The following is a 57671-nucleotide window of genomic DNA, read 5'->3' as shown; positions in this document are numbered from 1 at the left end:
GCAAGGCAGGCCAGCCCTGCTCGCACAGCCAGGCGGCGGTTTCTTCTACCTTCTTGCGCGACAGGCAGTAGACAATACCGGCATCACCCTTGTGCTCGCGCAGAAAACCGAGCAACTGCTGACGGGGCTTATCCTTGGGCACGATGCGATAAAAAATATTGGGGCGATCAAAGCCGGAGACAAAACAGGCAGCCTGCTCCAGCTTCAGCCTCTGGACCATCTCCTCACGCGTGCGCTCATCCGCCGTGGCGGTCAGCGCCATGCGCGGTACACCGGGGAACAGCTCCGCCAACTGGCCGAGCTGCAGATACTCGGGGCGAAAATCATGGCCCCACTGGGAGACGCAGTGCGCCTCGTCAATCGCAAACAGGGCAATCGGCAAAGACTGCAGAAAATTCAGAGTACGGGGTTTGAGCAGACGCTCCGGGGCCAGATAGAGAAACTGCAGCTCACCGGCGCGCATCTGCCGGGCCACCTCGCGCTGGGCGTCTTCGCTCAACGTGGAATTGAGCGCCGCCGCCGTCAACCCCAGCTCATTCAGCGTCGCGACCTGATCGTCCATCAACGCAATCAGCGGCGAAACCACCACTGTCAGCCCCTCACGCAGCAGCCCGGGCACCTGATAGCACAGTGACTTGCCACCACCGGTCGGCATCAAGACCAGCGCATCGCCGCCACAGGCCACCTGATCAATGATATCCGCTTGCTGACCACGGAATTCGCCGTAGCCAAACACGTTCCTGAGTTGCTGCAGTGCCTGCTCGCGCATGGGTCTCCTCACCAGATCCGATTCCGTTGATGGGCAGAATCAGCGGCCGCAGAGTATAACGTCTTTGGCAATTGCCCGGGGCATGCGTAAAATAACCGGACAAACAATGAGAGGTGTCCCATGTCCTTCAATGACCAACTCCAGCGCCTGCAAGCTTTTCTGGACGCCGATGACCTGCACGACGAAGCGCTGGACTACATGGCCGCCTGTGGCTACCTGAGCGCACTGGCCATCAGCCCGGAGCCGGTTGCCGACGAGGAGCTGCTGGCAGAGCTGTTCGCCGAAACCCCGCCCTACGAGAGCCCCGAGCAGCAGGACGAGATCATCGGCACGCTGCTGGAGCTCAAGGCCCGCATCGCTCGCGAGCTGGCCAGCGACGAGGATCTCGAACTGCCCTGTGAACTGACCCTGGGTGACGAGCCCGATTACTCGGACCTGCGCAGTTGGTGTATCGGCTTTATGGAGGGGGTTTTCCTGCGTGAGGAAGCCTGGTTCAGCAATGACGAAGAGCTGGTCAGCGAGTTGCTGTTGCCCGTCATGGTCGGCTCCGGCCTGTTTGCCGATCAACCCGAGTTCGCCGAGATCGAGCAGGACGAAGACATGGTCGAGGATATGGTCGAGCACATTCCGCAGGTACTCACCCAGCTTTTCCTGCTGTTCCACGCACCGGAAGAAAAGCCTCGTCCAGCCCTGTTGAAACGCTCCTGAGCCGCCCGGATGCGCGCAGCAGACATGACGAACTGCGCGCGCTTGCCTACACTGGGTGGCATTACCTCGGCTAACGCTGCCGGAATGCCACTGCAGTGAACCTACCCACCCAACTCAAGCTCTTTTTCCCTGCCAGTCTGCTGCTGGTCGCCCTGTCTGCGATCGGCTGGGACTACGAACAGATTTTCGCGCGCATCAACATCCTCTATCGTCCGGACATGCAAGCCCAGTGGCGCCTGCAGGAATGGCGCAGCATGCTCGACAACAGCCAGGCGCTCGAGCAAGCGCAGAAGCTCGAAACCATCAACTCCTTTTTCAATCAGCGCCTGCGCTTCAGCGACGACATCGATATCTGGGGCCAGGTGGACTACTGGGCATCACCGGCCGAATCCATGGTCAAGGGTGCGGCAGACTGCGAAGACTACTCCATCGCCAAATACTTCAGCCTGCGCCGGGCCGGCATATCCAACGATCAGCTACGCCTGACCTATGTAAAGGCGCTGGAGCTGAATCAGGCTCATATGGTGCTGACCTACTACGCCACCCCCGATAGCGAACCGCTGGTATTGGACAACCTGACCGATCGCATATTGCCCGCATCGCAGCGCAGCGACCTGTTGCCGGTTTACAGTTTCAATGCGGAAGGGCTATGGCTGGCCGGCCGCGGCAACACCCAGACCGGCTCGGCAAAACAACTGTCGCGCTGGCAGGATCTGTTGAAAAAAATGCAGAACGAGGGCTTCGATGCCCCCGGCTTACCCTGAGTCAAGAGGACCCAACCATGTCACTGGTCAAACAGCTTATTCTGGCGATTTGTCTGTTCCTGCTGGTCGCCTTCAGCGGAAGCTTCATCGTCAGTCTGGAAAGCTCCCGCAACCAGCTGCAGACCCAGCTGCGCTCCCATGCTCAGGACGCCGCTACCGCGCTTGGCCTGTCCCTGACACCCCACGTCAGAGATCCGGCCATGATCGAGCTGATGGTCAGCTCGATCTTTGACAGTGGCTACTTCGCTCGCATTCGCGTTTATGCGGTCAGCAATGGCGAGATTCTGGTTGAACGCACACGCAGCCTTGACGAGACCAAGGCGCCTGGCTGGTTCGTCAACCTGGTCAATCTGCAGGAGCAGGCCGGTGACGCTATCGTCATGGACGGCTGGCAACAGTCCGCACGCGTCGAGGTTGTCAGCCATCCGCAGTTCGCCCTGAACAAACTCTGGGACAGCGCCCTGGGTACCCTCGCCTGGCTGGTGGCCTGCGGATTATTCAGCGCCCTTCTTGGCGCTCTGCTGCTCAAGCGTCAACTGACGCCGCTGATGTCCATGGCGGACCAGGCCGAAGCAATCACCCGGCGCGAGTATCGGACGCTGCCACGAATCCCCCGTACGCCCGAGCTCAAGCACGTGGTCGTCGCCATGAACCAAATGGTCGGCAAGCTAAAGACCCTGTTCGAGGAAGAGGCAGCGCGGACCGAGCATTACCGCCGTCAGGCTTACCATGACGCCCTGACAGACCTGCCGAACAGACTGGCCTTTGATCATGCACTGGCCGCAGCACTCACCTCGACGGAAAATCCCGACGGCATGCTGCTCGGCCTGCGGGTATCCGACCTCAACCGGATCAATCAGCAACTCGGCGCAGCCAGCACAGACGCGCTGCTCAAAAGCATCGGCGCCCAGCTGCAGGCCCTGCAGAACGCCCACCCCAGTTGGCTCTGCTGCCGCTCACGCGGTGGCGAATTTCTCACCCTGGCGCCAGGCGGCGACCTCGCCGATATCCGCAAACTGGCAGAGCAACTGGCAACTCAGGTTGCGTCGCTGGAGACATTGACGTCGCTGGGCGAAGCACAACCGATTGAGCTCGGCATTACCGGCTACCGGATTGGTGATGACAGCAAGCAAGTACTGCGGCGACTTGATCAGGCCATGACCGAGTCGAGCCTGAACGGCGCAACCATCCAGCCCGGCTATGAACCCGCAAACGAAAGCAGTCAGTCACCGGGCAGCAGCCACGACTGGCGCGAGCTGCTCGAAGCCGCGCTGAAGGACTTCAGTTTCACCCTGCACTTCCAGCCGGTACTGCACGGCCACGATCTCAAGCAACTGCTGCATCAGAAGGCTCTGGTTCGCCTGCGGGGCACTGATGGCAAACTCATGATGGCCGGCCAGTTTCTGCCATGGATAGAGCGCCTGGGGCTATCGCCCGCCTTCGATCGCTGCATGGTCGGGCTGGCCCTGTCTCACCTTCAGCGTCATCCGGGCCCGCTGGCACTCAGCATTACCAATGACACGCTGCACAATGCAGAGCATCGCAAGCAGATCCGCCAATTGCTGGAGCAGCATCGAACCGAGGCCGCCCATCTGACGCTGGAAGTTGACGCGCGCTACCTGCAAGGGTGTAACGACCTGGCCAGCCTGGCTCAGGAGCTGCGCCCGCTGTCCGTGCAAGTGGGCCTTCAGCACTTTGGCCGCCAGCTCAGTCTGATCGGCGAACTGGCCCTTATTGGCCTGAGCTACCTGAAGATCGAAAGCAGCTTCATCCGCGACCTGGATACCGAGAGCGACAAGCATCTGTATCTGGAAGCACTGGTGCGCACCGCACAACGGATCGACCTGCTGCTGATCGCGGAGCAGGTACAGAGCCCGCGCGAGGTTGCGGCACTGAAACAACTGGGTATTGAGGCCATGCAAGGCCGGGCGCTGGCCGAACCAGGAGAATGGCGCGACTGATTCTTCCGGTCGACGAATCTGCGCCTGACCCAGCGATTTGTTAAGCCAAGTCAGAGGGATAAAAGGCGACAGTCTGACGCGAACACACTGGAACAATCCGTTGAATACGCCTTACCGCCCGACCGGAGGCACCCTGCACATCAAATTGCTGACGCCAGATTTGCAACATCCATGGGTTCTCATCCGTGCAGAGCCTGTTATCATGCCCGGCCCAAGGGATGAATTGACGACGCCAGACAGCCTGTGACTGCGATGGCGTACCTGGCAATGGCAATGGCAAAGGCCTGCGAACCTATGATCAAGAAGATTCTGGTTGTCTGTGTCGGCAACATCTGCCGCAGCCCTACGGCTGAGGCGCTGCTGCAGCAAAAGCTCGCCGGCAAAGGCATCACGGTCAGTTCTGCCGGGCTGGGAGCACTGGTGGACAAACCGGTAGACGCCTCAGCCGCACAGGTGATGGCCGCCGCCGGCCTTACGCTGCCAGAGCACAGGGCCCGTCAAGTCACCCCCGAGATGCTGCATGCGGCGGATCTGATCCTGGCCATGGAGCAGCGTCACCTGCAAAAACTCCACAGCCTGGCACCCGAGACCCGCGGCAAGGCGCTGCTGATCGGCAAATGGCTGGACAACGCTGAAGTACCAGACCCCTATCGTCAGCAATTGCCAGCGTTCGAGCACGTTTTCAAGGTGCTCGACAAGGCAACAACTGCCTGGTTGCGCTATCTTTAATCGCCCTACACCCTTCGCCCTACTCTGTCACGGAACCTGATTGTTGATGCAGAACAGCACCCCCGCCGCCGCACAAAACAACCAAGACGAAATCGACTTGCTGGCCCTGCTGGGCGCTCTGATCGATCACAAGCTGACCATCATCATCTGCACACTGGTGTTTGCGTTCGTCGGTATTGCCTACGCGCTGCTGGCAACGCCCATCTACCGGGCCGATGCGGTAATCCAGATTGAAGAGAAATCCAGCGGCCTCGGTGGTCTGCTTGGCGATGCCGGTGCCGCCGACATGTTCGCCAGTACCAGCGCCGCTGCGACCGAAATCGAACTGCTGAAATCACGTAAGGTAATTGGTCAGACCGTCGAGAATCTCAAGCTGGATGTGGTGGCCGAACCCAAGCTGTACCCCGTGATCGGCTCGTATTTCTACCGTCGCCACAGCCCGACGGATCAACAGCCGGTTGCTGACGCCCTGCTGGGCATGGACAGCTACGCCTGGGGCGGTGAAAAGCTGGATATCTTTCAGCTTGAGGTGCCCGCAGCCTGGGAAGGCAAGCAGCTTATCCTGCGGGCGGGGGCTGAGGGGCAGTTCGCGCTGCTCAATGATGAAGATGAGCTGCTGCTCGAGGGGCAAGTCGGTACCCGCATAGAAGAACAGGGCTTTCGCGTCCAGATCGCCAAGCTGATTGCCAACCCCGGGACCGAGTTTCTGGTGACCAAGCGCAACAGCCTGAGCACCACCCTCGCCTATCAGCGTGACATCGGTGTCAGTGAAAAGGGTCGCGACTCCGGTATTCTTCTGTTGAACTTGGAAAGTCCGCGCCCGGCCGATGCGGCCCGGATCCTTGATGAAGTAAGCCGCCTGTATGTGCTGCAAAACGTCCAGCGAAAATCTGCAGAGGCCCAGCAAAGCCTCGACTTCCTCAAAGAGCAGCTACCCACCGTCCGACGCCAACTCGAAGCAGCCGAGCAGGCGCTGAACGCCTACCAGGCCAAAGCGGGATCGGTCGACATCACCCTCGAGACCCAGGCGGTTCTGGATCAGGTGGTTGAGCTGGACACATCCATTTCGGAGCTGCAGCTCAAGCGCTCGGAAATGGAGCGCCGCTTTACCCGCCAGCACCCCAGTTATCAGGCACTGATGGAACAGCTCAATCAGTTGAACAGCCGCCGTAATGCGCTGGTTGACCGTGTCGGCGATCTGCCTGCTACCCAGCAAGAGCTGCTGCGCCTGTCGCGTGACGTGAAGGTCAGTACCGAAATCTATACCGCGATGCTCAACACCTCGCAGGAGCTGGATGTGGTGCGCGCGGGCACCGTTGGCAACGTCCGGATCATTGACGATGCGGTGGTCGATACCAGCCAGCCGGTCAAGCCGAAGAAAGCGCTGATCGTCGTTCTGGCAACCCTGCTGGGTGGCATGCTGGGCGTTGCCATTGCCCTGCTGCGCCACGCGCTGAATCGCGGCATCGAAAACCCGGAGCTGCTGGAGCAGATCGGCCTGCCTGTTTACGCGTCCGTCCCGTTCAGCAAGGATCAGCAGCAGATCGAGCGCAATGCCAAAGGCAAGACCATCACCCAGAACTCGCAACTGCTGGCAGCTACCAATCCGGCAGACCTCTCCATTGAGGCCCTGCGCAGCCTGCGTACCAGCCTGCATTTCGCCATGATGGAAGCACGCAACAACATTCTGATGATCTCGGGCCCCAGCCCCAGTGTCGGCAAGTCGTTCATCTCCACCAACCTGGCTGCCATCGTCGCCCAGGCCGGTCAGAAAGTCGTGCTGATCGACGGTGACATGCGCAAGGGCTACGCCCACAAGCTGATGAGCCTGCCAGCGGAGCCCGGGCTGTCGAACCTGCTGGTCAATACCCATACCTTGGCCGACGTCCTGCAGAAGAGTGAAGTGCCCAACCTGCACTTCATTCCGCGCGGCCAGATTCCGCCGAATCCGTCCGAGCTGCTGATGCATGTGAACTTCGAATCACTGCTGAAGCAATTGAGTGGCATGTATGACCTGGTGATCGTCGACACGCCGCCGATTCTGGCTGTGACCGACGCTGCTCTGGTTGGCCGCCTGGCCGGCACCAGCCTGATTGTGTCGCGCTTTGGTCTCAACCCGGTGAAGGAAGTGGAGCAAACCCTGCAACGCTTCCGCAACAACGGTGTCGAGATCAAAGGGGCGATTTTCAACGCAGTCGAAAAGAAAGCCTCGGCCTATGGCTATGGCAATTACGGCTATTACCAGTACGAGTACAAGTCGGACAAAAAGTAACGCAGTACTGTACGCGCTGGCATCGTGACGTATACTCGATGCCAGCGTAAGCAACCTATTCGGGAACAAACATGAAGCACAAGATCATTTCGGGAATCACCGTCAGCCTGCTGCTTGGGGCCGGCGCCGCACAGGCACAATCGCTCTGGTACAAGCCCTGGAGCTGGTTTCAGCAGCAACCGCCCATGATTCAGGACCTGCCGCGTCCTCCGGCTTCCATACCGCCGGCCAATATCGCCGAACAGCCCGAGCCTCAAGGCGGATTTTCCAATCTTGGCGGCTGGACCCTGGGGGTAACGGCAGCTATTGGCGCTGGTGCAGCACTGGGTTCTTCCGGCGGCGGTTCCGACAGCACCAGTGGTACAACCGGTTCTACCGGTACCAACTGACAACCGGGTTGGGCGCACGCCTGCCCAACCACAGTAGCAAACGGCCTGCACTTCCCTTGCCAAGGTCATTGCGTATAATCAGGTGGGCACGCGCTCACGGACTCAAGGAGATACCCATGAAAACGCAACTGGTTTCAGTTATTGCTGCGGGCCTGCTGATTGCTTCCAGCGTCACATATGCCCAATCAGAGGATGATACTACCCAACAGGTCAACGATCCGACCGTGACCCAAAATGGCGACACCCTGCCTGACGCCCAAGGTGGCTTGAGCGGAATGGGTGGTGCAGCTCTCGGTGTTGGCCTGGCTGCCGGTGCTGCAGCTGCAGCCGGCTCTTCTGGCGGCAGCTCCGATAACACCGGCGGAACCGGCACCACCGGCTCCAACTAAGCACCGGTTTTTAAAGCAATCGAAGCCATCTGACCCTTATCATCAGATGGCTTTTTGTTCTGGCCCGTCAACAACGCGAATAAGATCAAACCTATGAACCGCTTTCCTCTCGCCGCACTGAGTCTCTCAGCCCTGTTTCTGCAAGCCTGCATGTTCTCTCCCGGCATGCACATGGATACCGACAGGCTGCTGGCCGAAGACTCCGCCGAGGAAAGTTTGGTCGAAATGGTTCAGATCACGCCCAAGGTGCTGACCCAGGAACAGGCCGTACAGCCCAACCGTCAGGTACCGGCAGCCCTGCTGGACTACACCCCGGACAACTATCGTCTCGGCCCGAACGACGGCCTGTTCATCACCGTTTGGGATCACCCCGAACTGACTGTACCCGGCGGCCAGCAGCAGGCCACCGAGGCCAACGCCCGCGTCGTGAGGGACGACGGCACCCTGTTCTACCCGTTTATCGGTAGCGTCCAGGTTGCCGGCATGACTCAGGAAGAGCTGCGCAAGGTCATTACCCAACGCCTGGCTCGGTACATCGAACAGCCCCAGGTCGACATCAACATCATTGGCTATAACAGCCAGAAGGTAACGCTCAGCGGCGCCTTCATGCAGCCTGGCTTCCGTGCCATTACCTCGCAGCCGCTGACGCTGCTGCAGGCTGTCGGTGAGGCCGGTATCGACAGCGAGCGTGCAGACCTGTCTCGCCTGAATCTGATCCGCAACGGCCAAGTCTTTACACTGGACTACGACTACCTGACCAGCCATCCCAGTGACATCGGCAACATCTATCTCAAGGCCGGTGACAAGTTGCATCTGGGGCTCAACGATGCACGCAAGGTCTTTGTGATGGGTGAAGTAGCACGGCCGACCGCGCTGTCCTACAGCACCAGCCGCATGACCCTCAGCGAGGTTCTGGCAACCGTCGGCGGCCCCTCCCCCGCAACGTCCAGCGGCCGCGAGGTCTACGTTATCCGTGGTGTCGAGAACCTGGAAACCGAGAAAGCGACCATCTTCCAGCTGAATGCCCAATCTCCATCCGCCTTTATCCTGGCCGACCAGTTCGAAATGCGGCCCCAGGACGTGGTGTTTGTTGGCGCCGCCGGCATCACACGCTGGAATCGCTTCGTCAGCCAGCTGTTCCCGAGCGCCAATATCATCGGTACCGCCGTTCGGGTGGGTAGCGACTACGACGATCTGCGTAACGACAACTGACAGGTCTGACAGTGACGATCTCACTACGGACCGGTGCAGTGCTGTGCGGGCTGTTAATTCTGACCGCCTGCAACTCGTTGACGTCAGACACCATCAGGTCCTTTCGACTGCTGTTCGACGAAGACCGCAATCGCATACCGGCGGAGCGGGTAAACGATCCCCGCGCAGACACTCTGCTGGTGTCCACCGCCAGTGCTCAGGGTCTATTTATTGCACCGCCCGGTAGCCACGGCCAGATTCAGTGGCGAGGTGTGACCGAACAGCTTGAGACCGATAACGGCCGCATTACCCAGCTGGTTGGCATGGACGTCGACGTTCTGGTTCCGCTTGCAGCCAACGATCCATTCCGCAGCGGCCTGATTGGCGTAGCCGACGGTACCCGCATCAGCCGGCTGGTAGATCTGCCGCTGACCTATCAAACCGGCCTGCACCAGGAGGCGGTCTACTATCGCGGCCCCCTTGAGGCAATCGGTCAGCAATCGCTGCAACGTATCGACGAACATATCCGAATGGAGCAGATTGGTTTCCAGACAACCAATTACTACTGGCTCGACCCGGACACCGGCCGCGTGCGCCGCAGCATCCAGAATCCGGCACCCGGCCTGCCAAGGTTTGACTTGCTGTTTACCCACCAACCGGCTCGGGGCAAGCAACCTTGAAACGGCTGATACTTCCGCTGCTTGCGCTGATCCCTGCGCTGTCCGGCGCACCGCTGATGGCCAGCAACCTGATGGTTGAGGGGCAGGTTGAGTCTCCCGGAGAGTACGCCTGGCGGGACGGATTACGCCTGCTGGATCTGACAACCTCAGCCGGCGTCAGCGTTAACAGCTGGCCATTAGGTGCCGCATTGCTGCGTGAGAGCGCGGAACCGGACCAACGCAAACTCAAGGCGGGCGTTCTGTTCGACCTGGGCACCGCCCGGGTCAAGGCCGCGACCATAGGCGACAATTCCCTCACGGATCTGCTTTCCGATCTGCAGGAGCAGGTACTGCGAATGCCGACAACCGGCAGAATCCAGGCCGAGATGAATCCGCTGAAGCAGCGCCTGGCTCGCTACAATCCGCTGCTTGAGCCTGGCGATCATCTGGTCTACCCGGCAAATCCCGGTACGATCAAGGTTATCGGAGCGGTCACTGCGACCTGCACTCTGGACTTTGTATCGGGCTTGCGTCCCCAACGATATATCGATCAGTGCCCACGTCACTGGGTAGCAAACCCCGACGAGATCTATTTGATACAACCGGACGGGGCTGTTACCCGTCTGGGTGTTGCATCATGGAACAGCGAAGATGCCTGGCTCGCAGAGGGCGGCATGATCTATGTCCCTTTGCGCGCGGCGCTGTTCAGTGACAGCGGAAATACCTTCAATAACGAGATGGCAGCCTTGCTTGCAACCCAGTACACCGGCGTAGAGGCTTCCGCAGACCATGAGTAACCTGCTTCGTCGACTGGCCACCGTATCCACGCTACCGTTGCTGGCCGCCGGAGCCAGCTGCGCACTGGCCAGTGAGAACCCGCGCTACCGCACCACCCAGCACGACTTTGGCGGTGTCGGTCTGCTGCAAACGCCCACTGCACGCATGGCGCCAGCAGGCGAGTTCAGTTTCAATGCCAACCGCACCTCGCCCTACTCACGCTACAGCATCTCGGTGCAACCGCTACCGTGGCTGGAAAGTACCATCCGCTATATCGCGATCAGCAACATCAATTATGGCGACGAGGGTTTCAGCGACCAGAGCCTGAAAGACAAGGCAATCGATGCCAAGTTTCGACTCTGGCAAGAGAGTCGCTGGCTGCCGCAGGTTGCTCTGGGTTTTCGCGACATCGGCGGTACCGGCCTGTTCTCGAGTGAATTCATTGTCGCCAACAAACGCTTCTACGACCTGGATTTCAGTCTTGGCGTAGCCTGGGGCTACATCGGGAACCGCGGTGACTTCGGCAATCCCCTGTCGCTGATCAGCGACAGTTTTGATGATCGTGCCCGCAACGACGACCCCGGCGGCACGTTGAATACCAGCAGCTATTTCAGTGGTCGCCCCGCATTGTTCGGCGGTATCGAGTACCAGACGCCGTGGGACAACGTGCGGCTGAAACTGGAGGTTGAGGGTAACGATTACCAGTCGGAACCGTTCCGTAACAACCAGACGCAGGACCACCCGGTCAACCTCGGAGTGCTCTACAGCCTGGGCAGCAACGTTGACCTGACGGCAGCCTGGGAGCGCGGCAATACGGCCATGTTCGGCATTACCCTGCGCTCCAACGTCAAGTTCGTACAACGCCCACCCAAGTTGCTGGATCCGGCTCCCGAACCCCGCCGCCCGCTTCCCGCAGGCGTCAGTGGCGCAGATGTCGACTGGGCCAATATCAGCCAGAGACTGGAAGACAACGCCGGGATCGCGGTTGAGAGTATCGCCGTCAACGGCGATGAGGTAGTCATTACCGGCCAGCAGACCACCTATCCCAGTGATGCGGAGGGTATGAGTCGAGCCGCCCGGGTGCTGGATAACAGCCTGGGAGAAGGCAGCTACGACTGGTACACGCTGGTACACAAGCCCTATGGCATGGCGCTTAACCAGACCAGTGTGAATGCACAGACACTGCGCGAATACGAGCGCTTCGAAACAGACCGTCGTGCTCTGCGCTATGGCATGGAGAACGCGGTTCCCGCGGTACGCCAGGGTGGCGAGGTATACAACGGCAAGCTTGATCGAGCCAACGCAGGCCTGGCACTCGGCTACCGGCAGAACGTGGGCGGGCCGGACAGCTTCATCCTCTACCAGTTCCTGCTGCGCGCCAACGGTCAGTTCTACTTCGACCGCAACAAATGGCTTGATGGCACAGTGGGCATCAACCTGCTGAACAACTATGACAAGTTCGAATACGACGGCCCGAGCAACCTGCCGCGTGTTCGTACGGACCTGCGCCAGTACCTGACGAGCTCTGACGTTCAGCTGAACCGTCTGCAATATACGCAGACCGAGCAGATCAATCGCGACTGGTTCGGCATGGCGTATGCCGGTTTGCTGGAAGACATGTACGGCGGCATTGGCGCTGAGGTGCTCTATCGGCCGCATGGTGTCGATTGGGCGGTCGGCGTAGACGTCAACTGGGTCAAGCAGCGTGGCTACAGACAAGACTTCAGCTTCCGTGATTATTCGACGCTGACAGGCCATGTCACCGGCTACCTGCGCACCGGTTTCCATGACGTGCTGATCAAGGGCAGCGTAGGTCGTTATCTGGCCGGGGACATTGGCGGTACCATTGATCTGTCCAGACGCTTCCGCAACGGCTTCGAGTTTGGTGGCTGGGCAACCTTTACCGACGTATCCAAGGAAGAGTTTGGCGAAGGCAGCTTCGACAAGGGTGTTTACCTCAGGGTGCCTTTCGACGCCTTTTTCCTGAGTTCGACCAAGTCCGTGGGTACGCTCAGCTGGAACCCACTGACCCGAGATGGTGGCGCCAAGCTTTGGCGTAACTATGAACTCTACCGTCTGACTCAAGACCGGGATCTGGACCGTTTCGACAACAGCTTTCAGAATCTGACACGCTGACCATGAAGCTGCTCATCGAGCGCCTGATGGTGCGCTACAGCCTGTGGTTCAAACTGACATTCTTTGCACTGCTCGCATTGGGCCTGTACCTGGGCATGCGCCCAACACCGCCCCCCACAGCCTATGCCTGGCAGGCCTCCGGTTATCACGCCGGAGGCATTTTTGCCCTGACCCTGCTCAGCTTTGCAGCCTTTCCACGCTGGCGCTGGTGGTTCCGCGCCGGCTTTATGAGCCTGGTCGGACTGGCTGTTGAACTGGTCCAGTCACTGCACCCCACCCGCTCCCCCGACTGGGGGGACATTCTGGCAAACAGCACCGGGCTGGTGGCCGGGCTACTGCTGATTGCAGCCTGGCTGATGTTGACCCGGCACGTTCGATCTTAGCCACCTCACCCATTCGAGCCATGCTCGAGCCAAAAACACTATTTGCATCACATCTTCTGAATTCATCGTCAGGACTTCCAGCTTCCCGCTGCTAAGGTTCCCATTGGAACAACGACAAGGAAGATCAATGTCCCGCGACTACTTCAGCCCCCGATTTGATCGCACCCATCTCTGGCAAGGCTGGCAGCGCCCCAACGCTCAGCCTGAACGTCAGATTCCCTATGATGTTCAACTGATTACCCTGAAACTGGCCGATGCCATTCCGCAAAGCAGCCAGCGCGCCATCAGTCACGCCATCAGGGACTACCCGCAGGCCCAGCGGGCACTGCAGCGACGTCAGCAACTGGAAGAAGTACTGCAGCAAGGCAAGGGTTGCTGCCTGCTGCAGCACCCGTTGATGGCTGCCGAGCTGACCGACGCGCTGGAGCTGCACAACCGCAAGCGCTACAAGCTGATCGCCTGGTGCATCATGCCCAACCACGCCCACATCCTGCTCGAACCGACCTACTCGATGCCGCGCATCGTCCAGGCCTGGAAAACAGCTACGACTCGCTGGATGCTGATGCACAAGGAAGAGCTGCAACTGCCAACACCCGGACGCATGCTGTGGATGCGCGACTATTGGGATCGCTACATTCCGGACGCACGGGAAATACCGCCCGCCATCCGCCAGGTCCACAACAGTCCGGTCGCAGCCGGACTGTGCACCCAGCCTGCCGAGTGGCGCTGGTCGAGTCTGTCCGGCAAGATGAACTGAACAACCCTGTTGCGCGGAACCTGATGGTATCCTTCAGGCTCGCTCAACCGTTTCAGGAACCGCCATGCAGGCCAGTGACCAACAGCAGCTCGTAGACGCACTCATCCCGCTCAGTCGTGCGGCCGGCAGGCTGATCATGGATATCTACCACAGCGATTTTGCCGTGCGGGGCAAGGCGGATGCCTCTCCGGTCACAGAAGCCGACGAAAAGGCCGAAGCCATTATTCTTGAGGGGTTGGCCGCCCTGCCATTGTCCTTTCCGGTGGTGGCAGAAGAAGCCTGTGCAGCCGGCAACATCCCTGATGTCGGCGACTGCTTCTGGCTGGTCGACCCGCTGGACGGTACCCGTGAGTTCGTCAACCGCAACGGCGAATTTACCGTCAACATTGCCCTGATTGAGCACGGACGTCCGATACTGGGGGTGGTTCTGGCTCCGGCCCTGGATCAGTTGTACACCGGCTCACTGGCCGGGGGTGCGTTTTACCAGGACAGTAGCGGGCGACACGCGATTCGGGTGCGCCAGCCTGCCGCTGATGGCATGGATGTGCTGGCCAGCCGCTCTCACGGCGATGCAGACGCACTCCAGCGGCTGCTGGCCGGCCGCCCGGTTCGTAACCTGATCAACGCAGGCTCGTCACTGAAACTGTGCCTGATCGCTGCGGGCAAGGCAGACCTGTATCCGAGACAGGGACGCACCATGGAGTGGGATATTGCAGCGGGTCATGCCGTACTCGCGGCCGCTGGCGGCCAGATCCAGACGTTCGATGGCGCACCGCTGCTCTATGGCAAACCCGGTTTCGAGAACCCGCATTTTGTTGCCAGCGGTGGCCTGCCGTTCTTCTGAGGACGATCCGATATCGATTTGCGCCAAGAGACACACAAGGCAGTGCCGGCTTGAGCCTCGCCCCGGCGGCGCTCATAATGCTCGGCCCGCCCTATAGCTCATGTCGCAGGCCCGATGCATGTTCCGCTGGTTCGAAAAACGTCTTGACCCCTATCCCACCGAAGAGCTGAGCGAACCACCGCGCCGGCTGCTGCCATTTTGCCTGCACTTCACCCGTGGAGCCTGGCCTTACATCATTCTCGCCTCGCTGCTGATGGCCTGCATTGCCATTGCCGAGGTCTGGCTGTTCGGCTTTCTGGGCAGCATTGTTGACTGGCTTTCAGTGCAGAACCGCGACACCTTCCTGCAAACAGAAGGCTGGAAGCTGGCGGGTATGGCCTTCATGGTGCTGGTCGCACTGCCGGCGTTGATCTTCGTCAACAGCCTGATGACGCACCAGACGCTGATGGGCAACTATCCTATGCGCATCCGCTGGCTGGTCCACCGCTACCTGCTCCGGCAGTCGATGGCGTTCTACCAGGACGAGTTTGCCGGCCGCATTGCAACCAAGCTGATGCAGACCGCATTGGCCGTGCGCGAATGCGTGATCAAGCTGATCGACGTGCTGAACTACATCTGCGTCTACTTTATCGGCACCCTGCTGCTGGTTGGCAACGCCGACTGGCGTCTGATACTGCCTCTGCTGGGATGGCTGGTCGGGTATGTATTGCTGATGCGGCACTATATCCCGATTCTCGGCCGCGTCGCCGAAGCCCAGGCCGATGCGCGCTCGGTGATGACCGGCCGAATTGTTGACAGCTACACCAATATCCAGACGGTCAAGCTGTTCTCCCATGCCCGCCGCGAATCCGCCTATGCACGCGAAGGCATGGACGGCTTCATGACCACCGTTTACACCCAGATGCGGCTGGTCACCACCCTCTATACCCTGCTCTACCTGCTCAATGCCCTGTTGCTGCTGGGCGTCGCCGGGCTGGCGCTGTGGCTCTGGGTGCAAGGCAGTATCAGCGTCGGCGCCGTGGCCGTCGCCGTTGGCCTGGTGCTGCGCCTGTGGGGCATGTCGCAGTGGATCATGTGGGAGCTGTCGGCGCTGTTTGAAAACATCGGTACCGTGCAGGATGGCATCAGTTCGATTTCCCGCCCCCAGCTGGTCGAGGACAAGCCTCAGGCGCCGGCGCTGCGGGTAACGCAGGGCGATATCCGTTTCGAGTCCGTGGAGTTTCACTATGGCAAGGGCGGCGGCGTGATGGATCACCTCAACCTGCATATCCGCCCTGGCGAGAAGATCGGCCTGGTTGGCCGCTCCGGCGCCGGCAAATCGACCCTGGTCAACCTGCTTCTGCGCTTCTATGACGTTGAAGGCGGCCGTATTTTGATTGATGGCCAGAATATTGCCGAGGTCAGGCAGGACAGTCTGCGTGAGCAGATTGGCATGGTCACCCAGGACACCTCGCTGCTGCATCGCTCTGTGCGCGACAACATCCTCTACGGTCGTCCCGACGCCGATGAGCAATTGATGCTGCAGGCAGCCCGAGACGCCGAAGCAGATCAGTTCATCGCAACGCTGGAGGATGCCCAGGGTCGCCGCGGCTTCGACGCCCACGTTGGCGAGCGGGGCGTCAAACTGTCCGGCGGTCAGCGCCAACGCATCGCCATCGCCCGGGTCATGCTCAAGGACGCGCCCATCCTGATCCTTGACGAGGCCACCTCGGCACTGGACTCCGACGTAGAGGCCGCCATCCAGCAGAACCTGAACCGGCTGATGGACGGCAAGACCGTCATCGCCATCGCTCACCGCCTGTCCACCATCGCGCAGATGGATCGACTGGTGGTGATGGAGCAAGGCAGGATCATCGAACAGGGCTCCCATACCGAGCTGCTGGCACAGGGTGGCGTTTACGCCCGTCTGTGGGCGCGCCAATCCGGCGGATTCATCGGCGAAGACCTGGAGGAAACCGGCCAGCCGGCCTGAGCCTTGCGCTTATCCGCCGTCATCAAGCCAGATGATGCCGCCCGCACGGGCGGCTATGAGGGTCTAGAATCACAGAGCAGATCAATAACAACAAGGAAGATCGCAAATGAAGTATCCCATGCGGGCTCTGGCCCTGGCCGGGCTGTTCAGCCTGGCCCCTCTGGCGCTCGCCACCAGCTACTCAAGCCCTGAAGTCATCGTTGATCCCTCCCCGTTCAAGGGCGTCCACGGCCTGGCCGTCGACAGGCTTGGCCGCCTGCTTGCCGGCAGCGTGGTCGGCAACAGCATCTATCAGGTTGATATCGACGACGGCAGCGTGAGCACCCTGATCGGCCCGGACGACGGCCAGGCCGACGACATCGCCATCGGCCCCAACGGCGAGATGGCCTGGACCGGTTTCTACTCCGGCCGCGTGCTGTATCGGGAAAACGACGACGCTCCGATCCAGGTACTGGCGAGCGACCTGCCCGGCATCAACTCGCTGGACTTCAACGACGAAACCGGCGCGCTCTACGCCAGTCAGGTATTTCTCGGCGATGCCCTGTGGGAGGTCGACCGCACCGGCCAGCAACCACCCAGACTGATCGCCCGGGACATGGGCGGCTTCAATGGCTTCGAAGTCGGAGCCGACGGCTGGCTGTATGGCCCGCTCTGGTTCAAGGGCCAGGTGGTACGCATCAACCCGGATGATGGCGAGATCAAGATCATCTCCAGTGACTTCAAGACCCCGGCTGCAGCCAACTTCGACTCCAAAGGCAACCTCTACGCGATCGATACCTTCAGCGGGCAACTCAAACAGGTTGACCAGCGCAGCGGCGAAACCCGTGTGATCGCCCAGCTCGACAGCGCACTGGATAATCTGGCGCTGGACGCGCAGGACAACATCTATGTGTCCAACATGGCCAACAACCGCATCACCCAGGTCAACCCGCAGACCGGTGAAGCCCGGCAGATTGTCGGCGGCGAACTGGCGGTTCCGGCCGGGCTGACCCTGAGCGAAGACGGCAAGACCCTGTATATCGCCGACGTTTTCGCACTGCGTGCGATCGACACCGCCAGTGGCAAGGTGACCGACCTGCGCCGGGCCCACGGTTCCGACGCCGAGTACCCGATCAATGTCGGTCTCGGCAAAGAGCGCCTGCTGGTCACCAGCTTCTCGACCGGCACCCTGCAGTTGATCAGTCGCGCCGACAACAGCACGCTGGCGATGGTCCATCAGCTCAATGCCCCGTCGGCGGCCGTTGAGCTGGATGATGGCAGTATCCTGGTCAGCGAAATGGGCACCGGCAAGCTGCTGCGGCTGATGGGGGCTGATCTTGGCGAGCGCATCGACGTCCTCAACGGGCTGCAGGGCCCCGTACAGATGATCCTGGCGCGTGACGGCATGGTCTATCTGACGCAAATGAGCGGCGTCCTGAGCCGCTTCAACCCTGCTACGGGTGAACTGACCAGCGTAGCCGAAGGCCTGCGTCTGCCGGAGGGGCTTGCCGAGCTGCCTGATGGTCATCTCCTGGTAGCCGAGCCAAGCGCCCAGCGCCTGGTGACCATCAACCCCCAAACTGGTGAGAGCACAATCGCTGTCGAGCAGCTGCCGATAGGCCTCAAACCCGGGCCGGGGATGCCTCCGACCGGTATTCCAACGGCTCTGGCGGTGGATGCGCAGGGGCGCGTATACTTCGCCTCCGACATCGACAACGGCCTCTATCGACTAACCCCTCAGTGATAGAGCGGGTCGATGCAAAGACAGCAGCGACCCGCCCTCGATAGTGAAAACGGACCCTTTCCTGTCAGGGGGAGCGGAATTATCTACCGCTTCCCGTGGTCATTCCATTTGTGCATATTGAAATGGCTGTAAACAGGAGACATTCCGATGCCTTCCACTTTCAAGAATCTGTTCCTGCCTGCGCTGCTTGCAGGCGTCACCGCTTTATCCCCTCTGGCTCACGCTGAATCTCCCCGTAACCTCGGCTGGATCGAACATGGCGTCATCGAGCCGGCCGACATGACCGTCAAGTTCAAGCTCGATACCGGTGCGCTCACCTCCTCCATGCACGCCGAAGATATTGAGCGCTTCGAACGCGACGGCAGGCAATGGGTGCGCTTCAAGGTCACTCTGGAAGACCTGAAATCAGACAGTCTGATCAGCGAAACCTTTGAGCGACCTCTGGAGCGCGATCTTCGCGTGCGCGGTGCCGGCGGTTCGGAACAGCGTCCGGTCGTGCGCATGGATGTGTGTGTTGCCGGCGAGCGTCTGAATGAAGAGTTTTCCCTGCGCGACCGCAGCAATATGCATTACCCGGTTCTGCTGGGACGTCGTACTCTGGACCGACTGGGCAACGTAGACAGCTCGCGTACCTTCACCACCTCTCCCGACTGCACGACCGGCAATGCATGACGCCCCTGAGCAGGATCTCGACAGTCGCTACCAGCTGGCCTGCCAGTTGGCACGCGAGGCGGCTCAGCGCGGTCTGACCCTCTATCGCCAGCGCGATCAGCTGGCGGTAGAGCACAAGGGCGGCTTTAACCAGGATATGGTCAGCGCTGCCGACCGCGAACTCGAAGACCTCATCCGTGCGCAGCTGATGGCCGCGTTCCCCGAGGACGGCTTTGTTGGCGAGGAAACCGGCGCCGAGCGACTCGATGCGCGCTGTGTTTGGGTGGTTGACCCCATTGACGGCACCGCCTGCTTTCTCCACGGCCTGCATAACTGGTGCGTGTCCATCGGCCTGCTGGTCGATGGCGTACCGACCATTGGCGTCGTAGCAGACCCAAATCACGACGAGGTGTTTCATGGCGGTCGCGGTTTCGGTGCCTGGGTCAACGCGCAACCGATGCGGGTCAGCGAGGCAACCGACCTGCATGCCGGATTGCTGGGTGTAGGTACCTTCTACGCAGACGGAAAGCAGCACTTCATGCCATTCCTGGGCAAACTGCTGGACGCAGGAGGGATGTTCCTGCGCAACGGCTCGGGCGCACTGATGACCGCCTACGTCGCCTCCGGGCGGCTGCTGGGTTACTACGAGACCCGTCTGAAAAGCTGGGATTGTGTTGCCGGCCTGGCCCTGCTGGCTGAATCGGGCGGGCGCAGCAACAACTTCCTGCGCGGCGAAGGGCTACTCAAGGGCAACCCCTACCTGGTCGCCTGCCCCGGCGTATACGATCAGGTCGCCGGGATGATCGGCCCGTCGCTGGACGCCGACTAGGTACTCAGACGGGTTGTTCTGCCAGCCCCAGACCTGCATCACCCAGGCGAGCCTGCTCCACTCGATTGCGGCCGTGCGCCTTGCCCCGGTAAAGCGCACGATCGGCACGGGCAATGGCACTGCTGAAGCTTTCCCGGTCATTCAACTGACTGATACCCGCACAGAGCGTGACCTGCAGGCCCGGCTTCAGATCAGTCCAATCCAGCGCCTGCACCGCAGCCCGAATCCGCTCTGCGGCTACAAGGGCCTGCTCCGGATCGGTTTCCGGCAGTACCACGAGAAACTCCTCGCCACCCCAACGGCCAACAAAGTCCTGTTCACGGGCCTGATCACGCAATAGCAGCGCAACCCGCTGCAGCACCCGATCTCCCAGTTCATGACCATACTGGTCGTTAATGTCCTTGAAATGATCAAGGTCCATCAGCATCAGCGTCAGCTTCCCCTGTTGACGCTGTTCCCGGGCAAGCAGCTTTTCGGTCAGGTCAACCATATGCCGCCGATTGAACAGGCCGGTCAACGGGTCGGTGGTCGCCATGCGTGCCAGTCGCCGGTGCGCCCGGGTCACCGTCACCACGTAATACATGGTCAGGTAGGCAAACATCAGGAAAACGGTCGTGAAGTTAAAGATGTTGACGGACAACAGCGCGTTGGGCGAGATCGGCTGCAGTGGCTCAATAAACCACATCAACACATACAGACCGACGTAATAGCCCCACAGGCAGACCGCCAGAGTCCAGGCGCTGCGCTGGCGCATGGTGGCAAACAGCGCCGGAATGAACATCAGCAGGAAATAATGGAAACCGCTGTCCCAGCCAACCAGCACCGTTCCCAGTGCCGCATGCACCAGCACTTCGGTGCGGATCAGCATGATAGCCAGGCGGTTGCGACGATCGCGGAAAGCACGATAGGCCCAAACGTACATGCCGACGCTGATCACATTGATCCAGGCCAGAATCGGAGAACCAAGCCAAAGGAAGATAAAAAAGAAACAGATATCAACCGTGCCGGCCAACTGGCAACAACGCATGGACAAGGCCCAGAACTCGGGACGTTGCTCACTGCGGTGCATATCCGCGCTGTTTTTATTTGACATGCCTGGATGTTCGCTCCTGAACCCGCTGGCAGAACGCAAAATGCGTAAGCCTCCGCATTGTAGGTGCCACATCACAGACCGCCAACCTGAACAGGCATCAAAAATCGTAATCAAGCCTTCAAGGAACACCGCTTAGGGCTCGACTGCGAACAATGATGGCCAAAACAAACAGGCCGCCCGGAGGCGGCCTTTAGACCTACTGCTCAGCCATTGCTGGGGAACGCAAACTGCGCCGCCTCATGACTGGCGCGCTTGGGCCAGCGCTGCGTGATTGCCTTGCGGCGGGTATAGAAACGCACCCCGTCCGGGCCATAGGCGTGCAGATCACCAAACAGCGAGCGCTTCCAGCCGCCAAAGCTGTGATAGGCGACCGGCACCGGCAGCGGTACGTTGACGCCGACCATACCGACTTCGATCTCATCACAGAACAGACGTGCAGACTCACCGTCACGGGTGAAGATACATGTGCCGTTACCGTACTCGTGATCGTTGATCAGTTGCATGGCCTCTTCCAGGCTGTTGACGCGCACGACACAGAGCACCGGGCCAAAGATTTCTTCCTGATAGATGCGCATCTCCGGAGTCACGCGATCGAACAGGCAACCACCGAGGAAGAAGCCCTGTTCGTGGCCATCGATGCTCAGCCCGCGACCATCGACAACCAGCTCGGCACCAGCCTTCACACCGTCTTCGACGTAACCTGTGACCTTGTCCAGATGCTGCCCGGTCACCAGCGGCCCCATATCCAGACCGCAGGTGGTGCCTGGACCGACCTTCAGTGCCTTGATCTGCGGTACCAGTTTCTCGACCAGTGCATCGGCAATCTGATCACCCACACAAACCGCTACTGAAATCGCCATGCAGCGCTCGCCGCAGGAGCCGTAGGCAGCCCCCATCAATGCGCTGACCGCGTTATCCAGATCCGCATCGGGCATCAGCACCGCGTGATTTTTGGCGCCGCCGAGCGCCTGCACGCGCTTGCCGCGCTTGGTGCCTTCAGCGTAGATATATTCGGCAATCGGGGTCGAGCCGACAAAACTCAGCGCCTTGACCTCGGGGGCGGCGATCAGCGCATCGACCGCTTGCTTGTCGCCATGGACGACGTTCAGTACACCCTTGGGCAGACCGGCCTGGTGCAGCAATTCGGCAATGAACAAGGTTGACGTCGGATCACGCTCGGACGGCTTGAGAATGAAGCAGTTGCCGCAGACGATGGCCAGCGGATACATCCACAGCGGCACCATGGCCGGGAAGTTGAACGGGGTGATACCGGCCACCACGCCGACCGGCTGAAAGTCGCTCCAGGCGTCGATATCCGGGCCGACGTTGCGGCTGTATTCGCCCTTGAGAACCTCCGGGGCGGCGCAGGCGTATTCGACGTTCTCGATACCGCGCTTGAGTTCGCCAATGGCATCCTCGATGGTCTTGCCGTGCTCGGCACTGATCATTTCTGCGATGGCGTTTTCATTCTCTTCCAGCAGCTGCTTGAAGCGGAACATGATCTGCGCACGCTTGGCCGCCGGCGTACGCCGCCATGCCGGGAAGGCAGCCTTGGCCGAATCAATGGCCTGCTGGATGACGGACTCATCGGCCAGCGGTACCTGACCGCTGACCGCGCCAGTGGACGGGTTGAACACGTCGGCACTGCGGCCGCTGCCAGCCACCGGATGGCCGTCGATCAAATGGGTAATATTGGTCATCATCTACTCCTGGGAAACATGGCGTTGCCCGCTGTGCAGGCAGCCGAAAAAGTCAGTCAAGCGTGCTCAGCACGCTGCCCACGGCATCAAACAGGCGGTCCAGATCCTCAGGCCGCGCATTGAAAGTCGGTCCAAACTGCAGGGTATCGCCACCAAAGCGAACATAAAAGCCTGCCTTCCAGAGCGCCATACCGGCTTCAAAGGGGCGAATGATCGGATCAGTGCCGCGCGGTGCCAGCTGAATGGCTCCCGCCAGTCCGCAATTACGGATATCCAGTACGTGGTTCGCGCCCTGCAGGCCGTGCAATGTGCGCTCGAAGTGTGGTGCCAGCTCGGCAGCCTGTTGCACCAGCGCGTCGTCTTCAAGCAGTTTCAGGGTGGCCAGACCGGCAGCGCAGGCCACCGGATGCGCCGAATAGGTGTAGCCGTGACCGAACTCGACCGCGTGCTCCGGGGCATTCTGTTGCATGAAGGTGTTGTAGATCTCGCTGGTTGCAACCACCGCCCCCATTGGAATGGCACCGTTGGTGATCTGCTTGGCCAGGTTCATGATGTCCGGGGTGACGCCAAAGTACTCGGCGCCGGTCCAGCAACCGAGGCGACCAAAACCGGTGATGACCTCGTCAAAAATCAGCAGAATGTCATGCTGATCGCAAATTTCGCGCAGACGCTGCAGGTAGCCCTTGGGCGGTACGATGGCACCCGCCGAGCCTGACATCGGCTCAACGATGACCGCCGCGATATTGGAGGCGTCATGCAGCTCAATCAGCTTGAGCATCTCGTTGGCCAGCTCGACACCGCCGGTCTCGGCCATTCCGCGGGTAAACGCCATCCCCGGCTGCAGGGTATGCGGCAGATGATCGGCCTCCATCAACTGACCGAACATTTTGCGATTACCACCAATGCCGCCCAGACTGGTGCCGGCGATGTTCACGCCATGGTAGCCACGGGCGCGACCAATCATCCGCGCCTTGTTCGGCTGGCCCTTCAAGCGCCAGTAGGCACGCGCCATTTTTACCGCCGTATCGGCACACTCGGACCCGGAGTTGGTAAAGAACACATGATTCAAGTCACCCGGCAGTTTGGCAGCAATCTGTTCAGCGAGCTGGAACGACATCGGGTGGCCAAACTGGAAACCCGGTGAGTAATCCATCGTCCCCAACTGTTGGGCGACCGCCTGCTGGATCTCGCTGCGCGAGTGTCCAGCACCGCAGGTCCAGAGGCCAGACAGGCTGTCGTAGACTTGCCGTCCGTCGGCATCGGTCAGCCAGCTGCCTTTCGCAGCAACGATCAGGCGCGGGTCACGATGGAAGTTGCGGTTGGCCGAAAACGGCATCCAGTGCGCATCCAGCTTGAGCTGGCCGGCGAGCTGTTGGGTGCTTTGGTCTTGCATGCTGGTGCCTCACGAAAAGTCGGCAAAAGGCGCGTCTACGCCGGTGTTTTCAATGGCTATACGGTGCCACAGCAAAAGGTATGATAAAACATGACTTTTCATATCTTCAGTTTGGAAATAACTAAACAATGAAATCCCGCCGCCCTGCCCCCCTTGCACAGCTTTCGGATATTGATTTGCGCCTGCTGCGTGTGTTTCGCACGGTCGTCGAATGCGGCGGCTTTTCGGTCGCCGAAAGCGTGCTGGGTATCGGCCGCTCGGCGATCAGCCAGCAGATGAGCGACCTGGAGCAACGTCTGGGCCTGCGCCTGTGCCAGCGCGGGCGCGCGGGCTTTGCCATGACCGAGGACGGCCGCGAGGTCTATCAGGCTGCACTGCAATTGTTCTCGGCGGTGGAAAACTTCCGTACCGAGGTCAATGGTCTGCACCAGCACCTGCGCGGCGAACTGAACATCGGCCTGACCGACAACCTTGTCACCATGCCGCACATGCGGGTCACCGATGCGCTGGCACGTTTGAAAACCCGAGGGCCGGACGTGCGCATACAGATCAGCATGTCCGCTCCGGGCCAGGTCGAACAAGGTGTACTGGACGGTCGCCTGCACGTTGGCGTGATTCCCCAGGTCGGCGCGCTGTCAGGGCTTGAGTACCAGCCGCTGTACAGCGAGCGCGCCGAACTCTATTGCGCTGCCGGCCATCCCCTGTTTGCACTGGAGGACAGCAAGCTGACACTGGAAGAACTGCGCCGCCACGATGCCATCTCTCCCAGCTTTCGCGTACCGGCTGAGGTTCAGCAACAGTTTCAGGCCCTGCGCTGTACCGCCACAGCCTCCGACCGCGAGGGCATTGCATTCCTGCTGCTGACCGGGCATTACATCGGCTATCTGCCGGACCACTATGCGGCCCAATGGGTTGCCAGCGGGCGCATGCGCGCACTTGATCCCACTCGCTATCACTACGACCTGGTGCTGTCTGCAGTCACTCGCAAGGGCAGACGCCCCCATCTGGTACTGGAAAGCTTCCTCGAGGCGCTGGCAGGCACTCCTATCTCCAGCTGACCATTTCCGAGACGGCGAAAAAGCTTGACTCCTTTAAGATGATGGCCGACATTTAATTTAGATTAAAGTCGTAATTTAAAAAGGAGTCCCGCCATGAACAGCTCTCATGCCAGCACCGCACCATCCTCTGCGATCGATAGTGCCTGTCGCGCATTCAGCGTGCCGCAGCGCATACAGGCAAGCAGCCTGGAGCGCGCGCTTCTCTCCCAGGCTCAGCACAGCACCTTCCCCTACGCTGATGGCGACATCTCCGTCTGGAACATGGGTCTCGGCCCGCGCGTGCTGCTGGTACACGGCTGGGACAGCCGCGGCTCACACCTGGCGGCCTTTGTCGAGCCGCTGCTGCGCGCTGGCTTCGCAGTCACCCTCTTCGACCTGCCAGCGCATGGTGATTCTGGTGGAAGTCTCAGCAGCCCGGTGCACGCCGGACGCGCTCTGGCCGCACTGGCAGAACACCTTGGCCCAATCCACGGCGTGATTGCTCACTCGCTGGGGTCGGCAGCCAGCCTTTGGGCGTTTGACCACGGGCTGAGGGTCAACGCCAGCGTACACCTATGTGGCCCTTCCTCGCTCAGCCCCATGCTGCAATTGCAGGCGTTGGGGCATGGACTTACAGCCGAAGAGCAGCGCGAATTCAGCACGTGGGTGGAGCAGCATATCGGCATACCGCCGGCGGAGATGGACCTGCCGGCGCTCAAGCACGGGCTGCGGCACCCGGCGCTGATCATGCACGACCCGACCGACCGTGTGGTGCCATTCGCCGCATCGGCTGACCTGCACCGCCATTGGGCCGACTCCGAACTGGTCGAGCTGGAAGGTCTGGGGCACCGCAGAATCCTGACCGACCCGCAGGTGATTTCACGCAGCTGCGCTCTGCTGAGCGGCACCCACAAAGCCGGAGACCAGGCATGAGCACCTCGACCCGCACGCTGGTACTGCTATCCGGGCTGGCGGCTGTCGGCACACTGTCGACCACCATCATTCTGCCCTCCTTCCCGGCGATGGCCGCATCGCTGAATGCCGCCCCGGCCGACATGGCGCTGACGTTGAGCAGCTTCTTTCTGGTGTTTGCTGTCGGACAACTGCTGGTAGGGCCGCTTTCCGACCGCTACGGTCGTCGGCCGCTGATTCTCGGTGGTCTGACGCTGTTTGTGCTTGGCAGCCTGCTCGGCGCTGGCGCAACCGACCTGAGCACCATGGTGGCCGCCAGGGTGATTCAGGCAGCCGGTGTGTGCGCTGCATCGGTACTGGCGCGAGCGGTGGCACGCGACCTGTATGACGGCCCGCTGCTGGCAAAGGCCTTGGCTTTCATCATGGTTGCCATGGCCGCCGCACCGGGCTTCTCGCCCTTGATAGGTAGCTTGATAGACAGTCAGTTTGGCTGGCGCACCAGCTTTGTACTGGTCGCCGCAGCGGGTTCGGCGCTGATCCTGAGCTACAGCCTGTTGCTGGATGAAACCCGTGCGCCTTCAGCACGCTTGAAGATGACTGTAGCCGGTACAGCAAAGGCCTATATGCAGTTGCTTGGCGACCGCCGATTCGCTCTGCCGGCGCTGTCGGTCAGTCTGGTAATCGGCGGGCTTTATGCGTTCTTTGCATCTGCACCAACGATCATGATACGCGGGATGGGCTACAGCAGCCTGCAGCTCGGTTTGTTCTTTGCCGCGACGGTATTGGTGGTTTTCAGCGCGGGAATACTGGCTCCGCGACTGGCCCAGCGATGGGGCGCCATTCCAGTGGTGATTATTGGCAGTCTGCTTGCGCTGTCAGGTGGTGTGTCGCAGGTACTGCTGCATGAAAGCCAGGATCTGCTGCAATTCAGTCTGGCAATCTGTCTGTTTCTGGCCGGTATGGGCGTGATCAACCCGCTGGGCACCGCAGTAACCCTGCAACCCTTCGCCGAGCAGGCGGGGCTGGCATCATCGTTATTGGGCTTTCTGCAAATGACCGTCGCCGCCATCGGCACCGGCCTGGTCAGTGCCGTTGCCCAGCCACCGTCACTGACGCTGGGCCTGCTGCTGAGCGCAGCCGCGCTGTGCTCGCTGGGTGGATTCTTGCTGTGTTCCGCACACAGCGAGCCACAAATGGCATGAGGCACCTGGGCAAACGCCACCGTCGGTTCCTGGTGACGCTTGCTCGGCCGCCCCCGGTTTAACCTGCGTCAGCTGGCGGCCGGCTCAGCGAAGTCGATCGGCAGCAGCAAGCAAAGCCTGCTCGGTAGCCTCCCAACCCAGACAACCATCGGTGATGGATACGCCGTAACGCAGCTCACCGGACAGTGCCTGACAACCGTCAAACAGATGGCTTTCCAGCATCACGCCACGCAGGCTGAGGTCGCCCGCAGCGCGCTGGGCAACCACATCAGCCAGTACCTCTGGCTGACGCAGCGGGTCCTTGCCGCTGTTGGCGTGACTGCAATCGACCACCAGCGAGGCCGGCATGCCCAGGCGCTCGAGCTCTGCTCGCACCCTCGCTACGGCTTCGGCCTGGTAATTCGGGCCGCCATGACCGCCACGCAGCACAATATGCGTATCCGCATTGCCGGTCGTTTCAACCAGCGCCGGCCGGCCATGCATGTCCATGCCGAAATGCTGATGCGGATGCCGGGCGGATCGCATGGCATCACAGGCAACCGCCACACTGCCGTCGGTCCCGTTCTTGAAGCCAACCGGCAGGTGTAACCCGCTGACCATCTCCCGGTGAATCTGCGACTCGCTGGTACGCGCACCAACGCAACCCCAGCTGAGCAGGTCATCAAGGTAGCTGGCGGCCAGCGGTTGCAGCAGCTCGGTTGCAATCGGCAGACCCAGCTCACTGATTGCCAGCATGGTGCGTCTGGAAAGCGCCAGACCGGCCGCCATGTCACCGCTGCCGTCGAGCTGCGGATCGTAGAGCATGCCCTTCCAGCCAACCGTGGTACGCGGTTTTTCGACGTAGGCACGCATGACCAGCAGCAGGCGATCAGCAACACGACGCTGCAACTGGGCCAGTCGCTCGGCGTATTCAAGCGCGGCGTCGGGGTCATGCAGGGAACACGGGCCGGTAATCACCAGCAGACGGTCATCCTTGCCATCAAGGATGTCACGAACAGCCTGGCGCTGAGCATCAATGGCCTCGGCCTGAGCGTCGCTCAGTGGCAGGCGTTCGCGCAGCTGAGCCGGTGTCGGCAGGGTCTGAGTGCGGCGGGCGGCACTCTTGGTGGTCGGAGCAGCGCTGGCAAGTGCGGTTACAGTGGCAGTCATCTTTTGCTTCCTTAGCCGGGGCGGTCTTGCCGCCGCGACGCTATCTTGGTGTTCGATCGAGTGAATGTCGTGAGGTCAGGGTGCCGAAGCAAAATCGCCAGCTGCAGTAAAAGCGCGGGTTGTAAGAGCGTTGTGCGTACATGGTCATTCCTCAAATCTGCAAAGCCAAATAAAAAACCCCGGTCGGGTAGCCGACCGGGGTTTCTTGATTCTCTGGTGGCGACCCGTCAATTCAGGGCGCCTGTGGGGTATCAGGCGCGCCTTTGGCTAAACCAATACCCAAAATAAAAGTAACCAACCGCCACGCGCGCAGCAGCGACAGCGCGCAGGGCGCTGGCGACAACAATCTGGGCGGAACGGTGTGTCATGGCTTGATTACCTTTAAACAATAACCTGACTCTAACGGATGAGTTGCGCAGGGCGCAACCCCCTTCTGCCTTCAATCATCGACGTTTAGGCGGTGCCAGACCGTCAGACGACGTCACTACCTGCCCTGTCGGCGGACGTGATGGACGCTTGCCCGCCCTCGGCTTCTTCGACTTTGGCGCCGCCTTCTTGCCATCCTTTTTACCGTCTTTCTTTTTCTTGCTGCCAACCGGCTTGCCCGAAGACTTGACCTTTTTAGGCCCCTTGAAACTGCCGGGCACTTCAGCCAGCAGACGACGCTCGAACTGGCGGCGCAGGTAGCGCTCGATGCTCGACATCAGGTTCCACTCGTGCGGGCTGACCAGCGAAATAGCCAGACCTTCGGCACCCGCACGGCCGGTGCGGCCAACCCGGTGCAGGTAGTCGTCGCCACTGCGCGGCATGTCAAAGTTGATGACCCGATCCAGCTCAACGATATCCAGACCACGGGCAGCAACGTCAGTCGCCACCAGAATACCGTTGGCGCTTTGCTTGAAGCGCTCCACCGCCAGATAGCGATCTTTCTGATCCTTTTCGCCATGCAGCACGTAGACGCGCAGGTCCAGTGCCCGCAGCACTCCGTTCAGGCGATCCGCCATGACCCGGGTATTGGTGAAGACGATGGTCTTGCCGTCGCCCTGATTCTGCAACAGCCACTTGAGCATGGCTTCCTTGTGGGCGTTGTCGTCCGCAGGAATAACTTGCTGAGTGATACTCGGCGTGTCGTCGCGTACGGAGTTCAGCTCAAGAATCTGCGGCTCGGAAAGAACCGAGTCGATCATGCGCTGCAGACCGCGATTACCCTTGGTGGCGGAAAACAGCATGGTCTGGCGCTCGCCCGGGCAGGCGTCAGCCAACTTGCCCACATCCTCGGCAAAGCCCATATCCAGCATGCGGTCCGCTTCATCCAGCACCAGAGTCTGCACACTGCCCAGATCTAGATTGCCCGCTGTCAGTTGCTCGAGCGCGCGTCCCGGAGTGGCCACCACAATGTCCGGATTCTTGCGCAGACGCGCCGCCTGGACGCGGAAATCTTCGCCGCCGGTAACCTGCTCAGCCTTGATAAAGGTGAACCTGGCCAGCGCAGCAAAATCCTTCGAGACCTGACGGGCCAGTTCGCGCGTGGGCACCAGGATCAGAGCGCGGGGCGCGAGCGGCTTGCTTTCGTCTGCCAGCAGGCGTTGCAGCATGGGCAGCACGAACGCGGCCGTCTTGCCGCTGCCGGTCTGGGCGATGACATAAAGGTCCTTGCCTTCAATGGCAGGCGGAATAGCTGCAGCCTGAACCTCGGTAGGTTGCTGAAAGGAAAGCTCGGCAAGCGCCTTGAGCAGACGCTCGTGCAGATCAAATTGGCTGAACAATGAAGTCACTCTGAAGTTCGGGAATTAACAAAGCCGAAGTTTAGCAGAGTGAAGGACGAAGCTCCCTGTCGGGAGCGAACCGGAGACAAAAAAAGGGGATATCCGAAGATATCCCCTCAAACCCAAACGTTTACAGCAGCATCAGAACTTAACGGATACCCGAAGCACGCAGGGCAGCCGGTGTGAACTGATTGTAGGTCGGTACATAGGTCAGGTCTGGAGCGGAGACCTCTTCCGTGTACATACCCAGTGCGATGTAACGACCTGCCAGCAGGTCATACAGCGTTTCCAGCGAGTAACCCGGGATCTGGTAGTCGTAGTTGAAGGACAGGTGACCTTCACCTACACGCCACAGAGTACCGCGACCATCGTAGTGATCGGCCAGGGTGATCATCCAGGAGTCTTCGTCAACAAAGAAATTACGCTGAGCGTAAATGTGACGCTGACCTGCCTTGACGTTGCCCTGAACTTCCCATACGCGGTGCAGCTCGAAACGGGTGAATTCCGGGTTGACGTGACCAGCTTGCAGAACGTCGGCGTACTGGGTGCCACGCTCGGTCAGCTTGCCGCTGTTGTACGGAATGTAGATTTCCTTCTTGCCAACCAGGGTCCAGTCATAACGGTCAGGTGCACCGTTATACATGGCGAAGTTGTCAGAAGTACGCATACCGTCAGACGCGGTACCCGGGCCGTCGTAGGCAACCTGCGGAGCACGACGTACACGGCGCTGACCGGCGTTGTATACCCACGCCATACGCGGCTCTTTCAACTGATCCAGGCTATCGTGAACCAGCAGTACGTTACCTGCCAGACGGGCCGGAGCATTCACACGCTGCTTGAAGAACAACAGGGTGTTCGGCATGGTCGACTCGTCGACGTCAGGCATCAGCTGCGGGTAACCCACTTCCTCTTCCAGCTTGATCAGCGTGAAGGATCCGTTGGTTTGCGGCATGGCCTGCATGTACCAGCGATGAGCGTTTACGCGATAGCGGGTGTTGTGGTTCCAGACAACCTCGGCACCGGACTTCGGAATCGGGAACGCAAAGGTTCCGTGGCTGAAGTTGGAGATGCCGTCACCGCCGTTGACCAGCTTGGCCTGACCGGCAGTTGCCTTGACCTGATCGTAGACAGACTGCGGATAGCCGACAGTACGCTTGCTCTGGTAGACCGGCATACGGAAGGTTTCAGGATAACGCTCGAACATGGCGACCTGACCCGGGGTCAGATTGTCCTTGTACTGCTGGTAGTTCTGAGCGGTGATCACGAACTCCGGCTGCTCACCAGCGAAGGGGTTCTCGTAGAAGTGATCTTCCAGTTCCTTACCGGCATCACGCGGCAGACCACCGGTCCATTCCGGAATGGTGCCCGCAGCATTGCCGGCCTTCTCTGCACCGATCGGTGTCAGGGAAGTACCCAGCTGATCGATTTCAGCCTGGGTCAAGGTTTGCGCCATTACAGAGGATGCCATCAGGCTCAGGGCCAGACCGCCGACACCCATCAGAGTTTGTTGCATACGCATATTGTTATTTCTCCTTATGGCCTGTCTGATCAGAAGCTTACGCTGAAGCTGACGGCCGCGAAGTCACGGTCAACGTTAGTGTTGTACTTACCGTCGAAGAAGTCGGTGTAGCTAATGTTAGCGCTGTACTTGTTCGCATAATCTGCGGTCAAACCGACGCTGACAGCCTTGCCGTCTTCACTAAAGTTCGGACCATAACCCTCTACGTCATGCGACCAGGACAGACTCGGACTCAGGTTGATACCAGCAAACACGTTGGAGTAGTCCAGAGAGGCGCGAAGGCGATAGCCCCAAGAGTTACTAGTGTAAAAACCGTCAGTTTCACACCAATTGTTTGTTGCGCTGGTAACAGGGCAGGTACCATTAGCCTGAGGGCTCATGCCAAAAAGAGAATCACGACCGTAGAAGGTGCCGCCATTTTCGTGATCAATGCCTTCGATATGGTTGAATCCGACCTCACCAACCAGAGCAAGACGACTGGCACCCAGCACGCGTTCAATGAATTTGATCGCTGTCACTTGTGCTTGATAGAAACCCTTGCGATCGTAGCCGGGGTTGACATTCCCTTCGAAGCTGTCACGACCGACAACCGCAGGATTCCCCTGGAGAGCAGATACGCTCATGTTACCGGTGGTGATCTGCATTGGCATATTGGGACGGTAGCTGATTTCACCACCCAGTGATGTACCCGCAACGCTTGTCTGGAAGCTCAGACCGTAGAGGCGAATGTCTTCAGGATACTCAAAGAAGTAGCCGGCACCGCCAGTCAGGCCACCCAAACCAGCTCCAGCACCAATTTTGTTGCTGTAGATAGGCGTACGACTATGGTAGTTCATAGCGTAGAAGCCAAACTCGGAGTCATTCAACTCTGGCACAAACCAGCGGAATGCAACACCGAACTGGCCCTCATCTTTAGCTTCTTCGTCCTTACGATCTCGGTATATCACTCGGCCATCAAGGCTGGGATCACCTTGAGGAGCGTCGGCACCGCCGACCACCAGGCGGTCTACGCAACCCGTCGCAAGAGTATCTGAACCAAAGAAGGTACCGCAGTTATCAATCGCAGAGGGATGCCACTTGAGCTGATAAAATGCCTCCATGCTGAGATTATCAGTGAGGCCCTGAGAGATATACAGCATCTCGACCGGCAGCAGACCTTCCTTGATTTCAGCGCCCGGGCGACGGAAAGCAGCCACGTCAATCGGGTTGATGGAGTTGATGGAGTTACCGATAAAGGTAGACTCACCCCAGCTCACTACCTGACGACCCAAACGGATGTTGCCGGGATTATTACCGATAAAATAGTTGTGGTAGACGAAGGCATCCAGCAACGCAACGCCTGCACCCTTGACCAGCGGCGGACGGCCAGAGTCGTCAATATCGTAGTAGTTCTGGTGGCCGTCTTTGGTCGCAAAATCGTACCAGTACTTACCGCGAATAAATGCACCAGAATCGCCGTAGCGAAGCTCGAGGTCGTGTACACCGCGGAAAATTTTGGAGAAAACGTCCCCGGAGCTGTAATTCAAGCGACCATCATCAGATGTCCTTGCAGCTGCCTCGCCACCCGAACCGGTATGGATAAAGCGCTTATCAGCGTTCTGAGTAGACACACTCATACCCACCGACACCTGCGAATCCAGCTGCGCTTCCACGTCACCGATATTGAAGTTAACTGCCCCAGCCGATCCAGAGAAACTGGCCAGACCGATTGCCAGCGGCAATGCGGCAAGCGACCAAGCATGCATTTTTTTTGTCATTGTGCTGCTCCGTTAGATTTGAATCATGGGTTCAAGACGACGCGAGCCGTCTAGCACCGGAACCAAGTCTGTCACGAGATCGGAACGCGATTTGGCCGATTCGGACGAGTTTTTTGGCCGCTAGGGACATTCACGTGCTGAATACCCTTGATCCAAAGCCCGCAATTATCCGTTGCATAATTTTGCACAATAGGACTTTGTGTTTTATTGTTAACGCCAGTTGCAGTCGATCAAAATAATAAAATTCAGGCGCCAAAGCCCATGACTTCACAGAACCATGCTCTTTCCTCGGAGCGCGTGCACGAACGCTGCTTCTGGGCACAGGGGATTGCCCAGGGGCTCGAACTGTACGGCAAAACAGTCCGCGACCTGCCCGCTGACCTGCGCCAGCATTGCAAGCCTTCAGACCTCAGCCAGATGCACATCAGCCAGAGCGATATGAACCGTCTCTGGAACGCTGCGGCCAAGCTGTCCCAGGATGAGTGCTTCGGCCTGCGTATGGGCCGCCACTATCAGTCCAACACCCTCTCCCTGCTGGCGCTTTCCGCCGCCTCCAGCGAAACACTGGGCGAAGCCATTCAGCGCCTGATCCGCTTCATGCCGATTTTCAGCAGCCAGGTTCAACTCTACTCGGTAGAGGATGATCAGTACCTCACGTTGTACTTCCAGCCGCGCGGCAACCCGCATCCACTGCATATGGAAGCGGTGATGAGCCAATGCAACAAGATCTGGGAAGGGCTCGGCATCGGACGGGCCTCGCTGATGCTGGAAAGCCGCCTCACTGGCGAGCACGAACGCAACCGGGACCTGTGCGAGACACTGCTCGGCAACCGGGTTCGCCTCGGCGCCAAGCGCATGTCATTCCGCCTTAACCGGAGCCTGCTGCGCACGCCCCTGCCCAATGCCGATGCCTTCCTGCGCAAGCGCCTGGACGCGTCCCTGGAAGACATGCTCAGCGACCTGCCCAACCTCGACTTTGCGGAACAGGTCAAACAGCGCATCCGGGTTCTGGTGTCTGAACGGGAGGTATCTGAAGAACTGGTGGCAACACCATTCAACATGAGCCCGAGGCACCTTCGCCGCAAACTCAGCGAGACGCGAACCACCTACGAGAAATTGCTGGATGAGGTTCGAATGGAGCTTGCCATTCGCCTTATAAAGGAAGGGAAACTGAACCTGGGCCGTATTGCCTTCGAACTGGGCTTTCTTGACCCCAGCAGTTTTACCCGCGCATTCCGACGCTGGACAGGCATGAGCCCAACCAGCTTTCGCAGCCAGGCAAAGCAAAGCGCCGTACCCTCCTGACACCGACCCCAGGCCTGCATCAGGGCTTGGCATGACGAGCTAGCCAGCGTTGACGGACGCGACATGTCGCGTCCCTACGCAGGAGCTGCACTCACCCGGCCATCCTGCCGGGCACCCGCCACATTCCCGACTCAGCTCCAGCCCCATAAACAAAAAAGGGAGCCTTGCGGCTCCCTTCCTGTACTGCGATCAGCTCAACTCAGCGAACGCCGGATGCACGCAGTGCTGCCGGAGTGAACTGGTTGTAGCTCGGGTCGAAGTCGTACTGCGGTGCAGAGTTCTCTTCGGTGTACATACCCAGAGCAATGTAGCGGCCTGCCAGCAGGTCGTACAGGGTCTCGAGTGCATAACCCGGGATCTTCTGCTGGTAGTTGAAGCCGAGGTGGCCTTCACCCACGCGCCACAGCGTGCCGCGACCATCGTAATGATCAGCCATGCTGATCATCCAGGAGTCTTCGTCAACAAAGAAGTTACGCTGAGCGTAAATGTGACGCTGACCCTGCTTGACGTTACCCTGCACTTCCCATACGCGGTGCAGCTCAAACCGGGTGTGATCCGGATTGATGTGACCAGCCTGCAGAACATCAGCGTATTGAACGCCCGGCTCGGTCAGCTTGCCACTGTTGTACGGAATGTAAATTTCCTTCTTGCCAACCAGGGTCCAGTCGTAACGGTCAGGTGCACCGTTATACATGGAGAAGTTGTCAGAAGTACGCATGCCGTCAGAGGCGGTACCCGGGCCATCGTAGGCAACCTGCGGAGCACGACGTACACGGCGCTGACCGGCGTTGTACACCCACGCCATGCGCGGCTCTTTCAGTTGATCCAGGCTGTCGTGAACCAGCAGTACGTTACCTGCCAGACGGGCCGGCGCATTTACACGCTGCTTGAAGAACAGCAGAGTGTTCGGCATGGTCGATGCATCAACATCGGACATCTGCTCCGGATAACCGACTTCCTCTTCCATCTTGATCAGGGTGAAGGAGCCGTTGGTCTGCGGCATTGCCTGCATGTACCAGCGGTGCACGTTCAGGCGATAGCGGGTGTTGTGGTTCCAAACCACTTCAGCACCGGACTTCGGAATCGGGAACGCGAAGGAGCCATGAGCGAAGTTGGAGATACCATCGCCGCCATTGACCAGTTTGGCCTGACCGGCAGTTGCCTTGACCTGGTCGTAAACAGATTGCGGGAACGCGACGGTACGCTGGCTCTTGTACACCGGCATACGGAAGGTTTCCGGGTAGCGCTCGAACAGGGCGATCTGACCGGGAGTCAGGTTGGCCTTGTACTGTTCCAGGTTCTGGGCAGTGATCACAAACTCGGGCTGCTCGCCCTTGAACGGATTCTCCAGGAAGTTGTTCGGCAAGGACTGACCGGCATCTGTCGGCAGACCACCTGTCCAGGCCGGGATAGTCCCGGAAGCATTACCAGCCTTCTCTGCACCGATCGGCGTCAGGGAAGTACCCAGCTGATCAATTTCAGCCTGGGTCAAGGATTGGGCCATGACGCTTGAGGCCATCAGGCTGAGTGCCAGACCGCCGACACCCATCAGAGTTTGTTGCATACGCATAGTGTTACTCTCCTGTGGTCCGTATTAGAAGCTTACGCTGAAGCTGACGGACGCAAAGTCACGGTCAACGGCGGTGTTGTACTTGCCGTCGAAGAAGTCGGTGTAGCTGATGCTGGCGTTGTACTTGTTACCGTAGTCCGCATTCAGCCCAACGCTGATAGCCTTGGCGTCTTCAGTGAAGTTCGGGCCATAGCCTTCAACGTCGTGCGACCAGGACACATTCGGGCTCAGGTTGATACCGGCGATAACGTTGCTGTAGTCCAGCGACGCGCGGATGCGGTAACCAGAAGACCAGGAGGTGTAGAAACCATCGTTCTCACACCAGCTTGCCGCATTCGGGGATCGACCCGGTGCAGCAGTACCCTCGTTGGAGGAACACTGGCCGGCCGGCAAAGCGCCCAGACCGGTATCGCCATCGACGAATGGGCTTTGACCAAACAGCGAGTCACGACCAAACTTCACGTCACCCAGACCACCGATATAGTTGACGCCGGCTTCGCCGACCAGAGCCAGACGACTTGCGCCCAGGACACGATCAAAGAACTGAATTACGCTGACCTGAGCCTGCCAGAACTCTTTACGCTGATAGCCTGGAATGTAGGTTCCCGGAGCAACATCCGCGTAATCGCGGTGAGTATTGTCGGCACCCAGCTGCAGCGCTGTACGGCTCATATCACCTGTGTTGATCTGCATCGGCATATTGGGACGGTAGCTGATTTCACCACCCACTGACGCACCAGCCACGCTGGTCTGGAAGCTCACGCCGTACAGACGAATATCTTCGGGATATTCAAAGAAATATCCGGCAGCACCGAGTGTTCCATCAAGACCAGGTGTCGGAATTCCATTGTTGAACGGACCAGCCAGATCGCCAGCAATGTTGGAGTAAATCGGAGAGCGGCTATGATAGTTCATAGCGTAGAAACCGAACTCAGAGTCGTTCAGCTCAGGTACAAACCAGCGGAACGCAACGCCGAACTGCCCCTCGTCCTTCGCCTCACGATCCTTCTCGCTGCGGGCGATGTAGGTGAAATTAGGCTGTTCACCCTGCGGGAAGTCTGTTCCGTTGAAGACCAAGCGATCAATACAGCCCTTCGCCAAGGTATCCGAACCAAAGAAGGTGCCACAGTTGTCGAGAACGGTCGGAGCCCACTTGAGCTGATAGAAAGCTTCCATGCTCAGGTTTTCGGTCAAGCCCTGAGACAGATAAAGCATCTCGACCGGCAGCAGCCCTTCCTTCAACTCAGCTCCCGGACGGCGCAGAGCGGCAACGTCAATCGGGTTGATGGAGTTGATGGAGTTCTGAATAAAGGTGGACTCACCCCAGCTTACAACCTGACGGCCGAGGCGGATATTGCCGGGATTGTTGCCGATAAAGTAGTTGTGATAGATGAACGCGTCGAGCAGCGCTACGCCGGAAGCTTTCTGAAGCGGATCACGACTTGAATCGTCGATATCATAGAAGCTCTGGTGGCCATCCTTGGTTTCAAAATCGTACCAATACTTACCACGGAAGAATGCGCCGGAGTCGCCGTAGCGCAGCTCAAGGTCGTGAACACCGCGGAAAATTTTGGAGAAAGCATCACCGGAACCGTAGTTCTGGCGACCATCGTCAGAAGTCCGCGCTGCTGCTTCACCACCGTTATTTACAGAGATAAAGCGCTTATCAGCGTTCTGAGTCGAAACGCTCACACCCACGGACAGCTGAGAGTCCAGTTGGGCTTCGACTTCACCGATATTGAAAGCGACTGCGTTTGCAGCGCCCGAGAAAGTGGCCATGCCAATCGCCAGAGGCAATGCGGCAAGAGACCAGCAATGCATTTTTTTTGTCATTGTGCTGCTCCGTTTGGGTGACATGAACTCACGCACGACCTGTGCGTGTTCAAGGCTCCCGCAGTCTGTCACGAGGCCAGCACGAAAGACTTGCCCCATACGGCCAACATACTTGACCGGAAAGGACATTCATTTGATGAATTGACACTATAAGCATGAGCAGATGTCGCTGTATCAGGCTTCCGCCCGGGCCTGGCAACGCCTCTAAATACTCTGAAGCTCCCTAATTAAAGGGAATCTTGTCATCCTCAAGCAGCCTTTCGCGACAATTTCGCCAAACCCCACCCAGCCTGGCAGACACAAAGCAATACATCACCAAGAAAAAAAGCCAACAACGCAGCCAATACATTAACTGCAACATAATTTTGCTCTGCGGAACTGCGCACAGGCTTTTCCCGCTCGGATTTATCGCTATACTGCCCGGCGATAAAGACAAAATGCTGTTTTGTCACAACAAGAATGGATCAGCGTCTCGATGCTCGAATACTCAAGCTCAGATTCCTTCGCGCGGGTGCGCGAAAGTGCTTTCTGGTTGCGCGCCATGGAACAGGCACTGAAACAGTATGGCGTCTCACTGGGCAGCTCCAGCCAGCTGGCTCCCTGGATAACGCTTCCAGTAGGCCAACCTCAGTTCGTCGATCAGGCACTTTGTTCCCACGGCTGGAGCGAAGCCCTGAAAGTCTCGGAAGATCCCCACTTCGCCTTGCGCATGCATCGGGTGTTTGTGCCAACACCATTCGCCACCCTCGCCCTGGCAGCAGCGGCCAGCGAGCATATCGAAGCGGCACTGACATTGCTGACCCGTTTCTTCAGCCTGTTCAGCATTCAGCTGAAACTGATGTGCGAACCCGATGACGAAGGCATTGCGCTGACACTGCGCCCGATTGGCAGCCCCCACCAGCAGCACGTGGAAGCGGTGATCGGCTATCTGGCCCGCTATTTCAATCGCCTGGATCTGGATGACCAGGGCCTGGTGCGCAAGCTGCAGCTGGTGCGCGCAGATGAAGACCCGGAGGGCCAGCGGCGCCTGTTTTCCCGCAACACAGTAGAGTTCGGTGACGACTACCGACTGGTTCTGGATCGCCGCCTGATGCACAAGCCACTCGCCACCTCCAGCCCCTTCATCCTGCCGAGGCTGATCGAGACCCTGGAAGCGATGCAGGCTGTGCTGCCCAGCCACGCGCTGAGCGAACAGGTCAAGCGTCGTATCCATCTGCTACTCGGCTCAGGCGACATCAGCGCTGAACGGGTAGCTGCGCCGCTCAACATCAGTCCGCGCCATCTGCGCAGAAAGCTCAGCCAGGAAGGGACCAGCTACGAGCAACTGGCCGACGACGTGCGCCGCGAAGCTGCCCTCCGCATGATCAGCGACGGCCAGCTTTCGCTTACCAGCATTGCCTACGAGCTGGGCTTTCTGGACCCCAGCAGCTTTACCCGCGCCTTCCGCCGCTGGACCGACATGAGCCCAACTGCCTATCGACGGGCTCTGAGCAAACGCTGATCAGGCTTCCGGCTTGATAAAAAGTAGTGTCATGCGATCGCTTTCTCCCGTGGCCAGGTAGTGCGCACGCTGCTCGTTACCAAGCCGAAGGGTGGGCGGCAGAGTCCAGACTCCCTCCGGATGATCAGCAGTATCCCGCGGATTCTGGTTTACCGGGCTAACAGAGAGGAGTTCAAAACCGGCGTTGGCTGCCAACTCGCGTACCTTTTTTTCGGTCACGTAGCCGGAATCAACCATCTGCTCCAAACTAGTATTTACCTTCGCGCGATGCTCTACGAGCCCAAGCAAACCGCCCGGCTTGAGTACAGCAAAAAATTTTTCAAACATCACCTTGGCCTCGCTTTCTCCCGCAGCGAGCCAGTTATGCACGTTGCGAAAAGTCAGCACCCGGTCCGCACTACCCGGTTCGGAAATGGCCAGGTCAGGGTCGTAATTCAGGGAGGCGAGTTGCACCCGGTCGTAACGCTCAGGATGCTCTGCCAGCTTCGCCTCGAACTCGGCACGGGAACGCCGGAAAAAGCCGACGTCACTCTCCGGGTCAAAATGCGCGGCAATCAGCTTCCCCTTGTCACGCAGAAGCGGCGCCAACACTTCGGTGTACCAGCCACCGCCGGGCCAGACTTCCACTACAGTCTGCTCGGGGGTCACGCCGAAAAAGGTCAGGGTTTGCTCGGGGTTACGATAGGCGTCGCGCGTAACATTGGTGATGGTACGACCATTGTTGCCAACGGCAGCACGAATCGCTTCCACCTGCGTCTGGTCAAGCTGTGGCGGAGTTGTCCCTGTCGGCGGCTGAGCCTGAACAGTGGCGGCACTTAGCAGCAAGGCATAAGCTAGTTTTCGCATGATTCCCCCTCTGTAAGCGGATTTTATAGAAGCGTGAATAAGAGACTGAGATCAGTGGGCATAGTTCAGCCCTGTAACAGATGCGCATTAACTGCATCTAATATGTAACCAACGAGGAGATGCCGTGCGCGACACCCTGCCCTTACTCAATCAGCTGGACTTTCCATCGCTTCGGCGCAGTGCACTCGAAACGCTACAGGTAAATCTCACCTACCGCTGCAACCAGCGTTGCCTGCACTGCCATGTCAACGCCGGACCAGCCCGCACCGAGGCCTTGTCGGACGAGCTGATCGAGCTGCTCTGTGACGTCATTGACGCTCATCCGGTCAGCACGCTGGATCTGACCGGCGGCGCGCCGGAGATGCATCCGCAGTTTCGCACCTTGGTCGCCCGCGCCCGCGCCGCAGGGCTTAAGGTGATCGACCGCTGCAATCTGACCATCCTGTCCGAACCCGGCCATGAGGATCTGGCGCAATTCCTTGCCGATTCGGGCGTCGCGATCTCCGCCTCCCTGCCCTGCTATTCGCGCGACAACGTCGACAGCCAGCGCGGCGACGGCGTATTCGAGCGCAGCATCGTCGGGCTCAGGCAGCTGAACGCGCTGGGCTACGGCCAGCCAGGCAGCGATTTGGAGCTGAATCTGGTCTACAACCCGCAAGGCCCCAGCCTGCCGCCGCCGCAACAAGCGCTGGAAGCGGACTATAAACAGCACCTGCAGGAAGACTTCGGCATCCAGTTCAACCACCTGCACACCATCACCAACCAGCCGATTGCCCGCTTCGGCAGCACGCTGGTCAGCCGCGGTCAGTTCAACCAGTACATGCAGCTGCTACGCGACAACTTCAGCCCAGGCAACCTGCCCGGTCTGATGTGTCGCAGTACCGTCAGTGTCGACTGGCGCGGCTATTTATACGACTGCGATTTCAACCAGATGCTGGAGCTGCCCATGCCGGTACTGGCGTCGGACCGTCCGCACCTGCGTGATCTGCTCAACGCCGATCTGCCCGACCACCCCATCGCCACCCGCGACCACTGCTTCGCCTGCACCGCCGGACAGGGCTCCAGCTGCGGCGGCGTTCTCAATACAAACTGATCAGGGACAGGATTGCACCACATGACCGCTACCAGCCTTACCGGCCTGTTTTTCTGGGGATTTCTGATCGCCTACGGCGGTCTGATGTACTGGCTCTCGCCGCGCACTGTGACCATTGGCGGCTTCTTCAATGGTGAAGACAGCCAGGGTCGCCAGGCCTCGCCACTGCTGCTGACCACCAGCATCTTTATCAGCTGGATCTTCGCCAAGTCAGTCACCAATGCCGCCAACCTCGGCGCCGAGTTCGGCCTGGTCGGTGGCCTGGCCTACGCCACCTACTGGCTGTCCATCCCGCTCTGCGGGCTGGTGATCTACCGCCTGCGCCGACGTTTTCAGGCAACCAGCCTGGTCAGTTTTCTGACCAGCAACTACGGTCGCGGCGCTGCGCTGGCGTTCTCGGCGGCCATTCTGATTCGCCTGTTCAACGAGGTCTGGAGCAACACCGCCGTGGTCGGCGGCTACTACGGTGACAGCGGCAGCCCGGCGTTTATCGGCGCAGCCCTGCTGTTTACCGCCGTGACACTGGCCTACAGCCTGCGTGGCGGGCTGCGCAGCTCGATCCTGACCGACGCGGCGCAGGCCGCGATCTTCGTCATCGCACTGGTCTGGGTGCTGGGACTGGTATTGCCCAATCACAGCACCGCCGAGCTGACCAGCACCAGCCACTGGGCGCTTAACGCCGGTGTGGATCTGTTTCTGGTCGCCTGCCTGCAGCTGCTGAGCTACCCCTTTCACGACCCGGTACTGACCGACCGAGGCTTTATCAGCGAAGAGAAATCCATGCTGCGCGCCTTCACCCTGGCTGGTGTGCTGGGCTTCGTTGCCATTCTGGCCTTCAGCCTGATCGGCGTGCATGCCACCCTCGGCGGCATCGAGGCCGGCGGCAACATACCAGCGGCGCTGGCGAAAAGTCTTGGTGTTGGCGCGCTGATCGTGATGACGCTGGTAATGATTTCCGCCGCCGGCTCCACCCTTGACTCGACCTTCTCCAGCCTCGCCCGCCTCAGCGGCCGCGAGCTGCCCGCCCTGCTGCAGCGTGATCTGGGCCAGAAAGCCATCGGCGTCGGCATGGCGACCATGCTGGTGTTCGCCCTGCTCGGCAACCTGCCGATGCTGGCCGGCACCGACATTCTCAAGGCCACCACCATCAGCGGCACCATGGTCATCGGGTTGGCCCCGGTATTCCTGTTGCACGGTTTCGTGCGGCCCACCCGGCTCGGTTTTCATCTGAGCTTCTGGACCGGTATCGGGCTGGGCGTTGCCCTCACCCTTGGCTGGATTCCGCAGAGCTGGGCCATTGGTGACGGTCGCTACGCGCTGCTGCTGGGCACCAACCTGTACGGACTGATCCTCTGTACCGCCGGCTACCTGTTGCCCGGCATGATGACCCGGAGAGCCGCATGAGCAAGGGCCGCAGTTGCCCGACAGACTATCGCCTGCCCGCCGAGATCTTCAGCGCCCCCGCAAGCCTTGCGAGCGAGGTGCTGTACGTGATCGGCGGGCTTTATGGCAACCGTCAGGCGCTGGACGCCATCGAGCGGCGCGTCGCTGGCGAACCCGGCGCCACAGCCGTATTCAATGGTGACGCCCACTGGTTCGACCGCGACCCGGCGGTGTTCAGCGACATAGAGCAACGCCTGCAACGCCACTACCCGCTGCGCGGCAATGTAGAAACCGAACTGGCCCGCGCGGGCGACGACTTTGGTTGCGGCTGCGCCTACCCGGAGCAGACCGACGCCGCCACCGTCGAGCGCTCCAACCGCATTCACCAGCAGCTGCAACAGGCCGTCGACGGCCTGCCCGGCATGGCTGAACAGCTCGGCAACCGCCCCACCACCCTGATAGCCAACGTCGCCGGCGAGCGCATCGCCATCACCCACGGCGATGAGCAGTCACTGGCCGGCTGGCAGTGCGATCATGCCCGACTGCAAAGCGCCGAACGCCAGCAGCAACTGGACCACTGGTTCACGGAACGCCGCATCCGTGTGCTGACCTGCAGCCACACCTGCAGCCCGGCCGCCCTGAGCAACGGCGAGTGGGCAGTGATCAACAACGGTGCCGCCGGCATGCCCAACTTCAACAATGGCCGCTATGGCCTGATCACGCGCATCGCGCGCACTGCTTCCGCCGCCGCGCTCTACCGCGCGCAAGTCGGCCCGTTGGTGGTCGAAGCACTGCCCGTCACTTACGATCAGCGCGCCTTTGCCGCTGAGTTCAAACGCCAGTGGCCTGACAACTCATCCGCTGCGCTGTCGTATTGGCAGCGCATCAACCAAGGAACCGACATGACGCCCGAACAGGCCTGCATCAAGGGCTTTACCCTCGCCAACACGCTATGTGCGCTGGAGATGCTGTCATGAACCTGCGTCGTCTATTGCTGCTCGCCGTGGTCGTGGCGCTGGTCGCAGGCTTCTTTGCCTCGGGTCTGCAGCAGCACCTGAGTCTGGACGCGCTGAAAGCCCAGCAGCAGGTCCTTGACCAGCAGGTAACCAGCCAGCCAATACTCGCCAGCGCCCTGTATGTGGGGCTATATGTGCTGGTGACGGCGCTGTCGCTGCCCGGCGCCGCGCTGCTGACCCTGATCGGCGGCGCCCTGTTTGGCCTAGGCTGGGGTCTGCTGCTGGTGTCCTTTGCTTCCACCGCCGGCGCCACACTGGCGATGCTGATCAGCCGCTTTCTGCTGCAGGATTGGGTTCAGCAGCGCTTTGGTCCACGACTGGAGCGCATCAACCAGGGCATCGACCGCGAAGGCGCGTTCTACCTGTTTGCACTGCGGCTGGTGCCGGCGTTTCCGTTCTTTCTGATCAACCTGGCAATGGGCCTCACCCGCCTGCCCGCCCGTACCTTCTGGTGGGTCAGCCAGCTCGGCATGTTGCCCGGCACCCTGGTTTACGTAAACGCCGGCCGCGAACTCGGGCAGCTGGACTCACTGGCCGGCATCCTCTCGCCGGGCCTGCTCGGCGCCTTCGTGCTGCTGGGACTGTTCCCACTGATTGCCCGGCGCCTGCTGGACGTGATCAAGGCCCGTCGCGTCTACAAAGGCTGGCAGAAGCCCAAACAGTTCGACCGCAATCTGGTGGTAATTGGTGCTGGCAGCGGCGGACTGGTCAGCGCGTATATTGCCGCAGCGGTCAAGGCCGACGTCAGCCTGATCGAGAAACACGCCATGGGCGGCGATTGCCTCAACACCGGCTGCGTGCCCTCAAAGGCGTTGATCCGCTCGGCAAAACTGGCCGCCGAGGTCCGCAAGGCGCCCGCGTTGGGCTACAGCCACGCCGAAGCAACCGTCGACTTTGCCGCGGTAATGGAACGCGTCCAGCGGGTAATCAAGCAGATCGAGCCACATGATTCGGTCGAGCGCTACACCGACCTCGGCGTCGACGTGATCACCGGTGAGGCGCGCATCACCTCACCCTGGCACGTCGAGGTAAACGGGCGCAGCATCAGCACGCGCAATATCATCATCGCTGCCGGTGCGAGCCCCCTCGTACCGGACTTGCCGGGGCTCGACAGCGTGCCGATGGTCACCTCGGATACCGTCTGGAACCTGCGCGAGCAACCGCGCCGACTGCTGGTACTCGGCGGCGGCCCGATCGGCTGCGAGCTGGCACTGGCCTTCCAGCAGCTCGGTTCACAAGTCATCCAGATTGAGCGCGGCGCGCGCCTGCTGCCCCGTGAAGACGCCGACGCCAGCGAACTGGTGACGGTCAGTCTGGGCAGCGCAGGGGTCGATCTGCGCCTCAACCACCAGGCCGAGCGCTTTGAACTGCGCAATGGCACACCGACCGTTATTTGCCGCTCGCAGGACAGTGACCAGTCAGTAGAAATCGAGTTTGACTGCGTGCTGGTCGCCCTCGGCCGGGTAGCCAACACCAGCGGCTACGGCATCGAAACGCTGAACCTCGCGGTGCGCGACAACGGCACGCTGGATACCAACGAGTATCTCGCCACCCGCTTCCCCAACGTTTTTGCCGTGGGGGATGTAACCGGCCCGTACCAGTTTACCCACGCAGCATCGCATCAGGCCTGGTATGCGGCCGTCAACGCGCTGTTCGGCAGCTTCCGCCGCTTCAAAGTGGATTACCGGGTGCTCCCGCACTGCACCTTTACCGACCCGGAGGTCGCCCGCGTCGGGCTGTCGGAAACCGAAGCGCAGGAGCAAGGGGTGGAATATGAGGTAACCCGCTACGGTATCGACGACCTGGACCGTGCTATTGCCGACGAGGCCGCAGAAGGCTTCGTCAAAGTGTTGACCGAGCCCGGCCGCGACCGCATTCTCGGCGCCACCATCGTCGGCGCCCACGCCGGTGAGCTGATCGCCGAATACGTGCTGGCGATGAAGCACAACCTCGGCCTGAACAAGATCCTCGGCACCGTGCACAGCTACCCGACCCTGAGCGAAGCCAACAAGTACGCCGCCGGCCAATGGAAACGTGCCCATCAGCCGGAACGCCTGCTGCAATGGGTCGCCCGCTTTCACGCCTGGAGGCGCGGTTGAGGCTGTCCATCATCATGCCGGTGCGCAACGAGGCGGCCGGGATCCTCGCCGCCCTCACGCCATTGCAGCCGCTGCGCAGCGAGCTGGAACTCATTCTGGTCGACGGCGGCAGCAGCGACGATACCGTCAACCTCGCGGCGCCGCTGGTCGATCAACTGATCCAGTCTGCTCCAGGCCGGGCAACCCAGATGAACGCTGGAGCGGCGCCGGCAAAAGGCGATTGGCTGCTGTTTCTGCACGCCGACACCCGCCTGCCCGACGGCTTTATCGATCTGCTGCCAAAACCAGGCAGCCCGCATCGCTGGGGCCGTTTTGACGTCCGGCTCAGCCCCTCCTCGCCCCTGCTGGCGGTGGTCGCGTGGATGATGAACCGGCGCTCGCGGCTGACTGCCGTGTGCACCGGCGACCAGGCCATCTTTGTCGAGCGCGCCCTGTTCGAGCAACTGGGCGGCTACGCGCCCATCGCGCTGATGGAAGACATCGAACTGAGCAAACGGCTGCGCCGCCACGGCAGGCCGCTGTGCCTGTCCGAGCGCCTCACCACCTCGAGCCGACGCTGGCAGCAGAACGGCACCCTGCGCACCATCGCGCTGATGTGGCAGCTGCGGCTGCGTTACTGGCTGGGGGCAGATCCGCGTGATCTGGCCCGGCGCTACAGCGCTCCCCGTCGTCAACTGTGACCAGTTGTCGGCAGGCACCACAGCACCCCGCACAAGAATCTATGCTGAAAAACAGAACGCCGACCTGCATCACAAAAAGGCACCGTTGCCAGATAACAATGACCGTACTGGCGAACATTTTGCAGGAGTCCAGGTCACAGCCACCACGTGTCCTGCAAGCGAGAAACAGCCATGCAATTTGAATCCGCCTTTCTGCCACTGCTGATCTTCGCCAAGGCGCCCGAACCCGGCCAGGTGAAAACCCGACTGATCCCCGCTCTCGGCGCCACCGGCGCCCGTGATCTCTACCTCAGACTCCTGCAACGCACCCTGACCCAGACCTTCGACTGGCCGGGGCCGCGCTTTCTCTACGCCACCAATCCCGAACACCCGGTGCTGCGCGCACTGGCCAGCGAACACGGCCTTAAGCTGCGGCAGCAGTGCGGCGAAGACCTCGGCGAACGCATGGCCAATGCCATTGCCGAGCATCCCGATGGCGCCCTGCTGATTGGCAGCGACTGCCCCGACATGGACAGCACGCACGTGCTTGCCGCCTGCCGTGCACTAAATCGGCACGACACCGCGATTATTCCCAGTGAAGACGGCGGTTATGTGCTGATAGGCCAGCGTGAAGCCAATCCAGCCCCCTTTCAGAACATGCACTGGAGTCACGAGCAGGTACTGAACGATACCCGCAAACGCCTTGAAGCTGCCGGCCTGACGCTGTGGGAAGGCCCGGCACTCTGGGATCTGGACACACCCGAGGACCTTGGCCGCCTGCCCAGCGAACTGCAGGATATAACGCGCCCATGTGCGTGACGATTTTGTCTCGCCCGCACTAATAATGCCCACCCTGAGTTATCAGGGTAAGTTATGCATACCTATTGCCACCGACACTACATCGTTCTCCTTTGGCAGCTGTGACTATATGGTCAGCAGCATCACAGCACATACCCACGAACCACCGCCAAAGGATTCAACATGTTTGACCTCAGCCCCCGCGTACAAGATCTGAAAGCCAAGCTCCAGGGCTTCATGGATGAGCACATTTACCCCAACGAAGCCGTGTTCTACGAGCAGGTAAAACAGAACAAGTGGGGCCACCCGGCGATCCTGGAAGAACTCAAGGAAAAGGCCCGTGCGCAGGGTCTGTGGAACCTGTTCCTGCCCGAATCCGAGCGTGGCGCCGGCCTGACCAACGAAGAGTACGCCCACCTGTGTGAAATCATGGGCCGCGTCTCCTTCGCCGGCGAAGTCTTCAACTGCAACGCGCCGGACACCGGCAACATGGAAACCATCGAACGCTACGGCAACGACGAGCAGAAAGAGCAATGGCTCAAGCCGCTGCTGGCCGGTGAAATCCGCTCCTGCTTCTCCATGACCGAGCCGGATGTCGCCTCCTCCGATGCCACCAACATTCAGTGCGAGATCCGCCGCGAAGGTGACGAGTACGTCATCAACGGCACCAAGTGGTGGTCCTCCGGAGCCATGAACGAACACTGCAAGATCGCCATCGTCATGGGCAAGACCGACGCCAACGCGCCTAAGCACCTGCAACAGAGCATGATTCTGGTACCGCTGAACACCCCCGGCGTGAAGATCGTTCGCGACCTGCATGTGTTCGGTTACGACCACGCCCCGCACGGTCACGCCGAGATCGAATACAACAACGTTCGCGTCCCGGTTTCCAACATCCTGCTGGGTGAAGGCCGTGGCTTCGAGATCGCTCAAGGTCGCCTTGGCCCGGGCCGCATTCACCACTGCATGCGCAGCATCGGTATCGCCGAGCGCGCACTGGAAGCCATGTGCCGCCGCGCTGGCGAGCGCGTTGCCTTCGGCAAGCCGATGTACAAGCTGGGCAGCGTGCCGGAAATGATCGCCTGCTCCCGTTGCGAGATCGACCAGGCGCGCCTGCTGACCCTGCACGCCGCGCGCAGCATGGACAAGTTCGGCAACAAGGTTGCCCGTCAGCAGATCGCCATGATCAAGGCCGTTGCCCCGACCATGGCCTGCAACGTGATCGACCGCGCGATTCAGATCTTCGGCGCCAAGGGCGTGTGCCAGGACACCTTCCTCGCCTCCGCCTACGCCAAAGCCCGCACCCTGCGCCTGGCCGACGGCCCGGACGAGGTGCACCTGAATGCCATCGCCAAGATGGAAATGAGCCAATATCTGTAAGGGCAGCGTCAAGCCGCAAGCTGCAAGCCTCAAGCTGACCGTGCACTGGTTTTATCTTGAGGCTTGAAGCTTGTGGCTCGAGCGAAGCGAGGTTCTATGAGCACATTGTTCGACCTAACCGGCAAGGTCGCCATCATCACCGGTTCGACCAAGGGCATCGGCAAGTCGATTGCCGAGGAATACGCCAAGGCTGGGGCCAAGGTGGTGATTTCCAGCCGCAAGGCTGACGCCTGTCAGCAGGTGGCAGACGAGCTGCGCAGTCAGGGCTTCGACGCTCTGCCGGTTGCCTGTCATGTGGGCGACAAGGCCCAGTTGCAGAATCTGGTTGATCGCACGCTGGAGGCCTTTGGCCGCATCGACGTACTGGTCTGCAACGCCGCGACCAATCCGGTCTACGGCCCGACCCACAAAGTCAGCGACGAGGCCTTCGACAAGATCATGGGCACCAACGTCAAGGGCACCTTCTGGCTGTGCAACATGGTCATCCCGCACATGGTCGAGCAAGGCGGCGGTTCCATCGTCCTGCTGTCGAGCATTGCGGGGCTGCGTGCCAGCGCCAATATCGGCGTCTACGGCATGTCCAAGGCGGCGGAAGCCGGTCTGGCCCGCAACCTGTCGCTGGAGTGGGGCCCGCAGGGTATCCGCGTCAACAGCATCGCCCCCGGCCTGATCCGTACCGATTTTGCCCAGGCCCTGCTGGAAGATCCGGACCGCCTGCGCAAGGTGGAAGAGAAGCTGCCGCTGCGCCGCGTAGGCGAGCCGGTGGATATCGCCGGGGTGGCGCTGTTTCTGGCCTCCAGCGCCTCGGCGTATGTTACCGGGCAGACCATCGTCGCCGATGGCGGCGATACCATTGCCTGATAACGTCTGATTCACCTCGCTGTTCAACGCGCCAGGGCTCGCCTTGGCGTGTTACTTTTGCCGACTTGACCCATCAACAACAGGATCTTCAAAGATGAGCGGAGCGACCCTGATTGACGTATTGCCTGCCCACAAGTTCGACGAGGCAAAACTCGCCAACTACCTGCAGGACTACCTTCCGGGAGCCAACCAGGGCATCAAGGTTCAGCAGTTCCAGGGTGGCCAGTCCAACCCGACATTCCTGCTGGAAATCGCCGGCAAGCGCTACGTACTGCGCAAGAAGCCGCCGGGAAAACTGCTGCCCTCGGCCCACATGGTCGAGCGCGAGTTCCAGGTCATCAACGCCCTGGGCAAGACCGACGTACCGGTACCGACCGCACGCCTGCTGTGTGAAGACCCCGAGATCATCGGCACCGCGTTCTACGTCATGGATTACGTCGAAGGCCGCGTCTACTCCCAGCCGCTGCTGAGCGAGGTTGCGCAGGAAGAGCGCATGCCGATCTACCAGTCGATGATCGAAACCATGGCCAAGATGCACAACGCCGACTGGAAGGCCATCGGTCTGGAAGGCTACGGCAAGCCCGACAACTACATCGCCCGTCAGGTCAAACGCTGGGGTGGCCAGTTCGAAGCCAGCCGCACCCACGACATGCCCGCCATGGACGCCCTGATGAAGTGGCTGCCGGAGAACATCCCGGCCGACGAAAGCACTACCATCGCCCACGGCGACTTCCGCATCGGCAACCTGATGCTGCATCCGACCGAATCCAAGGTCGTGTCGATCCTCGACTGGGAGCTGGCAACCCTCGGCCACCCGCTGTCGGATCTGGCCTACTGCTGTCTGCCGTACCACATGCCGGTCAACGTCGACGGCGCCAAGGGCATGGTCGGCGCCGACCTGAAATCCCTCGGTCTGCCGGAAGAGCAGCAACTGCTGGACTGGTACTGCGAATACACCGGCCGCAGCGGTGTGCCGAACTGGAACTACTACATCGCCTTCTCGCTGTTCCGTCTGGCCGCCATTGTGCAGGGTGTTTACCACCGCGCACTGCAAGGCAACGCCAGCAACGCCGACGCCCTGGAAGTCGGCAAACGCGCCAGCCTGCTGGCTGAGCGTGGCTGGGAAATCGCCCAGAAGTAAGACCAAACGGGGCAGCTCAAGCTGCCCCGTTGCACATTCAAGCCCCACCCGTTTCGAACAATGAGGATTGCCAATGAGCAAACCCGTCAAACGCGTACTGCTGACCAACGACGATGGCTGGCGCGGCCCGGGCCTGCAAGTGCTCGAAGAAATTGCCAACGAGATCGCCGAAGAAGTGTGGATCGTCTCGCCCGATCTGGACCAGAGCGGCGTGTCCATGTCCATCTCCGTCCACCACCCGCTGCGCGTTCACCAGTTTGAAGAACGCCGGTTCAGCGTCAGTGGCACTCCCAGTGACTGCGTCCTGCTCGGCGTGGCCGAACTGCTGCCGGTCAAACCCGATCTGGTGCTGTCCGGCGTCAACAACGGCGCCAACATCAGCGACTCGGTCGCCTACTCCGGTACCATCGGCGGCGCACTGACCGGCACCCTGCTGGGCATCCCGTCCATCGCCCTCAGCCAGGCCTATATCCCCGGCAACGACGTATATTGGGAAACCTCCCGCCAGTACGGGGCCAACCTGGTGCGCCAACTGCTGGACGCCGGCTGGCCGGAAGACTGCGCCATGAACATCAACTTCCCGGCACGTGCACCAGAAGACGTCCGTGGCGTCGCCATCTGCCGCCCGCAACGCGGCAGCATCGGCGGCGTGAACATCGAACGCCGGGAAGACACCCGCGGCGTGCCCTACTACTGGCTCGGTTTCCAGCGCCAGACCGACCGCATCACCGGCCGCCAGACCGACGTCGGCGCCCTGCGCGACGGCCTGATCGCCCTGTCCCCGGTACGCTTTGAACGCGACATCGCCAGCAGCTGGCAAGTCGACACCAGCGACATGGCCGACCAGCTGGGTATCGATCAGAACGGCGCCAACAATACTGCGGCGGATGATCCGAGTATTAGTCATTAACGCAGCTGCAAGCTGCAAGGCGGATGGCCGCCCCCTGCAAGCTGCAACAGGGTGCGCTGTGCGACAGGCCAGTCAATTGTTTTCACCGCCTGTAACGCCCCTGCTGGACTTTGAGACAACCCGCGCAGGTCAACACCGCGCCAGCTTTGCTTGCAGCTTGCCGCTTGTGGCTTGCCGCTTTCGCCCCAAAGGAGTTTGAAATGCAACGCTTCGAGAACAGAATCGCCCTGATCACCGGTGCCGGCAGCGGCATCGGCCGTGCCACCGCCAAACGTCTGGCCAGCGAAGGCGCGCGCCTGATGCTGGTGGACCGCAACGCCGAAGGTCTGGAGCAGACCATCAAGGAACTGCCCGCCGGCACCGAGGTGCTGCAGCGCACACTGGATGTCAGCGACGAAGCCGCCGTTGAGCAGTGCGTCGCCGACACCATCGCCCACTACGGCCGCCTGGACGTGCTGTGCAACAACGCCGGCATCGCCGGTGGTGACTACAGCATCGCCACCGATCAGAGCCTGGAAACCTGGCAGAAGATCATCAACGTCAACCTGTTCGGCGTCATGCTGTTCACCAAGTACGCCTCGCGCCAGATGCGCGAGCAGAACAGCGGCGCCATCGTCAACACTGCCTCCGTGGCAGGCATTCGCTCTGGTGCTGGTGGCAACGCCTACAGCGCGTCCAAGGCTGGCGTGATCAACTTCACCATGACCGCCGCCTGCGACCTTGGCCAGTTCAACATTCGCGTCAACGCCGTGTGCCCCGGCCTGATTGAAACCGGCATGACCGCGCCGGTGTTCAAGTACGCCCGCGAAAACAACAAGGAAGACAAGCTCGGTACCCGCTGCGAGCTGCGCCGCTACGGCCGCCCGGAAGAGATCGCCGGCGCCATCGCCTTCCTCGCCAGCGACGACGCCAGCTTCGTTACCGGCCAGGCACTGGCCGTCGACGGCGGCAACACCGCCTCGCTCAACCTGCCGGGCATGAAGTTCTGATGAGCGCCGGCTGGTCGCGCTGGGTCGTCGGCGACCCAACGCTGGCCGAGCCGCTGCTGGAGGCACTGCGCGCCGAACTGGCGCCTGTGCCTGCCGGCGAAGCGGTAATGCAAAAGCTCGAATCAGGCGACCTGCACTGCCAACTGATTCTGTACTTCTCTCCCGGCCTGCAAACCATTGCACGTCGTCATGGCGCAGCCCCCTGCCCTCCCCCTGACTCGAACGGTCTGAGTCTTCTGCTTGGGGACGGCGCCCTGATTCAGTCACAGGCTTGAGCAAACACCCGTTGCTCCCGCATCATGGCCGGACACCTTAACTACCGGTCTGCCCATGCCGTCTTACCCAGCCCTACCATTCAATCCGGACTGCCACCATGCAAGGCCTGCTTGACCTCACCGCGCCCGAGTCCGAGGCGAGACAGCAGATCGGCCCCGATGCCTGGCTGCTGAAAGGCTTCGCCCTGAATGACGCCGACGCCCTGCTGGCCGCCATTGAACAGATCGCCGCGCAAGCACCCTTCCGCCATCAGGTCACCCCCGGCGGCTACCAGATGTCCGCCGCCATGAGCAGTTGCGGCGCCTATGGTTGGGTCACCGATCGCCACGGCTATCGCTACAGCGCCCTCGATCCGCAAACCAGCCAACCCTGGCCCGCCATGCCCGCATTGTTCGCAGAACTGGCCGAGCGCGCCGCCCAAAACGCCGGCTTCACCCACTTCGCCCCGGAAGCCTGCCTGATCAACCGCTATGAAACCGGTGCCCGCATGGGCCTGCATCAGGACAAGGACGAACAGGACTTCACCGCCCCCATCGTCTCCATCTCCCTCGGCGCCCCCATCACCTTCCTGTTTGGCGGCTCCAACCGCAGCGACCCGACCAGCCGCTGGCTGCTCGAGCACGGTGATGTGGTGGTCTGGGGCGGCGTCAGTCGACTGTACTTCCACGGCGTCGCACCGCTGGCCAAAAAGGCCAGCCACCCCGCCACTGGCGCGGTGCGATATAACCTGACGTTCAGGAAGGTGAGCTGACAGGCGGGCTGGGTGGTTCGTTCGAAGTGGTTTGTGGATTGGAGTTAAGCGGTGGGATAACAGCTAGCCTTGAGCTAACCAGCGAGCCAAAGCGCAGCTTTGGCGAGTCCAGCGACCGAAAGGGGCGAGGTTAAGTGCCATGTTAGAGACTATTATCGACATACGTGTCAGTAGATCTTACAAGCTCTTTGATGAAGCGAATGACTTTTTCCAGCTCATCACGCTTGATTAGGTGCGCTACTGGAGCTCCGTTATTTATAGGCTTTGATCGGTGAACAGCATCTCCGCGCTTACCTATCCAACTATTTAAGGTGCTTCTCGCCTTTGCAGGATCGTAATTTGCCCAAGACCATCCCTCAGTTACATCAAGGCCAAGGTATTCCTGGAAAATACGTTTCGTTTTGTCCGAACTTGGGTTATGGAACTGCTTAAGGTCGGCGTGTAATTTCTTTAAGACAAAATCACCAACGTAGCTTCCGGCGACCACGCCAAGCTTTTTATTCATCTCCTCTAAAAGCCTATCTTCGACATAAGTTTCCCAAGCGGTTAAGGCCATTACCAGACCGGCTCGCTTCAGGACCTCAGCGTTGGACGGCGGAGGATTGACGTTGATTGCATCAAAGTGCGCGAGCAATTCTTCGGCATCTTTAATTCCATATTCAAAACTTTGGTATGCACGGGACATGGAAGATCTCTAACGATTAAGCTAACGAGCCAGATTTAGCCGGTTCTTGTGAACGAGGCGAGCGATCTGAGCGCATTGTTAGACAGCTACCAAAAGCGGTTTTTATCGCGGCGGTAGCACTTGAAAGCCAGCACCCAGAATGAAATTAATGCGAGTAGAGCCACTTTATCGTAGCGCTTAAGGAGTTTGCCTACCACTGCGTCTTCAAGCCCTCGGAGCGAACCGCTGAACTGAAGATTGCTCGCAAGGTAACTACCGACAAGGCTAATGCCGATGAAGAATACGATACCCAGAATAATTGCCCACTGAGTCTTCTTGGACATTGCTATCACGTACAAGATTTCAGCAAAATACTCTTTCAAGCCAACCTCCATGTATCTGCTGCCTTTTTACGCCGCCAGCACGCGCGGCTTTGTAGTGTAGGCGAAGCCGTAACGAAAAAGACGTCGCCTTGACTGGCCTTGTTAGGGGTATTCTTCATCTTTTTTCAATGCCTGCGACACATAATTCAGAAGAGATAGTGCTTTTAAACCATTCACTCTACTTCCATAGTCCAATGATTCGCCATGCAATACCATATGTCTATTGAGATGATTGAAATCTTCTTCACGCTCGTGCTCAGAGAAGCCGATTGGAGTACTGGAAGCTAATGGGCTTAATAATGCCGCCTTGTATGTGTCCGCCGCTATTTGCTCAACATAAATTGCAGTTTTAGGCTTTTTATCTTTTTTCATGAACAGATATTGGCCAACTACTTCCTTACATATCCCGTCTGCTTGAGCAAGAAAAACAGGAATTGACAAATAAAATTCTGCGCTTCTGTGCGCTTTTATTGCAGAGCTAATAATATGTGCTCTGTGAGGGAATTGAGCAGAAATTGCTTTTTCAATTTCATCTAGTTGGCTATCAAAATACTCTACCAGAGCTTCTTCTACCTCATCGATTTCTCCACTAGATATTGCCTTTTCTATTTCCCACAAACTTGGAAGCGGCATATTGAAATCTAAATACCATCCGTGCTGTGCAAGCAGCAACAGAGCTTCTTGAACTCTCGGGGGTAACTCTAAAAAAGAACGTTGTATTTCCTCAAAAGCTGGGTTAATAATGCCGCTGAGAGTTTTTTGGTATTGTTCGATTTGCTTTGCATAAGGACGAAAGTCAGGCAGCTGGCAGCTCGGTAAATTTATACCTTCAAACATTTTCTGCAGTTTTATTTGCTGTTCTAGAAAGGGCTCTAATGAAGATTTAATAGCTTTTTGAAGTTCTAGTGTTGGGCCCAGAGTTTTTTCTATCGCCTTTCGAGCTTCCATAACTGGCCCTAACTGTCCTTGCAGTCGCTCAGATATTTGCTTCCATTGCTTGAGATGCTGTTCTAGGGCATCCATATCTTTTCTATTCATAATCTCGGTCTTTTGCCCCTAACGCCTGTAGCTGCGGCAAATTTGGAGCGCAGCGGAAAATTTGTCCTACAGCCTACACTTGTTAGGCGACCTCATTATTCAGCCCCAGGAGTTCGCGTATTTTCTCATTGGTTATCTTCTGGCGGTGAAGAAGCCATAAAATCGCCGTATGTCCAAAAACTTGTGATATCGCACCTATCGTTTGAAGGTGCACCAGTGTCACCTCGGAACGTTCGGTTGGATTAACGACTGTTTCAGACTTCCCGTGCGTTTCCAATGACATAAACCTGTAGAAAATCTTATACAGATGTAAAATTCCAGACTCACGGGCTTGCTGCTCAACCGAAACCCCTTTTCTCGGTTTGCTTCTAGTTGATAGGAAATCATTGGTGACATCCGTGCCATCTTCTTTTGACTTGACGGAGAGCAATCCGTCTTTCATGGTCATCTGGGCAAGCCTATCGAGTTCATTTGTAGAAAACTCCGCGTACCTTTCCGCCCGTTCTGGATCCGATATCACCCAATGGAGCGAGATAAACAGCTCCAGTAATTGCCGAGATAAGATGGCCAATGCTGTCGGGTTCTCTGTCAAGCCGAGATCGATAGCTCCCCGAATGATTTCTGAACCTCTAAGAAGGATCCTCCGCACCGGTTCATCTACTGGAGACGAACTATCCGACCATTTATCCTCTGAGGATTGCGCGAGCATCTTCGAATGAGTGCTGAGGTTTTCACAGATTTCTTTCAGTCTTGGCACCCAATCCTCCTATGCGCCTAACGCCTCAATAACCGGCGCGCGTTAGCGCGTCCGGCGCCGCAGGCGCGAAGTTAATTGACTTGTTAGGTGTGATGACTATGACCATTTTCCCTCAATGCCTACACCTGCTGTTTCATCGATATAGAATTTCGCTTTATTTTCTCTGCACCATTCTTCGAGTTCTTGCTTCAAATCTGAATACTGATTACGCGCCCAATCAGGAGATTTTGATTTCCAAGCTTCCTCAGTTGGTAAATATGCAGAAAGAATTCCCATTGGAAGCTCAAGGATAAATTGGCCTCCGTCACCTGTTACAACAAGTTCTTCTTTCCATCGTGGCTGAAACTTGAATTTGCTCACTGCGAACACCTAACAGTTGAGTAGACCGACGGCTTCGTCATTGCATATCAATGACTTCTTCATAACAACGCGACGCCCCACTTATCCAAAACAGATTATTCACATTTAAATCAAATACTTATATCCCTTCCACGGCGCACAATCTGTAATATCGTGACTTCTTCATTTTACGCCGCCAATAACACTGTACAAGCATGCAGCATTTATGGGATATGAGTGCCATACAAGCCAAGCCACGCCTGTGGGCACAGTTTCGTAACGTCGCCAGGGTGAGTCACTACAGCATTCGCACCGAGAAGACATGCTGGTAGTGGATACGCTATTTCCTGCGCTACCACCGGAAACGCCACCCTCTGGAGATAGGGCACGCGGAGGTCAGCGAGCTTTCTGGTTGGCTGACGGTCATTCGCCATGTGGTTGCTGTCACGCAGAATCAGCCGTTCAACGCGCTGGTGGGCGATAGCGGTGCCACTCGGGCGAAGCCGCCTGCACGGATACCGACGGGGTTGCCGCTGCTGGGGCATGCTGATGTGCGTACTACGCAGATTTATACCCATGTCCTTGGTAATGCCTTTGCCGGTGTGCAAAGTCCGCTCGGGTAGGCCTTTGGCTTAGCCGGGCAATCCG

General features: G+C 59.5%; 53 protein-coding genes (1 of these 53 only partly in view). 37 read left to right on the top strand and 16 right to left on the bottom strand.

Annotated features, from left to right (window positions below; all coding sequences use genetic code 11):
* On the bottom strand, positions 1-769 hold the 5' end (the start) of the coding sequence (gene recQ, locus B7O88_RS03250) for a DNA helicase RecQ (RefSeq protein WP_088273741.1). Its footprint begins 1361 nt before the window's first position; the window shows 769 of its 2130 coding nt (coding positions 1-769); it begins with the start codon at positions 767-769; its stop codon lies beyond the left edge, outside the window.
* 120 nt (positions 770-889) lie between these two features.
* On the opposite strand from recQ, the gene B7O88_RS03245 reads away from it, so the two are divergent.
* The 18 genes from B7O88_RS03245 to B7O88_RS03160 all read left to right on the top strand — a co-directional run bounded on the left by B7O88_RS03245 (position 890) and on the right by B7O88_RS03160 (position 19903).
* Positions 890-1477 carry a UPF0149 family protein gene (locus B7O88_RS03245; protein WP_088273740.1) on the top strand — a complete coding sequence of 196 codons (588 nt, stop codon included), beginning with the start codon at positions 890-892 and terminating at the stop codon, positions 1475-1477.
* Positions 1478-1572: 95 nt separating this feature from the next.
* Positions 1573-2241, top strand: coding sequence for a transglutaminase-like cysteine peptidase (locus B7O88_RS03240; protein ID WP_235005709.1), 669 nt, complete (start codon positions 1573-1575; stop codon positions 2239-2241).
* Between the two features lie 17 nt (positions 2242-2258).
* The gene (locus B7O88_RS03235) at positions 2259-4202 is read left to right on the top strand and encodes a bifunctional diguanylate cyclase/phosphodiesterase (protein WP_088273739.1); all 1944 of its coding nucleotides are present in this window, start codon (positions 2259-2261) and stop codon (positions 4200-4202) included.
* 294 nt (positions 4203-4496) lie between these two features.
* Positions 4497-4931, top strand: a complete 435-nt coding sequence (locus B7O88_RS03230; protein ID WP_088273935.1) for a low molecular weight protein-tyrosine-phosphatase — start codon at positions 4497-4499, stop codon at positions 4929-4931.
* 46 nt (positions 4932-4977) lie between these two features.
* Complete coding sequence (locus tag B7O88_RS03225) at positions 4978-7203, top strand: polysaccharide biosynthesis tyrosine autokinase (protein ID WP_088273738.1); 2226 nt, start codon at positions 4978-4980, stop codon at positions 7201-7203.
* Positions 7204-7274: 71 nt separating this feature from the next.
* Complete coding sequence (locus B7O88_RS03220; protein WP_088273737.1) at positions 7275-7592, top strand: hypothetical protein; 318 nt, start codon at positions 7275-7277, stop codon at positions 7590-7592.
* A 116-nt stretch (positions 7593-7708) separates the two neighbouring features.
* Positions 7709-7981: a hypothetical protein gene (locus tag B7O88_RS03215; protein WP_088273736.1), complete on the top strand. Its 273-nt coding sequence runs from the start codon at positions 7709-7711 to the stop codon at positions 7979-7981.
* 93 nt (positions 7982-8074) lie between these two features.
* Positions 8075-9193 (top strand): polysaccharide biosynthesis/export family protein, encoded by a 1119-nt coding sequence (locus B7O88_RS03210; protein ID WP_088273735.1) that lies wholly within the window; start codon positions 8075-8077, stop codon positions 9191-9193.
* Between the two features lie 11 nt (positions 9194-9204).
* Positions 9205-9852, top strand: coding sequence for a YjbF family lipoprotein (locus B7O88_RS03205; RefSeq protein WP_160003134.1), 648 nt, complete (start codon positions 9205-9207; stop codon positions 9850-9852).
* Complete coding sequence (locus B7O88_RS03200; RefSeq protein ID WP_088273733.1) at positions 9849-10628, top strand: capsule biosynthesis GfcC family protein; 780 nt, start codon at positions 9849-9851, stop codon at positions 10626-10628. The genes B7O88_RS03205 and B7O88_RS03200 overlap by 4 nt, the downstream gene beginning before the upstream one ends.
* Positions 10621-12744, top strand: a complete 2124-nt coding sequence (locus B7O88_RS03195; protein ID WP_088273732.1) for a YjbH domain-containing protein — start codon at positions 10621-10623, stop codon at positions 12742-12744. Before B7O88_RS03200 ends, B7O88_RS03195 begins: the two co-directional genes overlap by 8 nt.
* A gap of 2 nt (positions 12745-12746) precedes the next feature.
* Entirely contained in the window at positions 12747-13127 is a 381-nt protein-coding gene (locus tag B7O88_RS03190; protein ID WP_088273731.1) for a VanZ family protein, read from the top strand.
* 127 nt (positions 13128-13254) lie between these two features.
* Positions 13255-13884, top strand: coding sequence for a transposase (locus tag B7O88_RS03185; RefSeq protein WP_088273730.1), 630 nt, complete (start codon positions 13255-13257; stop codon positions 13882-13884).
* A 64-nt stretch (positions 13885-13948) separates the two neighbouring features.
* Positions 13949-14728: a 3'(2'),5'-bisphosphate nucleotidase CysQ gene (gene cysQ, locus B7O88_RS03180; RefSeq protein ID WP_088273729.1), complete on the top strand. Its 780-nt coding sequence runs from the start codon at positions 13949-13951 to the stop codon at positions 14726-14728.
* Between the two features lie 118 nt (positions 14729-14846).
* On the top strand, positions 14847-16700 hold the full coding sequence (locus B7O88_RS03175) for an ABC transporter ATP-binding protein (RefSeq protein ID WP_088273728.1): 1854 nt from the start codon (positions 14847-14849) through the stop codon (positions 16698-16700).
* A 106-nt stretch (positions 16701-16806) separates the two neighbouring features.
* Entirely contained in the window at positions 16807-18423 is a 1617-nt protein-coding gene (locus tag B7O88_RS03170; protein WP_088273727.1) for a Vgb family protein, read from the top strand.
* Positions 18424-18570: 147 nt separating this feature from the next.
* The gene (rloA3, locus tag B7O88_RS03165; protein ID WP_088273726.1) at positions 18571-19095 is read left to right on the top strand and encodes a retropepsin-like aspartic peptidase RloA3; all 525 of its coding nucleotides are present in this window, start codon (positions 18571-18573) and stop codon (positions 19093-19095) included.
* Positions 19088-19903 (top strand): inositol monophosphatase family protein, encoded by an 816-nt coding sequence (locus tag B7O88_RS03160; protein WP_088273725.1) that lies wholly within the window; start codon positions 19088-19090, stop codon positions 19901-19903. The genes rloA3 and B7O88_RS03160 overlap by 8 nt, the downstream gene beginning before the upstream one ends.
* Before the next feature lie 4 nt (positions 19904-19907).
* Here B7O88_RS03160 and B7O88_RS03155 read toward each other — a convergent pair whose 3' ends face one another.
* From B7O88_RS03155 to aptA, 3 genes are all read right to left on the bottom strand, one after another.
* Positions 19908-20996 (bottom strand): GGDEF domain-containing protein, encoded by a 1089-nt coding sequence (locus B7O88_RS03155; protein WP_088273724.1) that lies wholly within the window; start codon positions 20994-20996, stop codon positions 19908-19910.
* Positions 20997-21199: 203 nt separating this feature from the next.
* Positions 21200-22696, bottom strand: coding sequence for a CoA-acylating methylmalonate-semialdehyde dehydrogenase (locus tag B7O88_RS03150; RefSeq protein ID WP_088273723.1), 1497 nt, complete (start codon positions 22694-22696; stop codon positions 21200-21202).
* A gap of 52 nt (positions 22697-22748) precedes the next feature.
* A complete protein-coding gene (gene aptA, locus B7O88_RS03145) occupies positions 22749-24089 on the bottom strand; it encodes an omega-aminotransferase AptA (RefSeq protein ID WP_088273722.1) in 1341 nt (446 codons plus the stop codon).
* 128 nt (positions 24090-24217) lie between these two features.
* On the opposite strand from aptA, the gene B7O88_RS03140 reads away from it, so the two are divergent.
* From B7O88_RS03140 to B7O88_RS03130, 3 genes are all read left to right on the top strand, one after another.
* Positions 24218-25147 (top strand): LysR family transcriptional regulator, encoded by a 930-nt coding sequence (locus B7O88_RS03140; RefSeq protein ID WP_088273721.1) that lies wholly within the window; start codon positions 24218-24220, stop codon positions 25145-25147.
* 93 nt (positions 25148-25240) lie between these two features.
* Positions 25241-26059: an alpha/beta hydrolase gene (locus tag B7O88_RS03135; RefSeq protein ID WP_088273720.1), complete on the top strand. Its 819-nt coding sequence runs from the start codon at positions 25241-25243 to the stop codon at positions 26057-26059.
* Entirely contained in the window at positions 26056-27240 is a 1185-nt protein-coding gene (locus B7O88_RS03130) for a multidrug effflux MFS transporter (RefSeq protein ID WP_088273719.1), read from the top strand. The genes B7O88_RS03135 and B7O88_RS03130 overlap by 4 nt, the downstream gene beginning before the upstream one ends.
* A gap of 84 nt (positions 27241-27324) precedes the next feature.
* Here B7O88_RS03130 and B7O88_RS03125 read toward each other — a convergent pair whose 3' ends face one another.
* The 4 genes from B7O88_RS03125 to B7O88_RS03110 form a co-directional block, all read right to left on the bottom strand.
* Positions 27325-28389 (bottom strand): 3-deoxy-7-phosphoheptulonate synthase, encoded by a 1065-nt coding sequence (locus B7O88_RS03125; protein WP_088273718.1) that lies wholly within the window; start codon positions 28387-28389, stop codon positions 27325-27327.
* Positions 28390-28832: 443 nt separating this feature from the next.
* Entirely contained in the window at positions 28833-30155 is a 1323-nt protein-coding gene (locus B7O88_RS03120) for a DEAD/DEAH box helicase (RefSeq protein ID WP_088273717.1), read from the bottom strand.
* Between the two features lie 148 nt (positions 30156-30303).
* The gene (locus B7O88_RS03115; protein ID WP_088273934.1) at positions 30304-31668 is read right to left on the bottom strand and encodes a DUF1329 domain-containing protein; all 1365 of its coding nucleotides are present in this window, start codon (positions 31666-31668) and stop codon (positions 30304-30306) included.
* A 35-nt stretch (positions 31669-31703) separates the two neighbouring features.
* Positions 31704-33431, bottom strand: coding sequence for a DUF1302 domain-containing protein (locus tag B7O88_RS03110; RefSeq protein WP_088273716.1), 1728 nt, complete (start codon positions 33429-33431; stop codon positions 31704-31706).
* A gap of 261 nt (positions 33432-33692) precedes the next feature.
* Between B7O88_RS03110 and B7O88_RS03105 the strand changes: the two genes are divergently transcribed.
* Positions 33693-34736, top strand: a complete 1044-nt coding sequence (locus B7O88_RS03105) for a helix-turn-helix domain-containing protein (protein WP_088273715.1) — start codon at positions 33693-33695, stop codon at positions 34734-34736.
* A gap of 199 nt (positions 34737-34935) precedes the next feature.
* On the opposite strand, the gene B7O88_RS03100 is transcribed toward B7O88_RS03105, so the two are convergent.
* A complete protein-coding gene (locus B7O88_RS03100; RefSeq protein WP_088273933.1) occupies positions 34936-36300 on the bottom strand; it encodes a DUF1329 domain-containing protein in 1365 nt (454 codons plus the stop codon).
* 30 nt (positions 36301-36330) lie between these two features.
* Positions 36331-38139 (bottom strand): DUF1302 domain-containing protein, encoded by a 1809-nt coding sequence (locus B7O88_RS03095; RefSeq protein WP_088273714.1) that lies wholly within the window; start codon positions 38137-38139, stop codon positions 36331-36333.
* Positions 38140-38680: 541 nt separating this feature from the next.
* Between B7O88_RS03095 and B7O88_RS03090 the strand changes: the two genes are divergently transcribed.
* Positions 38681-39640 carry a helix-turn-helix transcriptional regulator gene (locus B7O88_RS03090; protein WP_160003133.1) on the top strand — a complete coding sequence of 320 codons (960 nt, stop codon included), beginning with the start codon at positions 38681-38683 and terminating at the stop codon, positions 39638-39640.
* Here B7O88_RS03090 and B7O88_RS03085 read toward each other — a convergent pair whose 3' ends face one another.
* Complete coding sequence (locus tag B7O88_RS03085) at positions 39641-40486, bottom strand: class I SAM-dependent methyltransferase (protein ID WP_088273712.1); 846 nt, start codon at positions 40484-40486, stop codon at positions 39641-39643. It abuts the gene before it with no gap.
* Positions 40487-40610: 124 nt separating this feature from the next.
* Between B7O88_RS03085 and arsS the strand changes: the two genes are divergently transcribed.
* The 13 genes from arsS (at position 40611) to alkB (ending at position 53842) form a co-directional block, all read left to right on the top strand.
* A complete protein-coding gene (arsS, locus tag B7O88_RS03080) occupies positions 40611-41579 on the top strand; it encodes an arsenosugar biosynthesis radical SAM (seleno)protein ArsS (protein WP_088273711.1) in 969 nt (322 codons plus the stop codon).
* Positions 41580-41600: 21 nt separating this feature from the next.
* Positions 41601-42983 carry an SLC5/6 family protein gene (locus B7O88_RS03075; protein WP_088273710.1) on the top strand — a complete coding sequence of 461 codons (1383 nt, stop codon included), beginning with the start codon at positions 41601-41603 and terminating at the stop codon, positions 42981-42983.
* Positions 42980-43939, top strand: coding sequence for a metallophosphoesterase family protein (locus tag B7O88_RS03070; RefSeq protein ID WP_088273709.1), 960 nt, complete (start codon positions 42980-42982; stop codon positions 43937-43939). The genes B7O88_RS03075 and B7O88_RS03070 overlap by 4 nt, the downstream gene beginning before the upstream one ends.
* Positions 43936-46077 carry an FAD-dependent oxidoreductase gene (locus tag B7O88_RS03065; RefSeq protein WP_088273708.1) on the top strand — a complete coding sequence of 714 codons (2142 nt, stop codon included), beginning with the start codon at positions 43936-43938 and terminating at the stop codon, positions 46075-46077. Before B7O88_RS03070 ends, B7O88_RS03065 begins: the two co-directional genes overlap by 4 nt.
* Positions 46041-46757: a TIGR04283 family arsenosugar biosynthesis glycosyltransferase gene (locus B7O88_RS03060; RefSeq protein WP_088273707.1), complete on the top strand. Its 717-nt coding sequence runs from the start codon at positions 46041-46043 to the stop codon at positions 46755-46757. Before B7O88_RS03065 ends, B7O88_RS03060 begins: the two co-directional genes overlap by 37 nt.
* Before the next feature lie 171 nt (positions 46758-46928).
* Positions 46929-47555, top strand: coding sequence for a TIGR04282 family arsenosugar biosynthesis glycosyltransferase (locus tag B7O88_RS03055; protein WP_088273706.1), 627 nt, complete (start codon positions 46929-46931; stop codon positions 47553-47555).
* A gap of 162 nt (positions 47556-47717) precedes the next feature.
* Positions 47718-48914 carry an acyl-CoA dehydrogenase family protein gene (locus tag B7O88_RS03050; RefSeq protein ID WP_088273705.1) on the top strand — a complete coding sequence of 399 codons (1197 nt, stop codon included), beginning with the start codon at positions 47718-47720 and terminating at the stop codon, positions 48912-48914.
* Positions 48915-49010: 96 nt separating this feature from the next.
* A complete protein-coding gene (locus tag B7O88_RS03045; protein WP_088273704.1) occupies positions 49011-49775 on the top strand; it encodes an SDR family NAD(P)-dependent oxidoreductase in 765 nt (254 codons plus the stop codon).
* A gap of 94 nt (positions 49776-49869) precedes the next feature.
* Positions 49870-50916 carry a phosphotransferase gene (locus B7O88_RS03040; RefSeq protein WP_088273703.1) on the top strand — a complete coding sequence of 349 codons (1047 nt, stop codon included), beginning with the start codon at positions 49870-49872 and terminating at the stop codon, positions 50914-50916.
* A gap of 73 nt (positions 50917-50989) precedes the next feature.
* Positions 50990-51826: a 5'/3'-nucleotidase SurE gene (gene surE, locus B7O88_RS03035; RefSeq protein ID WP_088273702.1), complete on the top strand. Its 837-nt coding sequence runs from the start codon at positions 50990-50992 to the stop codon at positions 51824-51826.
* Between the two features lie 200 nt (positions 51827-52026).
* Positions 52027-52815: an SDR family NAD(P)-dependent oxidoreductase gene (locus B7O88_RS03030; protein ID WP_088273701.1), complete on the top strand. Its 789-nt coding sequence runs from the start codon at positions 52027-52029 to the stop codon at positions 52813-52815.
* The gene (locus B7O88_RS03025; RefSeq protein WP_088273700.1) at positions 52815-53090 is read left to right on the top strand and encodes a hypothetical protein; all 276 of its coding nucleotides are present in this window, start codon (positions 52815-52817) and stop codon (positions 53088-53090) included. The genes B7O88_RS03030 and B7O88_RS03025 overlap by 1 nt, the downstream gene beginning before the upstream one ends.
* Positions 53091-53188: 98 nt before the next feature.
* A complete protein-coding gene (gene alkB, locus B7O88_RS03020) occupies positions 53189-53842 on the top strand; it encodes a DNA oxidative demethylase AlkB (protein ID WP_088273699.1) in 654 nt (217 codons plus the stop codon).
* 142 nt (positions 53843-53984) lie between these two features.
* Here the strand turns inward: alkB and B7O88_RS03015 are convergent, their stop codons facing one another.
* The 5 genes from B7O88_RS03015 to B7O88_RS02995 form a co-directional block, all read right to left on the bottom strand.
* Positions 53985-54527, bottom strand: a complete 543-nt coding sequence (locus B7O88_RS03015; RefSeq protein ID WP_088273698.1) for a HEPN domain-containing protein — start codon at positions 54525-54527, stop codon at positions 53985-53987.
* A gap of 86 nt (positions 54528-54613) precedes the next feature.
* Positions 54614-54889 (bottom strand): hypothetical protein, encoded by a 276-nt coding sequence (locus tag B7O88_RS03010; RefSeq protein ID WP_200818396.1) that lies wholly within the window; start codon positions 54887-54889, stop codon positions 54614-54616.
* A 102-nt stretch (positions 54890-54991) separates the two neighbouring features.
* The gene (locus B7O88_RS03005) at positions 54992-55927 is read right to left on the bottom strand and encodes a hypothetical protein (protein WP_140418554.1); all 936 of its coding nucleotides are present in this window, start codon (positions 55925-55927) and stop codon (positions 54992-54994) included.
* Positions 55928-56009: 82 nt separating this feature from the next.
* On the bottom strand, positions 56010-56684 hold the full coding sequence (locus B7O88_RS03000) for a DUF5677 domain-containing protein (RefSeq protein WP_140418553.1): 675 nt from the start codon (positions 56682-56684) through the stop codon (positions 56010-56012).
* Between the two features lie 96 nt (positions 56685-56780).
* A complete protein-coding gene (locus B7O88_RS02995; RefSeq protein WP_088273932.1) occupies positions 56781-57044 on the bottom strand; it encodes a hypothetical protein in 264 nt (87 codons plus the stop codon).
* 314 nt (positions 57045-57358) lie between these two features.
* Here B7O88_RS02995 and B7O88_RS18305 point away from each other — a divergent pair, with 314 nt between their 5' ends.
* Entirely contained in the window at positions 57359-57646 is a 288-nt protein-coding gene (locus B7O88_RS18305; RefSeq protein WP_412779056.1) for a hypothetical protein, read from the top strand.
* Positions 57647-57671 lie beyond the last annotated feature (25 nt).

This window comes from Halopseudomonas aestusnigri (assembly GCF_002197985.1).
Taxonomy (GTDB): domain Bacteria; phylum Pseudomonadota; class Gammaproteobacteria; order Pseudomonadales; family Pseudomonadaceae; genus Halopseudomonas; species Halopseudomonas aestusnigri.
The sequence above is the reverse complement of the archived record's forward strand: the minus strand, read 5'-3'. Positions and strand labels throughout refer to the sequence as shown.

Bases quoted from the DNA above. Each gene is read 5' to 3' on its own strand.
- B7O88_RS03245 (WP_088273740.1), top strand. From the start codon at position 890: ATGTCCTTCAATGACCAACTCCAGCGCCTGCAAGCTTTTCTGGACGCC.
- B7O88_RS03235 (WP_088273739.1), top strand. From the start codon at position 2,259: ATGTCACTGGTCAAACAGCTTATTCTGGCGATTTGTCTGTTCCTGCTG.
- B7O88_RS03230 (WP_088273935.1), top strand. From the start codon at position 4,497: ATGATCAAGAAGATTCTGGTTGTCTGTGTCGGCAACATCTGCCGCAGC.
- B7O88_RS03225 (WP_088273738.1), top strand. From the start codon at position 4,978: ATGCAGAACAGCACCCCCGCCGCCGCACAAAACAACCAAGACGAAATC.
- B7O88_RS03220 (WP_088273737.1), top strand. From the start codon at position 7,275: ATGAAGCACAAGATCATTTCGGGAATCACCGTCAGCCTGCTGCTTGGG.
- B7O88_RS03215 (WP_088273736.1), top strand. From the start codon at position 7,709: ATGAAAACGCAACTGGTTTCAGTTATTGCTGCGGGCCTGCTGATTGCT.
- B7O88_RS03210 (WP_088273735.1), top strand. From the start codon at position 8,075: ATGAACCGCTTTCCTCTCGCCGCACTGAGTCTCTCAGCCCTGTTTCTG.
- B7O88_RS03195 (WP_088273732.1), top strand. From the start codon at position 10,621: ATGAGTAACCTGCTTCGTCGACTGGCCACCGTATCCACGCTACCGTTG.
- B7O88_RS03190 (WP_088273731.1), top strand. From the start codon at position 12,747: ATGAAGCTGCTCATCGAGCGCCTGATGGTGCGCTACAGCCTGTGGTTC.
- B7O88_RS03185 (WP_088273730.1), top strand. From the start codon at position 13,255: ATGTCCCGCGACTACTTCAGCCCCCGATTTGATCGCACCCATCTCTGG.
- cysQ (WP_088273729.1), top strand. From the start codon at position 13,949: ATGCAGGCCAGTGACCAACAGCAGCTCGTAGACGCACTCATCCCGCTC.
- B7O88_RS03175 (WP_088273728.1), top strand. From the start codon at position 14,847: ATGTTCCGCTGGTTCGAAAAACGTCTTGACCCCTATCCCACCGAAGAG.
- B7O88_RS03170 (WP_088273727.1), top strand. From the start codon at position 16,807: ATGAAGTATCCCATGCGGGCTCTGGCCCTGGCCGGGCTGTTCAGCCTG.
- rloA3 (WP_088273726.1), top strand. From the start codon at position 18,571: ATGCCTTCCACTTTCAAGAATCTGTTCCTGCCTGCGCTGCTTGCAGGC.
- B7O88_RS03160 (WP_088273725.1), top strand. From the start codon at position 19,088: ATGCATGACGCCCCTGAGCAGGATCTCGACAGTCGCTACCAGCTGGCC.
- B7O88_RS03155 (WP_088273724.1), bottom strand. From the start codon at position 20,996: ATGTCAAATAAAAACAGCGCGGATATGCACCGCAGTGAGCAACGTCCC.
- B7O88_RS03150 (WP_088273723.1), bottom strand. From the start codon at position 22,696: ATGACCAATATTACCCATTTGATCGACGGCCATCCGGTGGCTGGCAGC.
- aptA (WP_088273722.1), bottom strand. From the start codon at position 24,089: ATGCAAGACCAAAGCACCCAACAGCTCGCCGGCCAGCTCAAGCTGGAT.
- B7O88_RS03140 (WP_088273721.1), top strand. From the start codon at position 24,218: ATGAAATCCCGCCGCCCTGCCCCCCTTGCACAGCTTTCGGATATTGAT.
- B7O88_RS03135 (WP_088273720.1), top strand. From the start codon at position 25,241: ATGAACAGCTCTCATGCCAGCACCGCACCATCCTCTGCGATCGATAGT.
- B7O88_RS03130 (WP_088273719.1), top strand. From the start codon at position 26,056: ATGAGCACCTCGACCCGCACGCTGGTACTGCTATCCGGGCTGGCGGCT.
- B7O88_RS03125 (WP_088273718.1), bottom strand. From the start codon at position 28,389: ATGACTGCCACTGTAACCGCACTTGCCAGCGCTGCTCCGACCACCAAG.
- B7O88_RS03115 (WP_088273934.1), bottom strand. From the start codon at position 31,668: ATGCAACAAACTCTGATGGGTGTCGGCGGTCTGGCCCTGAGCCTGATG.
- B7O88_RS03110 (WP_088273716.1), bottom strand. From the start codon at position 33,431: ATGACAAAAAAAATGCATGCTTGGTCGCTTGCCGCATTGCCGCTGGCA.
- B7O88_RS03105 (WP_088273715.1), top strand. From the start codon at position 33,693: ATGACTTCACAGAACCATGCTCTTTCCTCGGAGCGCGTGCACGAACGC.
- B7O88_RS03100 (WP_088273933.1), bottom strand. From the start codon at position 36,300: ATGCAACAAACTCTGATGGGTGTCGGCGGTCTGGCACTCAGCCTGATG.
- B7O88_RS03095 (WP_088273714.1), bottom strand. From the start codon at position 38,139: ATGACAAAAAAAATGCATTGCTGGTCTCTTGCCGCATTGCCTCTGGCG.
- B7O88_RS03090 (WP_160003133.1), top strand. From the start codon at position 38,681: ATGGAACAGGCACTGAAACAGTATGGCGTCTCACTGGGCAGCTCCAGC.
- B7O88_RS03085 (WP_088273712.1), bottom strand. From the start codon at position 40,486: ATGCGAAAACTAGCTTATGCCTTGCTGCTAAGTGCCGCCACTGTTCAG.
- B7O88_RS03075 (WP_088273710.1), top strand. From the start codon at position 41,601: ATGACCGCTACCAGCCTTACCGGCCTGTTTTTCTGGGGATTTCTGATC.
- B7O88_RS03070 (WP_088273709.1), top strand. From the start codon at position 42,980: ATGAGCAAGGGCCGCAGTTGCCCGACAGACTATCGCCTGCCCGCCGAG.
- B7O88_RS03065 (WP_088273708.1), top strand. From the start codon at position 43,936: ATGAACCTGCGTCGTCTATTGCTGCTCGCCGTGGTCGTGGCGCTGGTC.
- B7O88_RS03060 (WP_088273707.1), top strand. From the start codon at position 46,041: ATGGGTCGCCCGCTTTCACGCCTGGAGGCGCGGTTGAGGCTGTCCATC.
- B7O88_RS03055 (WP_088273706.1), top strand. From the start codon at position 46,929: ATGCAATTTGAATCCGCCTTTCTGCCACTGCTGATCTTCGCCAAGGCG.
- B7O88_RS03050 (WP_088273705.1), top strand. From the start codon at position 47,718: ATGTTTGACCTCAGCCCCCGCGTACAAGATCTGAAAGCCAAGCTCCAG.
- B7O88_RS03045 (WP_088273704.1), top strand. From the start codon at position 49,011: ATGAGCACATTGTTCGACCTAACCGGCAAGGTCGCCATCATCACCGGT.
- B7O88_RS03040 (WP_088273703.1), top strand. From the start codon at position 49,870: ATGAGCGGAGCGACCCTGATTGACGTATTGCCTGCCCACAAGTTCGAC.
- surE (WP_088273702.1), top strand. From the start codon at position 50,990: ATGAGCAAACCCGTCAAACGCGTACTGCTGACCAACGACGATGGCTGG.
- B7O88_RS03030 (WP_088273701.1), top strand. From the start codon at position 52,027: ATGCAACGCTTCGAGAACAGAATCGCCCTGATCACCGGTGCCGGCAGC.
- B7O88_RS03025 (WP_088273700.1), top strand. From the start codon at position 52,815: ATGAGCGCCGGCTGGTCGCGCTGGGTCGTCGGCGACCCAACGCTGGCC.
- alkB (WP_088273699.1), top strand. From the start codon at position 53,189: ATGCAAGGCCTGCTTGACCTCACCGCGCCCGAGTCCGAGGCGAGACAG.
- B7O88_RS03015 (WP_088273698.1), bottom strand. From the start codon at position 54,527: ATGTCCCGTGCATACCAAAGTTTTGAATATGGAATTAAAGATGCCGAA.
- B7O88_RS03005 (WP_140418554.1), bottom strand. From the start codon at position 55,927: ATGAATAGAAAAGATATGGATGCCCTAGAACAGCATCTCAAGCAATGG.